General features: G+C 64.5%; 55 protein-coding genes (2 of these 55 running past the window's edge). 32 read left to right on the top strand and 23 right to left on the bottom strand.

Going from position 1 to position 55,703, the window contains the following annotated elements; genetic code table 11:
* Both ACVCMJ_RS07415 and ACVCMJ_RS07410 read left to right on the top strand, forming a co-directional pair.
* A protein-coding gene (locus ACVCMJ_RS07415) for a CaiB/BaiF CoA transferase family protein (protein WP_447080795.1) crosses the window boundary here: on the top strand, positions 1-26 show its 3' portion. It extends 1,210 nt beyond the left edge of the window; 26 of the gene's 1,236 nt are visible here — the last part of the coding sequence; its start codon lies off the left edge, out of view; it ends in the stop codon at positions 24-26.
* Entirely contained in the window at positions 23-811 is a 789-nt protein-coding gene (locus tag ACVCMJ_RS07410) for an enoyl-CoA hydratase/isomerase family protein (RefSeq protein WP_447080794.1), read from the top strand. The genes ACVCMJ_RS07415 and ACVCMJ_RS07410 overlap by 4 nt, the downstream gene beginning before the upstream one ends.
* A gap of 82 nt (positions 812-893) precedes the next feature.
* On the opposite strand, the gene ACVCMJ_RS07405 is transcribed toward ACVCMJ_RS07410, so the two are convergent.
* From ACVCMJ_RS07405 to fdxA, 9 genes are all read right to left on the bottom strand, one after another.
* Positions 894-1,871 carry a branched-chain amino acid ABC transporter permease gene (locus ACVCMJ_RS07405; RefSeq protein WP_447080793.1) on the bottom strand — a complete coding sequence of 326 codons (978 nt, stop codon included), beginning with the start codon at positions 1,869-1,871 and terminating at the stop codon, positions 894-896.
* Positions 1,868-2,755, bottom strand: a complete 888-nt coding sequence (locus ACVCMJ_RS07400) for a branched-chain amino acid ABC transporter permease (protein ID WP_447080792.1) — start codon at positions 2,753-2,755, stop codon at positions 1,868-1,870. The genes ACVCMJ_RS07405 and ACVCMJ_RS07400 overlap by 4 nt, the downstream gene beginning before the upstream one ends.
* An 87-nt stretch (positions 2,756-2,842) precedes the next feature.
* Positions 2,843-4,060: an ABC transporter substrate-binding protein gene (locus ACVCMJ_RS07395; protein WP_447080791.1), complete on the bottom strand. Its 1,218-nt coding sequence runs from the start codon at positions 4,058-4,060 to the stop codon at positions 2,843-2,845.
* Between the two features lie 60 nt (positions 4,061-4,120).
* Entirely contained in the window at positions 4,121-4,831 is a 711-nt protein-coding gene (locus ACVCMJ_RS07390; RefSeq protein WP_447080790.1) for an ABC transporter ATP-binding protein, read from the bottom strand.
* Complete coding sequence (locus tag ACVCMJ_RS07385; protein ID WP_447080789.1) at positions 4,828-5,610, bottom strand: ABC transporter ATP-binding protein; 783 nt, start codon at positions 5,608-5,610, stop codon at positions 4,828-4,830. Before ACVCMJ_RS07385 ends, ACVCMJ_RS07390 begins: the two co-directional genes overlap by 4 nt.
* 141 nt (positions 5,611-5,751) lie before the next feature.
* The gene (nth, locus tag ACVCMJ_RS07380) at positions 5,752-6,393 is read right to left on the bottom strand and encodes an endonuclease III (protein WP_447080788.1); all 642 of its coding nucleotides are present in this window, start codon (positions 6,391-6,393) and stop codon (positions 5,752-5,754) included.
* Positions 6,390-7,001 carry an electron transport complex subunit RsxB gene (gene rsxB, locus ACVCMJ_RS07375; RefSeq protein ID WP_447080787.1) on the bottom strand — a complete coding sequence of 204 codons (612 nt, stop codon included), beginning with the start codon at positions 6,999-7,001 and terminating at the stop codon, positions 6,390-6,392. The genes nth and rsxB overlap by 4 nt, the downstream gene beginning before the upstream one ends.
* A gap of 6 nt (positions 7,002-7,007) precedes the next feature.
* On the bottom strand, positions 7,008-8,225 hold the full coding sequence (locus tag ACVCMJ_RS07370) for a polyhydroxyalkanoate depolymerase (protein ID WP_447080786.1): 1,218 nt from the start codon (positions 8,223-8,225) through the stop codon (positions 7,008-7,010).
* Between the two features lie 201 nt (positions 8,226-8,426).
* Positions 8,427-8,753, bottom strand: coding sequence for a ferredoxin FdxA (gene fdxA / locus ACVCMJ_RS07365; protein ID WP_447080785.1), 327 nt, complete (start codon positions 8,751-8,753; stop codon positions 8,427-8,429).
* 169 nt (positions 8,754-8,922) lie between these two features.
* On the opposite strand from fdxA, the gene ACVCMJ_RS07360 reads away from it, so the two are divergent.
* From ACVCMJ_RS07360 to accD, 4 genes are all read left to right on the top strand, one after another.
* Positions 8,923-11,118, top strand: a complete 2,196-nt coding sequence (locus ACVCMJ_RS07360; protein ID WP_447080784.1) for a RelA/SpoT family protein — start codon at positions 8,923-8,925, stop codon at positions 11,116-11,118.
* 127 nt (positions 11,119-11,245) lie between these two features.
* Entirely contained in the window at positions 11,246-12,445 is a 1,200-nt protein-coding gene (trpB, locus tag ACVCMJ_RS07355; protein ID WP_447080783.1) for a tryptophan synthase subunit beta, read from the top strand.
* Positions 12,446-12,453: 8 nt separating this feature from the next.
* Positions 12,454-13,287 (top strand): tryptophan synthase subunit alpha, encoded by an 834-nt coding sequence (gene trpA, locus ACVCMJ_RS07350; protein WP_447080782.1) that lies wholly within the window; start codon positions 12,454-12,456, stop codon positions 13,285-13,287.
* A complete protein-coding gene (gene accD, locus ACVCMJ_RS07345; protein WP_447080781.1) occupies positions 13,284-14,165 on the top strand; it encodes an acetyl-CoA carboxylase, carboxyltransferase subunit beta in 882 nt (293 codons plus the stop codon). The genes trpA and accD overlap by 4 nt, the downstream gene beginning before the upstream one ends.
* Before the next feature lie 14 nt (positions 14,166-14,179).
* Here accD and ACVCMJ_RS07340 read toward each other — a convergent pair whose 3' ends face one another.
* The 3 genes from ACVCMJ_RS07340 to ACVCMJ_RS07330 all read right to left on the bottom strand — a co-directional run bounded on the left by ACVCMJ_RS07340 (position 14,180) and on the right by ACVCMJ_RS07330 (position 19,305).
* Positions 14,180-15,196 (bottom strand): VOC family protein, encoded by a 1,017-nt coding sequence (locus tag ACVCMJ_RS07340; RefSeq protein WP_447080780.1) that lies wholly within the window; start codon positions 15,194-15,196, stop codon positions 14,180-14,182.
* Positions 15,197-15,278: 82 nt separating this feature from the next.
* Positions 15,279-16,115, bottom strand: a complete 837-nt coding sequence (locus tag ACVCMJ_RS07335; protein ID WP_447080779.1) for a fumarylacetoacetate hydrolase family protein — start codon at positions 16,113-16,115, stop codon at positions 15,279-15,281.
* 280 nt (positions 16,116-16,395) lie between these two features.
* A complete protein-coding gene (locus ACVCMJ_RS07330) occupies positions 16,396-19,305 on the bottom strand; it encodes an Rne/Rng family ribonuclease (RefSeq protein ID WP_447080778.1) in 2,910 nt (969 codons plus the stop codon).
* Positions 19,306-19,768: 463 nt separating this feature from the next.
* Here ACVCMJ_RS07330 and ACVCMJ_RS07325 point away from each other — a divergent pair, with 463 nt between their 5' ends.
* Positions 19,769-20,740: an RluA family pseudouridine synthase gene (locus ACVCMJ_RS07325; RefSeq protein ID WP_447080777.1), complete on the top strand. Its 972-nt coding sequence runs from the start codon at positions 19,769-19,771 to the stop codon at positions 20,738-20,740.
* 1 nt (position 20,741) lies between these two features.
* The gene (locus ACVCMJ_RS07320) at positions 20,742-21,482 is read left to right on the top strand and encodes an HAD family hydrolase (RefSeq protein WP_447080776.1); all 741 of its coding nucleotides are present in this window, start codon (positions 20,742-20,744) and stop codon (positions 21,480-21,482) included.
* Positions 21,483-21,496: 14 nt separating this feature from the next.
* Here the strand turns inward: ACVCMJ_RS07320 and ACVCMJ_RS07315 are convergent, their stop codons facing one another.
* Positions 21,497-22,204, bottom strand: coding sequence for an SAM-dependent methyltransferase (locus ACVCMJ_RS07315; protein WP_447080775.1), 708 nt, complete (start codon positions 22,202-22,204; stop codon positions 21,497-21,499).
* 7 nt (positions 22,205-22,211) lie between these two features.
* Positions 22,212-22,799 carry a Maf family protein gene (locus tag ACVCMJ_RS07310; RefSeq protein WP_447080774.1) on the bottom strand — a complete coding sequence of 196 codons (588 nt, stop codon included), beginning with the start codon at positions 22,797-22,799 and terminating at the stop codon, positions 22,212-22,214.
* 146 nt (positions 22,800-22,945) lie between these two features.
* On the opposite strand from ACVCMJ_RS07310, the gene ACVCMJ_RS07305 reads away from it, so the two are divergent.
* The 17 genes from ACVCMJ_RS07305 to recO all read left to right on the top strand — a co-directional run bounded on the left by ACVCMJ_RS07305 (position 22,946) and on the right by recO (position 37,903).
* A complete protein-coding gene (locus ACVCMJ_RS07305) occupies positions 22,946-23,461 on the top strand; it encodes a YceD family protein (protein WP_447080773.1) in 516 nt (171 codons plus the stop codon).
* Positions 23,462-23,527: 66 nt separating this feature from the next.
* A complete protein-coding gene (rpmF, locus tag ACVCMJ_RS07300; RefSeq protein ID WP_447080772.1) occupies positions 23,528-23,710 on the top strand; it encodes a 50S ribosomal protein L32 in 183 nt (60 codons plus the stop codon).
* A 25-nt stretch (positions 23,711-23,735) separates the two neighbouring features.
* Entirely contained in the window at positions 23,736-24,800 is a 1,065-nt protein-coding gene (gene plsX, locus ACVCMJ_RS07295; RefSeq protein WP_447080771.1) for a phosphate acyltransferase PlsX, read from the top strand.
* 21 nt (positions 24,801-24,821) lie between these two features.
* On the top strand, positions 24,822-25,796 hold the full coding sequence (locus ACVCMJ_RS07290; RefSeq protein WP_447080770.1) for a beta-ketoacyl-ACP synthase III: 975 nt from the start codon (positions 24,822-24,824) through the stop codon (positions 25,794-25,796).
* 24 nt (positions 25,797-25,820) lie between these two features.
* A complete protein-coding gene (gene fabD / locus ACVCMJ_RS07285) occupies positions 25,821-26,753 on the top strand; it encodes an ACP S-malonyltransferase (RefSeq protein WP_447080769.1) in 933 nt (310 codons plus the stop codon).
* Position 26,754: 1 nt separating this feature from the next.
* Complete coding sequence (gene fabG / locus ACVCMJ_RS07280; protein WP_447080768.1) at positions 26,755-27,495, top strand: 3-oxoacyl-ACP reductase FabG; 741 nt, start codon at positions 26,755-26,757, stop codon at positions 27,493-27,495.
* Between the two features lie 128 nt (positions 27,496-27,623).
* Positions 27,624-27,863: an acyl carrier protein gene (gene acpP, locus ACVCMJ_RS07275; RefSeq protein ID WP_043680887.1), complete on the top strand. Its 240-nt coding sequence runs from the start codon at positions 27,624-27,626 to the stop codon at positions 27,861-27,863.
* A 138-nt stretch (positions 27,864-28,001) separates the two neighbouring features.
* Positions 28,002-29,231, top strand: a complete 1,230-nt coding sequence (gene fabF / locus ACVCMJ_RS07270) for a beta-ketoacyl-ACP synthase II (protein WP_447080767.1) — start codon at positions 28,002-28,004, stop codon at positions 29,229-29,231.
* Between the two features lie 34 nt (positions 29,232-29,265).
* Positions 29,266-29,865: an RNA polymerase sigma factor RpoE gene (gene rpoE, locus ACVCMJ_RS07265; RefSeq protein WP_447080766.1), complete on the top strand. Its 600-nt coding sequence runs from the start codon at positions 29,266-29,268 to the stop codon at positions 29,863-29,865.
* 9 nt (positions 29,866-29,874) lie between these two features.
* Complete coding sequence (locus ACVCMJ_RS07260) at positions 29,875-30,372, top strand: sigma-E factor negative regulatory protein (RefSeq protein WP_447080765.1); 498 nt, start codon at positions 29,875-29,877, stop codon at positions 30,370-30,372.
* Entirely contained in the window at positions 30,372-31,373 is a 1,002-nt protein-coding gene (locus ACVCMJ_RS07255) for a MucB/RseB C-terminal domain-containing protein (RefSeq protein WP_447080764.1), read from the top strand. Before ACVCMJ_RS07260 ends, ACVCMJ_RS07255 begins: the two co-directional genes overlap by 1 nt.
* Positions 31,374-31,396: 23 nt before the next feature.
* Positions 31,397-32,902, top strand: coding sequence for a DegQ family serine endoprotease (locus tag ACVCMJ_RS07250; RefSeq protein ID WP_447080763.1), 1,506 nt, complete (start codon positions 31,397-31,399; stop codon positions 32,900-32,902).
* Positions 32,903-32,991: 89 nt separating this feature from the next.
* Positions 32,992-34,785, top strand: a complete 1,794-nt coding sequence (gene lepA, locus ACVCMJ_RS07245; RefSeq protein ID WP_447080762.1) for a translation elongation factor 4 — start codon at positions 32,992-32,994, stop codon at positions 34,783-34,785.
* Positions 34,786-34,796: 11 nt separating this feature from the next.
* Complete coding sequence (lepB, locus tag ACVCMJ_RS07240; protein ID WP_447080761.1) at positions 34,797-35,684, top strand: signal peptidase I; 888 nt, start codon at positions 34,797-34,799, stop codon at positions 35,682-35,684.
* On the top strand, positions 35,684-36,439 hold the full coding sequence (rnc, locus tag ACVCMJ_RS07235; RefSeq protein ID WP_447082693.1) for a ribonuclease III: 756 nt from the start codon (positions 35,684-35,686) through the stop codon (positions 36,437-36,439). The genes lepB and rnc overlap by 1 nt, the downstream gene beginning before the upstream one ends.
* Complete coding sequence (gene era, locus ACVCMJ_RS07230; protein ID WP_447080760.1) at positions 36,436-37,320, top strand: GTPase Era; 885 nt, start codon at positions 36,436-36,438, stop codon at positions 37,318-37,320. Before rnc ends, era begins: the two co-directional genes overlap by 4 nt.
* The gene (gene recO, locus ACVCMJ_RS07225; RefSeq protein ID WP_447080759.1) at positions 37,313-37,903 is read left to right on the top strand and encodes a DNA repair protein RecO; all 591 of its coding nucleotides are present in this window, start codon (positions 37,313-37,315) and stop codon (positions 37,901-37,903) included. The genes era and recO overlap by 8 nt, the downstream gene beginning before the upstream one ends.
* Positions 37,904-37,988: 85 nt before the next feature.
* Here recO and ACVCMJ_RS07220 read toward each other — a convergent pair whose 3' ends face one another.
* From ACVCMJ_RS07220 to ACVCMJ_RS07210, 3 genes are all read right to left on the bottom strand, one after another.
* On the bottom strand, positions 37,989-38,693 hold the full coding sequence (locus ACVCMJ_RS07220; RefSeq protein WP_447080758.1) for a Bax inhibitor-1/YccA family protein: 705 nt from the start codon (positions 38,691-38,693) through the stop codon (positions 37,989-37,991).
* Positions 38,694-38,788: 95 nt separating this feature from the next.
* Positions 38,789-39,211 carry a DNA polymerase III subunit chi gene (locus ACVCMJ_RS07215; protein ID WP_447080757.1) on the bottom strand — a complete coding sequence of 141 codons (423 nt, stop codon included), beginning with the start codon at positions 39,209-39,211 and terminating at the stop codon, positions 38,789-38,791.
* Complete coding sequence (locus ACVCMJ_RS07210) at positions 39,208-40,704, bottom strand: leucyl aminopeptidase (protein WP_447080756.1); 1,497 nt, start codon at positions 40,702-40,704, stop codon at positions 39,208-39,210. Before ACVCMJ_RS07210 ends, ACVCMJ_RS07215 begins: the two co-directional genes overlap by 4 nt.
* A 49-nt stretch (positions 40,705-40,753) precedes the next feature.
* On the opposite strand from ACVCMJ_RS07210, the gene lptF reads away from it, so the two are divergent.
* The 3 genes from lptF (at position 40,754) to ACVCMJ_RS07195 (ending at position 44,677) form a co-directional block, all read left to right on the top strand.
* Positions 40,754-41,869: an LPS export ABC transporter permease LptF gene (lptF, locus tag ACVCMJ_RS07205; RefSeq protein ID WP_447080755.1), complete on the top strand. Its 1,116-nt coding sequence runs from the start codon at positions 40,754-40,756 to the stop codon at positions 41,867-41,869.
* A gap of 156 nt (positions 41,870-42,025) precedes the next feature.
* Positions 42,026-43,519 (top strand): CoA-acylating methylmalonate-semialdehyde dehydrogenase, encoded by a 1,494-nt coding sequence (locus ACVCMJ_RS07200; protein ID WP_447080754.1) that lies wholly within the window; start codon positions 42,026-42,028, stop codon positions 43,517-43,519.
* Between the two features lie 195 nt (positions 43,520-43,714).
* Positions 43,715-44,677 (top strand): CysB family HTH-type transcriptional regulator, encoded by a 963-nt coding sequence (locus ACVCMJ_RS07195; protein ID WP_447080753.1) that lies wholly within the window; start codon positions 43,715-43,717, stop codon positions 44,675-44,677.
* An 11-nt stretch (positions 44,678-44,688) separates the two neighbouring features.
* Here ACVCMJ_RS07195 and ACVCMJ_RS07190 read toward each other — a convergent pair whose 3' ends face one another.
* From ACVCMJ_RS07190 to ACVCMJ_RS07170, 5 genes are read right to left on the bottom strand one after another with little or no spacing between them, the layout of a single operon-like run.
* The gene (locus ACVCMJ_RS07190; RefSeq protein ID WP_447080752.1) at positions 44,689-45,423 is read right to left on the bottom strand and encodes an ABC transporter ATP-binding protein; all 735 of its coding nucleotides are present in this window, start codon (positions 45,421-45,423) and stop codon (positions 44,689-44,691) included.
* A complete protein-coding gene (locus tag ACVCMJ_RS07185; RefSeq protein ID WP_447080751.1) occupies positions 45,420-46,154 on the bottom strand; it encodes an ABC transporter ATP-binding protein in 735 nt (244 codons plus the stop codon). Before ACVCMJ_RS07185 ends, ACVCMJ_RS07190 begins: the two co-directional genes overlap by 4 nt.
* On the bottom strand, positions 46,151-47,098 hold the full coding sequence (locus tag ACVCMJ_RS07180) for a branched-chain amino acid ABC transporter permease (RefSeq protein ID WP_447080750.1): 948 nt from the start codon (positions 47,096-47,098) through the stop codon (positions 46,151-46,153). The genes ACVCMJ_RS07185 and ACVCMJ_RS07180 overlap by 4 nt, the downstream gene beginning before the upstream one ends.
* On the bottom strand, positions 47,095-47,958 hold the full coding sequence (locus tag ACVCMJ_RS07175) for a branched-chain amino acid ABC transporter permease (protein ID WP_447080749.1): 864 nt from the start codon (positions 47,956-47,958) through the stop codon (positions 47,095-47,097). Before ACVCMJ_RS07175 ends, ACVCMJ_RS07180 begins: the two co-directional genes overlap by 4 nt.
* Positions 47,959-47,988: 30 nt before the next feature.
* On the bottom strand, positions 47,989-49,203 hold the full coding sequence (locus ACVCMJ_RS07170; RefSeq protein ID WP_447080748.1) for an amino acid ABC transporter substrate-binding protein: 1,215 nt from the start codon (positions 49,201-49,203) through the stop codon (positions 47,989-47,991).
* A gap of 408 nt (positions 49,204-49,611) precedes the next feature.
* Between ACVCMJ_RS07170 and ACVCMJ_RS07165 the strand changes: the two genes are divergently transcribed.
* Positions 49,612-49,962, top strand: coding sequence for a DUF2325 domain-containing protein (locus ACVCMJ_RS07165; RefSeq protein WP_447080747.1), 351 nt, complete (start codon positions 49,612-49,614; stop codon positions 49,960-49,962).
* 87 nt (positions 49,963-50,049) lie between these two features.
* Here ACVCMJ_RS07165 and ACVCMJ_RS07160 read toward each other — a convergent pair whose 3' ends face one another.
* A complete protein-coding gene (locus ACVCMJ_RS07160) occupies positions 50,050-50,946 on the bottom strand; it encodes a C40 family peptidase (protein WP_447080746.1) in 897 nt (298 codons plus the stop codon).
* 358 nt (positions 50,947-51,304) lie between these two features.
* Here ACVCMJ_RS07160 and ACVCMJ_RS07155 point away from each other — a divergent pair, with 358 nt between their 5' ends.
* The 3 genes from ACVCMJ_RS07155 to acs all read left to right on the top strand — a co-directional run.
* Positions 51,305-53,191: a propionate--CoA ligase gene (locus ACVCMJ_RS07155; RefSeq protein ID WP_447080745.1), complete on the top strand. Its 1,887-nt coding sequence runs from the start codon at positions 51,305-51,307 to the stop codon at positions 53,189-53,191.
* 110 nt (positions 53,192-53,301) lie between these two features.
* Positions 53,302-54,591 carry an MFS transporter gene (locus ACVCMJ_RS07150; protein ID WP_447082759.1) on the top strand — a complete coding sequence of 430 codons (1,290 nt, stop codon included), beginning with the start codon at positions 53,302-53,304 and terminating at the stop codon, positions 54,589-54,591.
* Positions 54,592-54,803: 212 nt separating this feature from the next.
* Positions 54,804-55,703, top strand: the start of a protein-coding gene (gene acs / locus ACVCMJ_RS07145) for an acetate--CoA ligase (RefSeq protein ID WP_447080743.1). 1,149 nt of this gene lie beyond the right edge of the window; the window shows 900 of its 2,049 coding nt (coding positions 1-900); it begins with the start codon at positions 54,804-54,806; its stop codon lies off the right edge, out of view.

Here is a 55,703-nt window from a genome sequence, read left to right as displayed (position 1 = left end):
CTGATGACCCGAAGAGCGGAACATGAGTGACTCTGGCCGATCATCCTCGCAAGAGGATGATGTCCCCGACCTCTCGGTGCAGGGTGCCATCGCCACCATACGGTTTCGCCGGCCGGCGCATGCCAATCGCCTGGGCCCGGACGATCTCCGTGTGCTGCGCGATCACCTGGAAGCCGTCGATCGTGATGAGCGGATCCTGGTGCTGCGCTTTTGCGGTGAAGGGAAGTACTTTTGCAGCGGCTACGACATCTCCAAACTGTCCTCCGAAGCCGCGCCCAGCTCCCTGTATTTCGGCGAGACCATCGATCAGGTCGAACAGGCCAGACCCGTGACGATCGCCGCCGTCCATGGCGGGGTATATGGCGGCGGCACGGACCTGGCGCTGGCCTGTGATTTCCGCATGGGCTCGCCCGGCGCCAATATGTTCATGCCAGCGGTTCGACTAGGTCTGCATTTCTATCCGCGCGGGCTTGCGCGGTACGTATCAAGGCTGGGCCTCGATCAGGCCAAGCGCCTGTTCCTGACGGCACAACGGCTGGAAGCCGAAGAGATGCTGCGGATCGGCTTCCTTACGGACCTGGTTCCCGCGGATCAGCTTGAAGGTTGTGTGGAGGATCGTTGCAGGCTGCTCGCCGGCATGGCACCGCAAGCCCTGGTGGGCACGAAGAAGCACCTGAATCTGATCGCATCCGGCACGCTGGATGTGGCGGCGATCGAGGCAGCGGTGCGGCGCTCAGAGGCGTCAAGCGACATCCGCGAGGGCGCCCGGGCCTGGAAGGAGAAGCGGGCTCCTGTCTTTACCGGCGATTGAGTCGTCCTGCATCGGGGAGCGCGCGTCTGCGCGCTCCCCGAGAGGTGGTCCGCCGCGCCGCATTGTGAAGCGCGGCAGTGGTTCAACCGCGTGCTTCGCGCGCCTGCCGCCAGTGCAGCCATTCGCCCACGATACCGCGACGGAAGGACAGCACGCAGATGACGAAGATCAGCCCGATGACGATGGTGACGGATTCGCCCAGGACGCGGAACCACTGGATGCCGGTTTCGTGCATCAGCCAGCGGCCCCAGTCGCCCACCTTGTTTTCCAGCGCCACGTAGATGATGGCACCGAGCACGGGGCCCGACAGCGTGCCCACGCCCCCGATGAGGACCATCAGGATGAGTGTCCCCGACATCTGCCACGTGGCGTCAGACAGCGTCGCCGAGACGAAGACCAGGGACTTGGTGGCACCGGCCAGCCCGCAGAGTGCCGCCGACAGCACGAAGGCAAGCAGCTTGAAACGGTTGACGTCGTAGCCCAGGGACACCATGCGCGGTTCGTTTTCCCGGATGGCCTTCAGCGCCTGTCCGAACGGTGAATGCACTGTCCGCCAGATGAGCGCGTAGCTCAGCACGAAGATCACCATCACCACGTAGTACAGATTGATGTCCTGGCTCAGGTCCAGCCCCAGGATGCTGCCGCGCGGGATATTCTGCAGCCCGTCCTCGCCGCCCGTGAAGTGGGCTTGCAGAAAGTAGAAGAACAGCATCTGGGCGAGAGCCAGCGTGATCATGGCAAAGTAGATGCCGCTGCGGCGGATTGACAGGATGCCGAAGATCAGGCCCAGGAGCGCGGCACAGGCGGTGCCGAACACCAGGCCGCCCACCGTGGGCCAGGCCCAGGTGGTGAGCGCCAGGCCGCACATGTACCCGGCCAGCCCGACGAAGGCGGCGTGACCGAAGGAGAGCAAGCCTGTGTAGCCGAGCAGCAGATTGAAGGCGCAGGCGAAGAGGGCATAGCACATGACCTTCATGAGGAAGATCGGGTAGCCGCCCATGGCCGGGAGGGCCGCGATCACGATGATCGCGATCAGAGAGGCAAGTAGTTGACGATTCATGATTCCTTCCCGAACAGCCCTGCGGGACGCAGCAGCAACACGATCACCATGATGATGAACACCACGGTGCTGGACGCTTCGGGCCAGAAAACCTTGGTGAAGCCTTCGACGATGCCCAGGCCCAGGCCTGTCACGATGGAGCCCAGGATGGAGCCCATGCCGCCGATCACGACCACGGCGAAGACGACGATGATGAGATTCGAGCCCATCAGCGGCGAAACCTGGAAGATGGGCGCTGCCAGCACGCCGGCGAAGGCCGCCAGACCCACTCCCAGCCCGAAAGTGAGCGAGATCATGAGCGGCACGTTCACACCGAACGCCTCGACGAGCTTGGGATTTTCCGTGCCGGCGCGCAGGAGGGCGCCCAGGCGGGTTTTTTCGATCAGGAACCAGGTCAGCACGCAGGCCAGGACGGAAGCCACCACAACCCAGCCGCGGTAGATGGGCAGGTACATGAAGCCGAGATTCACGCCGCCGCTGAGCAGCTTGGGCGTGGCATAGGGCTGTCCGGAGACGCCGTAGACGCTGCGGAACAGCCCCTCGATGAGAAGCGCCAGGCCGAAAGTCAGCAGCAGGCCATAGAGAGGGTCGAGTTTATAGAGGTGCCGCAGGAAGAGTCGTTCGAGGAGGATGCCGAACAGCCCCACCACGATGGGCGAGAGCACGAGCATCCACCAGTAATTCAGTCCCAGGTACTGCAGGCCGAGCCAGGCGACGAACGCCCCCAGCATGTAGAGCGCACCGTGAGTGAAATTGATGATATTGAGCAGGCCGAAGATGACGGCCAGCCCCAGCGAGAGCACGGCGTAGAACGAGCCGTTGACCAGGCCTAGCAGAAGCTGTCCGAACAAGGCCTGGATAGGGACACCGAAGAGTGTGGTCATAGGGCTGCAGCAAAAGCGGACAAAAGGAAAACCGGGAGTGACGTGGCGGCCCCGCCGCAGGCGGGGCCGCGTGGTTACGTGTCGCGCTTAGTGCTTGAGCAACGAGCAGGTGGACTCGGACTCCGGTCCGAAGACGGATTCGGCCGGAAGCTTGCGCACGATGTTGTAGTAGTCCCAGGGCGCTTTGGATTGCGCGGGGGTCTTGACCTGGGCGAGGTACATGTCGTGCATCATGAGGCCGTCCTTGCGGATATAGCCGTTCTTCACGAACATGTCGTTGATTTTGTGTGACTTCAGATAGCTCATGATGGTGTCGCCATCATCCGTCCCGGTCGCCTTGACGGCTTCCAGGTAGGTGTGGGCCACGGAGTAGTCGCCTGCCTGCAGGAACGACGGAGCGCGTTTGTGCTGAGCGAAGAACCGCTTGGACCATGCGCGCGAGGCATCGTCCTGATCCCAGTACCAGGGCGTGGTGAGGAACAGACCGGCGGTATTATCCAGCCCCAGGGAGTGGATGTCGTTGATGAACACCAGCAGCCCGGCGAGCTTCATGGTCTTGGTGATACCGAATTCCTTGGCAGCCTTGGCGGAATTGATGAAGTCGCCGCCGGCATTGGCCAGTCCCAGTACTTGGGCGCCAGAGCTTTGCGCCTGCAGCAGGAAGGACGAGAAGTCGGTCGTCGCCAACGGCGCACGGACTTCGCCCAGCACCTTGCCGCCTTCCTTCTTGACGACTGCGGCAGTGTCCTGTTCCAGCGAATGGCCGAAGGCGTAGTCGGCGGTCAGGAAGAACCAGGTCTTGCCGCCTTCGCGCATCACTGCCGAACCGGTTCCGCGAGCCAGCGCGACGGTGTTGTAGGCATAGTGAACGGTGTAGGGCGTGCACTTTTGGTTGGTGAGCTGTGACGAGCCAGGGCCCACGCCCATGAAGGGCTTTTTCTTTTCGGCTGCAACGGCGGCCATGGCCAGTGCCGTGGCCGAGTTGGTACCGCCGATCAGCATGTCGAGGTGCTGCTGGTCGAACCATTCGCGCGCCTTGGAGGATGCAATGTCGGCCTTGTTCTGGTGGTCCGCGGTCAGAAGTTCGATCTTCTTGCCGTTGATCTCGCCACCCATGTCGGCGATCGCCATGCGGATGGCGTCTGCGCCCGCATTGCCGTCGATGTCCGCGTATACGCCGGACATGTCGGCGATGAATCCGATGCGAATCACGTTATCGGAAATCCCGGCCGCATGAGCCGACAGGCTCATCCCCAGCGTGAGGCCCGTAGCGGCCAGTGCCGCGGATAGGGTTCGTAGTTTCATTGAAAATCTCCTGTGGTTGCCGGCGTATACGGCCGGAAGGAAGAAATTGAACGTCGCAAATCAGACGCCGAGCAGGCTGTCGAGGGTGGACTGCTTTTCCTGCAACTGGCTGGCGGGGAACTGCTCGATGATCTGGCCATGCTCCATCACGTAGAAGTGATCGGCCAGGGGCGCAGCGAAGCGAAAATTCTGTTCGACCATCACGATCGTGTAGCCCTTCGCCTTCAGGGTGCGGATCATGCGCGCCAGCGCCTGCACGATGACGGGGGCGAGGCCTTCGGAGATCTCGTCGAGCAGCAGCAGGTTGGCGCCGGTCCGCAGGATGCGGGCCACGGCCAGCATCTGCTGTTCACCACCTGACAGGCGCGTGCCGGGCGAATGGCGGCGTTCCAGCAGATTGGGGAACATGTCGTAGATTTCGGCCAGCGACATGCCACCCCCCAGAGTGTCGCCCACGGTGGGCGGCAGCAAGAGGTTTTCCTCGCAGGAGAGCGAGGCGAAGATGCCGCGCTCTTCGGGACAGTAGCCGATGCCCAGGTGGGCAATGCGGTAGGTGGGCAGGTGGATGGATTCGGTACCCTGGATCCGGATGGAGCCGGTGCGCTTGCCGGTGAGCCCAAGCAGCGCGCGCAGCGTCGTGGTACGGCCGGCGCCGTTGCGTCCCAGCAACGTGACGACCTGGCCCTGGTCCACCCGCATGTCGACGCCATGCAGCACATGCGATTCGCCGTACCAGGCGTGCAGATTGGAGATTTCGAGGGCGGCGCTCATGCGTGGGCTCCTTCCAGTTCACCCTGCGTGGTTCCCATGTAGGCTTCCATGACGGCGGGATTGTGTGAGACGGCGTCGTAGTCGCCTTCGGCCAGGACCGCACCGCGCGCCAGCACGGTGATGCGGTCGGCAATCGAGGAGACCACCTTCATGTTGTGTTCGACCATGAGAATCGTGCGGCCGGCGCTGACCTGTTTGATGAGCTGCGTGACGCGGTCCACGTCTTCGTGGCCCATGCCCTGGGTGGGCTCGTCGAGCAGCATCAGGCTGGGTTCCATGGCAAGGGTGGTGGCGATTTCCAGCGCGCGCTTGCGTCCGTAGGGCAGGTTGACGGTGATTTCGTCCGCGAAATCGGCCAGGCCGACTTCAGCCAGGAGCTCCATGGCACGCGGGTTCAGGTGGTCGAGACTGGAGTCGCTGCGCCAGAAGTGGAACGACGATCCGGTGACGCGCTGCAAGGCAATCCGCACGTTGTCGCGCACCGAAAGTTGCGGAAAGACGGCGGAGATCTGGAATGAGCGGATGATGCCCCTGCGGGCGATCTCGGCCGGCCTGTCGCGGGTGATTTCCTGGCCGTCGAAGAAGATCTGGCCCGCCGACGGGGTCAGGAATTTGGTCAGCAGGTTGAAGCAAGTGGTCTTGCCGGCGCCGTTGGGGCCGATCAGGGCGTGGATGTGGCCCCGCTGGACCTTCAGGTCCACGGCATCCACCGCCACGAAGCCCAGGAAGGTCTTGGTGAGCTGGCGTGTTTCCAGGATTATTGATTGTTCGATGGCCATGTTGCCCTGATTTCCATGTCGCAGTGCGGCGCCTGATGGCGAGTGGGCATCAGTATGCGACCTGTTTCGCGCGATCTCTATAGGGGTTTTACAGAGTTTTCGCAGCGTCAATGTGGTTGTTGTGGTGCAGCAAATTCCGGATCAGCCGTCTGGTTTTGTCTTGTCGGGGTACTCGCACAGGTCGCTGATGAGGCACTGGGGGCACTTGGGCTTGCGCGCTACGCAGACGTAGCGCCCATGCAGGATGAGCCAGTGATGGGCGTTGAGCCGATAGGCCTGTGGCACCCGCCGCAGCAGGGCCTGTTCGACTTCCAGAACGTTGCGGCCGGGTGCGATGCCGGTGCGGTTGGCTACTCTGAAAATATGCGTATCCACGGCCAGGGTCGGCTGATGGAAGGCCGTGTTGAGCACCACGTTGGCTGTCTTGCGGCCGACGCCCGGCAGGGCCTCCAGTGCTTCACGGCTGTCCGGGACCTCGCCGCCATGGCGCTCCAGCAACAGCTCGCAGGTGCGGATGACGTTGCGCGCCTTGGTCTTGTAGAGGCCGATGGTACGGATGAATTCCGTCAGCCCTGCCTCGCCCAGTGCCAGGATGCCTTGAGGCGTGCCATGTACGGGGAAGAATCGGCGGGTTGCGAGATTCACCGAACGATCCGTGGCCTGGGCCGAGAGCATCACAGCCACCAGGAGCTGGAAGGGGCTGCCGTATTCCAGTTCCGTGCGAGGTTCCGGATTGGCTGTCTGAAAGCGCCGGAAGCATTCATCGATGGCACTGCGCTTCATGGACGGCGTGCCCGCGCACGGGCCAGGGCCTGCGCGATGCGATCTTGTTTGGCGTGCGGGTTCGTCGGGAGCGCCAGGGCCGGCTTGTTGGCCAGCGTGCGCGCGGCGGGGCCAGCGGATTCAGTGTGCCTCGCATGCAGCCGGGCGTTGCGTGCTTCGTAGCGGTCGCGGGCCGAGTCAGCCGCCTCGGGCGTCCATTCGCGTTCGGAGGGCACCATGGTGATGCAATCGACGGGGCAGGGCGCCACGCAGAGTTCGCAGCCGGTGCAGTCGGCTTCGATCACCGTATGCATGCATTGGTTCGCCCCCAGAATGGCATCTACCGGACAGGCCTGGATACACAACGTGCAGCCGATGCAGTGTTCCTCGTCGATCAGTGCCACACGGAAGGGCCGGTAGGGTCCGCACTCGGGGTCCAGCGGTCGCTCGGGACGATTCAGCAGTCGTGCCAGCTTTGTGATCGTCTGCGGGCCGCCGGGGGGGCAGCGATTGATGTCTGCGTGTCCGTCAGCGATGGCTTGTGCATAGGGACGGCAGCCTCCGTAGCCGCATTGCGTGCATTGCGTCTGCGGCAGCAGCGCATCGATGGCATCGACAAGGGTAGACACGAAAGCTCAGGCGTGGGCACGGATGAAAGCAGAAATTTTAGGACAGATCTGCTGGCGCCAGCGGCTGCCGGCGAAGATCCCGTAGTGACCGCAGTGGCTCGCCGTATAGACTTCGCGCATCGAGGGGGGCAGGTTGGCGCACAGGGTATGGGCGGCATGGGTCTGCCCCTCGCCCGAGATGTCGTCGAGTTCGCCTTCGATGGTCAAGAGCGCAGTCTTGCGGATGGCGGCCGGTTCCACCAACGTGTCGTCCACGGTCCAGAGGCCGCGTGGCAGGCGGAATTCCTGGAAAATGATGCGGATGGTGTCCAGGTAGAACCGGGCCGGCATGTCGAGCACGGCGTTGTATTCATCATAGAAGCGCCGGTGCGCCTCAGCGTCGCTTTCGTCGCCCCGCAACAGATGCAGGTAGAAGTCGTAGTGCGACTTCAAGTGCCGGTCGGGGTTCATGGCGACAAAACCGGCGTGTTGCAGGAAACCCGGATACACCAGACGGCCCGCCCCCGGATAGCGTGCGGGAACCCGGTGGATCAGCGTATCTTCGAACCAGGCGTAAGGCTTGGTGGTCGCCAGGCGGTTGACCTGAGTGGGCGATTTGCGCGCATCGATGGGGCCTCCCATCATGATCATGGTGCGCGGTTGGCAGGCATCCCCTGCGCTGGCGAGCAGCGACACTGCCGCCAGCACCGGCACGGTAGGCTGGCAGACCGACATGACATGCGTGTCGGGCCCCAGATGGCGCAGGAACGTCTGGATATAACGGACGTAGTCGTCCAGACCAAAGGTGCCGGACTTGGCCGGTACCATGCGAGCGTCCACCCAGTCCGTCACGTAGACGTCGTGATCGGGCAGCAGCGTGCGGACCGTGTCGCGCAGCAGCGTCGCATGGTGGCCCGAGAGCGGTGCCACTACCAGGACCACGGGGTCACGGCGCCGGGTGTCGCGCCGGAAATGAACCAGGCGGCAGAAAGGCTGCGCCAGCGCGGTGTCTTCGAAGACCGCCGTTTCGCGGCCGTCGATGGTTGTGGTCGGCAGGTTCCAGGCAGGTTTCTGGTAATCCTTCCCGAGCCGATTGGCCAGCTCATAAGCAGCGGCGAACTGGCGCGACAGCGGCGTATAGGCCAGCGGGCTGTAGGGGTTGGAAAACAGTTGGGAACCCGTGCTGGTGAAGGCAGCCAAGGGTGCCAGAAAGGCGCGTTGGAGTTCGTGCAAATCGTACAGCATGAATGTGCGTTCCAGTCGGTCCGTCCTGGCGCATGTCCGTGCGCCCGGGTAGGGGGAATACAAGGTTAAGGTACCGGGAACCGTTACGAGGCGCTACCGGAATTTCGCCGACAGCGGAAATCCCGCGGCTTTATGTGGGGTTTAAGGCACAAACGCGCTGATTTTGCCAGCGTGGCGCAAGTCCCGCATGTTGCGCCCCTGTCAGGGCTTTTCCAGGTACTTGAGCTTGGCGGCCAGGCCGTTCCATTCGTCGGCGCCTTCCAGGGCGGCAATGGAGCGGTTGATGGGCTTGAAGGTCGGCGAAAGCTCCGCGTTCAGCGGGATGAAATCCACTTGGTCCTGGGGTACGTCTTCTTCGGCGAAAATCGCATTGGCGGGGCACTCGGGAACACAGACCGCGCAGTCGATGCATTCTTCGGGATCGATCACCAGGAAGTTCGGACCCTCGCGAAAACAGTCCACCGGGCAGACATCGACGCAGTCGGTGTACTTGCATTTGATACAGTTTTCGGTAACGACGTGGGTCATGAGGTACTCCGGCACGAAACAGGCCCGGAAAGGGCCAGGGGCGATTTTACCGAATTTGTCCCAAGGGGCAGGGAGTCCCCCATGTCGGGGCGCGGGTTTGCCCCTCCGGGCGTGTGTGTCCTCAAGTAGTATAGAGGTCTGAATCGGTCTTTCTTCGATATGCCGCGCCATGAATCCAAGCGTAGTCTCTGATGCCGTCGATCCCCTGGGGCCACAGTGGTTCCAGGCCGCCAGCCGGGGTCTGGATGCGACCGAAACGGCACTCCTGGGACAGGCGGTGGAGTGGGTGCGGGAGCCGCTGCGGGGAGTGCAGGCCAGTACGGGCGAGCCGCTGGTCGCGCACAGCGCAGGCGTGGTCCTGATCCTCCAGGACCTGGGAGCGGATGGGGTGACCCGTGCCGCGGCGCTACTGGCTGTCCAACCGGTGCCGGCCGGCGAGGTCGCGCGGTCGGATCCGTTGCGCAAGGTTTTCGGCCCTGAAATCACCACGCTTGTCCAGGGGGTGCGGGCGCTGCTACGGCTGGGGGCCGTGGCGGGGCAGGTCGGTAGCACGTCGGGTGCCGACCAAAAGGAAATGCAGCGCAAGATGCTGCTCGCCATGGCCGCCGACTTGCGTATCGTGCTGATGCGGCTGGCGTCCCGGCTGCAATCGCTACGCTGGTATGCCGCCAGCCGCACGCCTTGTCCCGCGGTGTTCGCCCAGGAAACCATGACGCTGTACACGCCGCTGGCCAATCGGCTGGGGATCTGGCAGCTCAAATGGGAAATGGAAGATCTCAGCTTCCGTTTCCTGCAGCCGGATACCTACCGGGCCATCGCGCACCAGCTCGAGGAAAAGCGCGCGGAGCGCGAGGCGTTCATCGAGGCGGCCGTCGCCCGTCTGCACGCCGCACTGGTCGACGCCCGTATCGAAGCGGAGATCAGCGGTCGCCCCAAGCATATCTACAGTATCTGGAACAAGATGCGCATCAAGCATCTGGAATTTCACCAGTTGTTCGATCTACGGGCGCTGCGCGTGATCGTGGAGGACGAACGCACCTGTTACGCCGTGCTGGCGCTGGTGCATGCGATGTGGGCGCCGGTGCCGGAAGAATTCGACGACTACATCGCACGTCCCAAGCCCAACGGTTATCGGTCCTTGCATACCGTGGTGGCCGACGGCCAGGGGCGAGCTTTCGAGATCCAGATCCGCACCCGTGAGATGCACCAATATGCGGAATTCGGTATGGCCGCTCACTGGCGCTACAAGGAGGCCGGCGCGCGCGGCGGCCAGGTGACTGCGTCGGGCGAGTACGATCAGAAGGTCGCCTGGATGCGCCAGTTGCTGGCATGGAAGGAGGATGGCGGCCCGGCGCCGGCGGGTGCGCCCGCGGGCGCCGGCCGCATCTACGTGATGACGCCCCAGGCACGCGTCCTGGAATTGCCCGAAGGTTCCACGCCCATTGATTTCGCCTATCTGCTCCATTCCGACCTGGGACACCGGTGTCGGGGAGCCAAGGTCGACGGCCAGATGGTGCCGCTGTCCACGCCGCTGAAGACGGGGCAGACGGTGGAGATCATCGCGGCCAAGTCGGGCGGCCCTTCCCGTGACTGGCTCAATCCCGATCTCTCCTATCTGTCCAGCGCCCGGGCGCGCGCCAAGGTGCGGGCCTGGTTCAACGCCGTGGAGCTGCAGCAGCGTATTGCCCAGGGTCAGGCACTGGTCGAAAAGGAGCTGCAGCGCCTGGGCCGCACAGCCGTCAACCAGGAGCACCTCGCGCAGCAGCTTGGGTTTGCGCGCGCGGATGATCTATATGTGGCGGCCGCCAAGGAGGAATTCAGCCTGCGGCAGCTCGAACATGCCTTCCGGCAGCCTGAACCCGCCGCCGAGCCGGCCGACGAGGCGCGCGTGTATGGACCGGACGCGGACAGCGTCGTGCATACCGGCAAGAGCGGAGTGCTGGTGGTGGGCGTGGATTCGCTGCTCACGCAGCTTGCACGCTGCTGCCGGCCTGCGCCGCCCGACCTCATCGAGGGCTTTGTCACCCGCGGGCGCGGGGTGTCCATTCACCGGCGGGATTGTCCGTCCTGGCAGGCGCTGTCCCGGCGTCATCCCGAGCGTTGCATCGAAGTCGCATGGGGCGAGACGGGAGACGCGACCTATCCAGTGGACATCACGATTCACGCGCAGGATAGGCCCGCATTGCTGCGCGATCTGTCTGAAGTCTTTGCCCGGTTGCGGTTGCGCGTGGTGCGCGTGACCACATACAGCCGCCAGTCGCTGGCGCATATGGTATTCACCATCGAAGTGCGTGACGGTTCCCAGATTCGCCTGGCCCTCGATGCGGTCAATGAGTTGTCGGGCGTGCGGGCCACGCGCCACTGAGGCGCGCTCCGGCGGGCGGGCGGCGGCATGCGCCCGCAATCGGTCCGGCTGCTAAAATGCCTGTTTGGCCGGCCGCTGCGATGCGCGGGTGCGCCGCCCCGGTGTTCTGTATGGAGCGAGTCTAGACTTGAAACCCTATCATTTGCCGGATGCCCAGGGGCATTTCGGAAAGTTTGGCGGTTCATTTGTCGCCGAGACGCTGGTGCATGCTTTGGATGCGCTGCGCGAGGCCTACACCCGTTATCGGGACGACCCTGAGTTCCAGCGCGAATTCGCCTACGAACTGGAACACTTCGTCGGGCGCCCCAGCCCGGTCTATCACGCCCGGCGCTGGTCGGAACAGCTGGGCGGGGCCCAGATCTGGTTCAAGCGCGAAGACTTGAATCACACGGGCGCGCACAAGATCAACAACTGCATCGGCCAGGCGCTGCTCGCCCGGCGCATGGGCAAGCCGCGCATCATCGCCGAAACCGGCGCGGGCCAGCACGGAGTGGCCAGCGCCACGGTGGCCGCGCGCTATGGCCTGGAATGCGTGGTGTACATGGGCAGCGAAGACGTCCGCCGGCAGGCCTCGAATGTCTATCGCATGAAGCTGCTGGGCGCCCGCGTGGTGCCGGTGGAGTCCGGCTCGCGCACGCTGAAGGACGCCTTGAACGAGGCCATGCGCGACTGGGTCACGAACGTCGAAAATACCTTCTACATCATCGGAACGGTGGCGGGTCCTCATCCCTATCCGCAGATGGTGCGTGACTTCCAGGCCATCATTGGCCGGGAATGCCGTGAGCAGATGCCGCGCGATGCGGGCCGCCAGCCGGACTATGTGGTCGCGGCTGTGGGCGGCGGCTCCAACGCCATCGGGATCTTCCATCCCTATATCGAGGACGAATCCGTCCGGCTGATTGGTGTGGAAGCGGCCGGCGAAGGGCTGGATTCCGGGCACCACGCCGCGTCGTTGAATCGCGGGGTGGTGGGGGTGCTGCACGGCAACCGCACGTATCTGCTTCAGGACGCCAATGGCCAGATCACGCAGACGCATTCCATCTCGGCGGGCCTTGATTACCCCGGGGTGGGGCCGGAGCATGCCTGGCTGAAGGATTCGGGCCGGGCACAGTACGTAGGCATCACCGACCAGGAGGCTTTGGCGGCGTTCCATGATTGCTGCCACATCGAGGGCATCATGCCGGCGCTGGAATCGGCGCACGCCATCGCTCACGCCGTGAAGCTCGCTCCCACACTCCCGCGTGATCAGATCATCCTGGTGAACCTTTCGGGGCGGGGCGACAAAGACATGCACACAGTCGCCGAATTCAGCGGCATCACGCTCTAGGAGGCGCCATGACTACCGAGAATGTCCGTCTGGCGACTCGTTTTGCCGGCTTGTCCGGCCGGGCGGCACTGATTCCCTACATCACGGCGGGTGATCCGCTGGCGGGCCCGACGCCGGCCCTCATGCACGCGCTGGTCGAGGCGGGCGCTGACGTCATCGAGCTGGGCGTGCCGTTTTCCGATCCCATGGCCGATGGCCCCGTCATCCAGCAGGCCGGTGAGCGCGCCATCGCGGCGGGCACCAGTCTGGCGGGCGTCCTCGACATCGTCGCGCAGTTTCGGCAGCAGGATGCCACGACGCCCGTGGTGCTCATGGGGTATGCCAATCCCATCGAATGCCTCGGCGCCGAAACGTTCATTGCCCGTGCCGCCGAAGCCGGCGTGGACGGCGTGCTGGTGGTGGATTACACGCCCGAGGAGTCAGTGGGGTTTGCCGAGCAGCTCAGGTCGGCGGGACTGGATCCCATCTATCTGCTCGCGCCTACGTCCACCGAGGCGCGCATGCGGGACGTCGCGCAATTGGCGCGCGGCTACATCTACTACGTGTCGCTGAAGGGTGTGACGGGGGCTGGAAACCTGGATACGGACGATGTGGGACACCATGTGGACGCGATTCGCCGCCATGTACACATTCCCATCGGGGTGGGCTTTGGCATCCGCGATGCGCAAAGCGCCGCCCGCGTGGCACGCCATGCCGATGCCGTCGTGATCGGCAGCAAACTGATCCAGGTCATCCAGGACGCTTCGCAGCAAGGCGGGCCGCAGGCCGCCGTTCATGCGGCCGCCCAATGGCTGGGCGGAGTGCGCCAGGCCATGGATCATGTTCAGAAAGGTCAATCATGAGTTGGTTTGAAAAAATCCTGCCGCCGCGCATTCACCGCAGCAGCGAGCCGGGCACCAAACGCGTCCCGGAGGGACTCTGGGTGAAGTGCCCCGCCTGCGAGGCGGTGCTCTACAAAGAGGACCTGCAGGCGACCCTCAATGTCTGCCCGAAGTGCGGGCACCATATGCGTTTGGGTGCGCGTGCGCGGATAGACTCCCTGCTGGACGCTGAAGGCCGCGAGGAAATCGGGGCACAGATCCGGCCCATGGATCCGCTGAAATTCAAGGATTCACGCCGGTATCCCGAGCGGATCACCGCCGCGGTCAAGCAGACGGGCGAGACCGAGGCCCTGATCGTGGTCAGCGGCACGGTGCTGACGGTGCCGGCGGTCCTGGCCTGCTTCGAATTTGCTTTCATGGGCGGTTCCATGGGATCGGTGGTGGGCGAGCGTTTCGCCCGCGGCGTGCAGCACGCGATCGACAAGCGCATGCCTTTTGTCAGTGTCACGGCCACGGGCGGTGCGCGTATGCAGGAATCCCTGTTTTCGCTGTTGCAGATGGCCAAGACCACGGCCATGCTGCATCAGCTCGCCGATGCGGGCCTGCCTTATATCAGTATCCTGACGGACCCGACCATGGGAGGGGTGTCGGCCTCGTTCGCCTTCATGGGCGACGTGGTGATCGCGGAACCCAATGCGCTGATCGGCTTTGCCGGGCCACGCGTAATCGAACAGACGGTGCGCGAAAAACTTCCCGAAGGCTTCCAGCGCGCGGAACTGCTGCTGGCCAAGGGTGCGATCGATCGAGTGGTGGACAGGCGCGAGATGCGTGCCGAAGTCGCGCATCTGCTGGCGCTGTTCACGCGCCAGCCGATCGAGGTCGTGGGGCAGCTTGCCTAGGCGTGTCCGCATCGTCACTGATCGGCGGGTACCGGTCCGCTATGCCGGGGGCCGGCCGAGCCAGAACACTCCGGGTCGGACTGGAGTTCGTAGTTGACGATGAAGTCATCGGGCACGGGCGGACCCCAGACGTACAGCGAGTCTTCCGGCGGGTAATCGCCGGCCGGCCAGTCCACGTTGGCGGACACATAGTCGATGTCGAAGGAATATTCCGCGTAGCCGCCCCAGGGGTCGCGCACATAGCGGAAATAGTTCGAACCCAGCACGTGCCGGCCCAACCCCCAGCCGCGCGGATGGCCCGCGTTGGCCATCTGCTGTGACCCCAGCCCGACGTCGTCGATGGAGGCGACGTCCCAGCTGCAGTGATGCAGCCCGTAGCCTCCCGATTTCGCAATCGCGATCAGGTGATGGTCGCTGCCGTGCGGCGTGTGAATGAAGGCGATGATCGATCCTGAACGGTCCGACAGACGCAGCCCCAGCACGTTCTCATAGAACGCCAGCCCAAGGTCCACATCGGGCGAAAACAGCAGGATGTGCGACAGCCGCCGGGGTTGCACGGTCCAGATCTGGTTTCGGTGCGGTGAGCGGCCCCGGGTGCTGGACTCCGGGGGGAAGATGCGTGCCGCCTTGTGGCTGGGAGAGGTTTTTTCGGCCACCACGATCTGGTGGGCGAGCCCGTCGGGGCCCGCGATCCAGAAATCGCCTTCGGTGCCAGCCTGTACCGGGCGGGGGATGCGTGGAACATGCAGAGTCTCGATCCGCGTGTGGAAGGCCTTCAGGTCGTCGGCAAAGACACCCCAGGTGATCCAGAGCAATCGCTTGACGGCGCCACGCAGGATGCGGCCCCAGCGGTGCGGGTTGCCGAAGGTGTAGAGGCCCAGCGCGCCGTCTTCGTCGCGCACATCCAGTCCGAAGGATTCGTAGAACTGCCGGGCAGCGGCCAGATCGGGCACGCTGAAGACGAATTCATGGACCGAATGCGCCGCCAGAACGCCCGGCCGGCGCGACGGCGGATCCGAAGATGGGATCATGGTTGTCTCCTGACTTTGGCGGTTGCCCGCAATCGCATCGGCTCCGATCGGGCACCGTGCGATTGCGGTCCCGTCTTTCGCGTTACACCACTTTTTGAGTCTGCGTCCCCAGCTTGTCCATGGCCAGCGTCACGGTGTCGCCTTTTTTTAGGAACTGCTGGGGCTTCATGCCCAGGCCCACGCCCGACGGCGTGCCGGTGATGACCACATCACCCGGAAGCAAGGTCATGAAGCGGCTCAGGTACGACACCAGGTAGGCCACCGGAAAAATCATGTCGGCCGTGTTGCTGTGCTGGCGGATCTGGCCATTGACCTTCAGTTCCATGTTCAGTGTCTGAGGGTTCGGAATTTCGTCAGCCGTGACCAGCCACGGCCCGATCGGGCCGAACGTGTCGAAACTTTTGCCCTTGGTCCACTGGCCGCCGCGCTTCAGCTGCCAGTCCCGCTCCGAGACGTCATTGGCGAGGCAGTAGCCCGCAACCAGGCCCAGGGCGTTCGCTTCGGACACATTCCGGGCGGTGGCTCCCATGACGAATCCCAGTTCGATTTCCCAGTCGGTTTCCGTGGATCCGGCCGGCAGCACGATGTCATCGTTGGGACCGCTCAGGCACGGAATCGCCTTGTTGAAGACCACAGGCTCCTTGGGGAGTTCCATCCCGGACTCTTCGGCGTGCTTGCGGTAATTCAGGCCGATGGCCACGAACTGGCGGGAGCCGGCGACGGGCGTTCCCAGGCGCGGAGCGCCGTTGACGGTTGGCAGCTTCGTCAGGTCAATGGCCTGGATGGATTGAAGCCGTTCGGGCGATAGCCAGTCGGGGGTCCAGTCCGAAACGATTCCGGACAGGTCGCGCAGATGTCCCTGGGCGTCCAATGCGCCGGGTTTTTCCGCCCCCTTGGGGCCAAAGCGTAAGAGTTTCACGGTGGGTTCCTCATGGTTGATGACGGCCGGGGACTAATTTCCATCCGTCCGCATGGAGTCATTCACTTTAGGCCATTGGCGATCTCGACGGAAGGGCCGCCGTAGCGCCTTGGGGGAGAGGGCCGCGATTTGCCGCCCTGGACTCCTCGCCGCCAGGCGGAAACAAGGCGCCTCACGTGGATGCCTGGCAAAGAAAAGCCTGGAGGTCCGTACGGACTTCCAGGCTTTGTTTGCAAGCTATACGGCCGCCGCGGGTCGTTGGACGCCCCGGCAGAGTCGCCTAGTGCGTTTCCACCTGCTGCATGGGTTCGCTTTCCACGACCGCGCGCGGCTTGCGAGGGCGGCCCAGCGGCTTGGCAGGCGCCTCCGGTTCCGCAGACGCGGGCGTGTCCGGCCGGGTTTCCACCATTTGCATCCCGGCGGCGGCCAGGGCCTCCTCGGCGGGCGGCACGATGATGGGATGCGCGCCGTGCGCCGCCGCAGGCGGGACAGGTTCCGTGTCTGCCGCTTCCGGGACCGTCTCAGCCAGCGGTTCCGCCGGTGTCTGCTCCTCAGGTTCGGCGTGCCGCGTTTCCCATTGTGCCGCAGGCGCCTGGGCTTCCGGCTCCGCGGCAGGCGCTTCCGCTTGTGGTTCGAACGCGACTGCCTGCGCCTGGGGCGCGGCTCCCTGCTCCGATTCAACGGCTTCGCCAGTGCGCAGCGGCGCTGCGGCGGAAACCGACGCGTCGTGCGACTGCGGCTGGCTCATTGCTTCCGGTTCGAAGTGGGGCGTCTCGTGGGTCGCCAGAGGCGCGCCACCGTCTTCTTCGGTCGACGACTGCTCGCCGGATTGAGCCTCGCCTGCCTCACCGCCGCGGCGGCCACGGCGACCGCGACGGCGGCGGCGCTTGCGTTCCGGGTCGGGAATTTCAGCGTTTCCGTCGTTTTCGAGGTCCACGTCGGGGCCGGCCGTGCGCGAGTCCGAATCGTCTCCGGCGGCGGGTTCGGCCTGTGCCGGTGCGGACTCTACCGGTGCTGCAGCAGCGGTTTCGGCGTCGTCAGCGGTGATGACCGTGTCCAGCGACTCATCGTCGCGCGGCGTGCCTTCTTCCTGCCGATGGCGTCCCCGGCTGCGGCGGTTGCGGCCACGGCGCGATTCGCCGGCTTCTGTGCCGACGGCTTCCGGGCTGATCTCGGTGGCCGAGGTCTGGACTGCTGCGCGGTCGCCGGTGTCGCGTTCGGTCATGCGTTCACGACGGTGGCGGTTCTCGGCCGATTTTTCGGTCCGTTCGGCGCGGTCCGCCCGTTCGGTCCGCTCCGCCCGTTCGGCGCGGCCCGCGTGTGCGCCCCGTTCACCCCGTCCTTCCGGACGGCGATCACCTCGGCGGCCGGAGCGTCCGTTCGCGCTGCGCCGGCGTTCGGAAGCGGTCTCCGGTTTGGCGGGTGCGGCGGGCGTTTCGGCAGCCGGCGCGGCCGGTTGTGCGGCACCGCCGAGCCATCCGAAGAGCCGCTTGATCAGGCCTCCGGACGCGGCTTGCGAGGCAGGGGCGGCGGCCGGCACGGTGTTCTCTGGCTGGGGCAGCCGTTCCACATGATGGGGCGCCGGCTGGGCGGGCTGGATCCCCTTGACCAGCGCTTCGGGACGCGGTTTGGCTTCCTGGGCCCGGTTGGGCTGCCAGATGAGTTTCTCTTCGGGCTCCTCGACGAGCTCGAAGCTGGTCTTGCTCTCGTCCAGCCGAGGATCGTCGTGGCGCAGGCGCTCGATGTGATGATGCGGAGTTTCCAGATTCTTGTTGGGGATCAACACCAGGTTGACCTTCAGGCGCGATTCGATCTGGCTGATGTCGTGCCGCTTCTCGTTGAGCAGGAATGTGGCCACGTCGACCGGCACCTGCGCATGCAGGGCGGCCGTGCCTTCCTTCATGGCTTCTTCCTGCAGCAGCCGCAGCACGTGAAGCGCGCTGGATTCCGCATCGCGGATCACACCGGTCCCCGTGCAGCGCGGGCAGGTGACGTGCGAACCTTCGTTCAGGGCGGGGCGCAGGCGCTGGCGGGATAGTTCCATCAGCCCGAAGCGCGAGATCTTGCCCATCTGGACGCGGGCGCGATCGAAGTGCAGGGCGTCGCGCAGGCGCTGTTCCACGGTGCGCTGGTTCTTGGTCTCCTCCATGTCGATGAAGTCGATCACGATCAGGCCGCCCAGGTCGCGCAGGCGCAATTGGCGCGCGACCTCATCGGCCGCCTCGACGTTCGTGCGCAGCGCCGTTTCCTCGATGTCGGCACCGCGTGTCGAGCGGGCAGAGTTCACGTCCACGGCAACCAGGGCTTCCGTGTGGTCGATGACGATGGAGCCGCCCGACGGCAGCGTGACCGTGCGGGAATAGGCCGTCTCGATCTGGTGCTCGATCTGGAAGCGCGAGAACAGCGGTACGTCGTCCTGATAGCGTTTCACGCGGTTGACGTTGTCCGGCATGACCACGCTCATGAAGGCCGTGGCCTGGTCGTGGATGTCGTCAGTGTCGACCAGGATTTCGCCGATCTCGGGCGAGAAGTAGTCGCGGATGGCGCGGATGACCAGGCTGGATTCCAGGTAGATCAGGATAGGGGCCTTGTTTTCGCGCGCGGCACCATCGATGGCGGTCCAGAGCTGCAGCAGGTAGTTGAGGTCCCATTGCAGTTCCTCGACGCCGCGGCCGATGCCAGCCGTGCGCGCGATCATGCTCATGCCCGAGGGCACCTCGAGCTGATCCATGGTATCGCGCAGTTCCTGGCGGTCGTCGCCTTCGACGCGACGTGAGACACCGCCCCCGCGTGGATTGTTCGGCATCAGGACCAGATAGCGCCCGGCCAGCGAGATGAAGGTGGTCAGTGCAGCGCCCTTGTTCCCGCGTTCTTCCTTTTCGACCTGGATGATGAGTTCCTGGCCTTCGGCAAGTGCGTCCTGGATGCGCGCCGTGCGCACGTCCACGCCTTCCTTGAAGTAGCTCCTGGCGACTTCCTTGAAGGGCAGGAAGCCGTGGCGTTCTTCGCCATAATTGACGAAGCAGGCTTCGAGGCCCGGTTCGATGCGGGTGATGACCCCTTTGTAGATGTTGCCCTTGCGCTGTTCGCGCCCGGCGGTTTCGATGTCCAGGTCGATGAGTTTTTGGCCATCGACAATCGCGACGCGTAATTCTTCTTGGTGCGTCGCATTGAACAGCATGCGTTTCATGAGTGGGTTTCTCCGTTGTCAGGGCGCGTCGGGTTCGACGCGCGACCACGGGTCGCCCGGTGTACAGCGCTGCAGTCTGCGGGAGACGGACGGTGCCGGCCAGTTACGCCGCGCCGACCTTCCGGGTATGAGGCACGGCGCGCCAACGGGCGCGAGGTTCTGGCAGCAGGGAGGTCAAGGGCACGATGGTGATTGACGAAAGTTTGCTGGGAACTGCGGACGCGTTCCAGAGGATCGCGCCCGGTGCGGAAGAGCGAGCAGAAATCTGCAACGTCGCACGCGGCAATCTGTCGATTCCTGCATTGGCATTGAGGCGCATGCACGAAACCGGGACAGGCCGGCGACCGGGGACCCGAAGACCTGGAACCTGGGCAGTACAATGTGATCCCTGCTGTCTGACGGAGATGCGCATTGGGCGTCTCTACGTCGGTGGTTCCGGGCCTCTACAGGCTGTTGCGATTATATGACGCTTTCCCCCTTGCGCAAAGTAGTTGTTTCTCCCCGTGTCGCGCCGACCGTGCGACTGGTGTCGGTGGGGACCGAACAGGCTGGTCAGCGCCTGGATAATTTTCTGTTGCGGGAATGCAAGGGCGTGCCCAAAAGCCATGTGTACAAAGCCATCCGCGACGGCCAGGTCAGGGTGAACAAAGGCCGTTGCCGGGCCGACACGCGCCTCGAGGCCGGTGACCACGTCCGCATTCCACCGTTACGTCTGCCGGACCCGGGCGCGCGCCGTCCGGCGCCGCCGGCAAACTTTCCGGTCATTTACGAAGACGCGCATCTCCTGGTGGTGGACAAACCCGCCGGCGTGGCCGTGCATGGCGGCAGCGGGGTTTCCTTCGGCGTCATCGAGCAGTTGCGTGCCGCGCGCCCCCAGGAGCCGCTGCTGGAGCTCGTTCATCGCCTGGACCGGGAAACCTCCGGGGTCCTGATGGTCGCCCGCAGCCGCAAGGCGTTGGTGGCCTTGCATGACATGATGCGTGAGCACCTGGGCCATAAACGCTATCTCGCCCTGGTGGTGGGGGATTGGGTCAATGATCGCCAGCATATCCGGTTGCCGTTGCTCAAGTACCTGACTCCTTCGGGGGAGCGACGCGTGCGTGTGGACGCGCTGGGGAAGGCGGCCCACACGATCATCGCGCTGCGGCATCGGTATGGCGGGGCGTGGTCGCTGGTGGAAGCCGAGCTTCGCACCGGCCGCACCCACCAGATCCGCGTGCATCTGGCCTCGCAGGGCCATCCCATCGCCGGCGACGAGAAATATGGCCCCGACGGCATTCGCGCCGCCCTGTCGTCTCAGGGGTTCCGGCGGATGTTCCTGCATGCGTGCAGCCTCGACATTCCGCATCCCGTCACGGGTGACCTGCTGCAGCTGCGGGCGCCGCTCCCGCCGGATTGCGAAGCGCTGCTGCGGCGTCTGGAAAAGGCGGGCTGAGATGGGCGCGCAACGCTCTTTCGAGCCGGGGGTGGACCCGTCGCGCGCGCGGTTGGCCGCGGGCGGCGGCTTCGGGCCCTACCGCGCGGTGATTTTCGACTGGGACGGCACGCTGATGGATTCCACCCATCACATTACCGGCGCGCTGATCGAGGCCTGCCGCGACCTGGGCCTGCGCGAACCGACCGTCCGGGAAGCCGGCTGGGTGATCGGCCTGTCGCTGCAGGCGGCCCTGTATCGATTGCTGCCCGATCTGCATGCCGACCGTGTCGATGCCTTCATCGAGCGGTACAAGACCCATTTCCGGGAATTGCAGCACGATATCGTGTTGTTCGAGGGGCAGATGACGCTGCTGCGCGAGCTGCGCGGCAGCGGGACCATCCTCGGCGTGGCCACCGGCAAGAGCCGTCGCGGGCTGGATGCAACCATCGAACGCCTGGGCCTGCAGTCCGTCTTCGATGCCACCCGCTGCGCGGACGAGGCGCGCGGCAAGCCCGATCCCGACATGCTGGAACAGCTCATGGTGGAACTGGCCCTGGCGCCCGGCGAGGTGATCATGGTGGGCGACACTACCCATGACATCCAGATGGCCCATGCGGCCCATGTGGACAGCCTGGCGGTAGCCTACGGGGCCCACTCGCTGGCAGAGCTGGAATCCGTCCAGCCGTCCGCGCTCGTGCGCACCGTGCCGGAGATGCAGGCATGGATCCGCGGCCATGCGGCGCCCGGGGCGGGCCGGTAGCCACGCCGTGCCGCCTAGCCAGCCAGGTACAGGAACAGCGTCGGCTTCTTTTCGAAATCGGGCGCCCCGTCCTTGCGCCATTGCGCAATCGTGCGGGTGCCGATCCATTCGTCCTCGCAGGTCAGGGAACAGGCGACGCACAGGCGTGTGGTCTCGCGCAGCGTCTGTATCAATGCTTCGAAAAGGGCTGCATTGCGGTAAGGTGTCTCGATCAGGATCTGGGTCTGTTGCTGTTTGTGCGAGATGGATTCCCAGGCGCGGAGTTGGGCATCGCGTTCATGGGCTTTGACGGGTGCGTAGCCATGGAAGGCGAATCGTTGCCCCTGGAGCCCGCTGGCCATGAGTCCCAGCATGATGGATGAGGGGCCGACCCACGGGACCACGCGGATGCCCAGGCGGTGAGCCTGGGCCACCACCTGCGCGCCCGGATCCGCCACCGCGGGGCAGCCGGCCTCCGATACCAGGCCCAGGTCCTGGTCGGGCGGCACGCTTTTCAGCCAGGCCAGGATGTCCTGGGCTGGCGTATCGGGCTTGAGGGTCTGGATTGAGATTTCCTGCAGCGGGATGGGAGTACCGATCTGCTTCAGGAACAAGCGGGCCGTCTTGGCGTTCTCCGCAATGAAATAGCGCAGTGCAATGGCGGCCTCGCGGGCGGCGGCGGGCAGCCAGTGCCGGGGGTCGTGATGACCCAGTCCGACCGGGATCAGGTGTAGTGTCGTCATGGGGATCTCAGGAAGGGGCGCCGGGCTGCAGCGGGTCCACGCCGCATTGGCGCAAGAGCCGGCACAGGGCGATGAGGGGCAGCCCGATGATCGCGGTGGGGTCGTCGCTGCGCACGCGTTCCAGCAGTGCGACTCCCATCCGCTCAATCTTCGCGCTGCCGGCTACGTCGTAGGGCTGTTCGGTTTGCAGGTAGTGCCGGATCTGGGCGTCGGTGAGTTGCAGGAACCGGCATTCGGTCGTGGCCAGATCCACCAGCCGACGCTCGCCCCGCGCAACACACACTGCAGTGTGAAACAGGACGGTCTGTCCGCTGAACCGCTGCAACTGTGCATGCGCGGCTTCGAACCCGTGCGGCTTCCCGAGTGGGACGCCCTGGAAGTCCGCGACTTGGTCGGAGCCGATGACCAGGGCGTCGGGGTGGCGGGCGAGGATGTGTTCGGCCTTTTGCCGCGCCAGGCGCCTGGCCAGCGCGGCCGGGGACTCCCCATCGAGTGGGCGTTCATCCAGATCCGGGGCGATGGCTTCAAAAGGCAGCGCCAGACGCTGCAACAGTTCGCGTCGATAGGCTGAGCTGGAGGCCAGGATGAGTTGCATGTCGCAGTGCGGGATGGGAAAACGCGTCAGTGTACTGCGGGGCGGATGTCTTCCTGGGGAAACCGGGCGACGGGAATTGACCTGGCTTGCACCGATCTAGTATCATCTAGAGTTTTCCTGGGTGCCAGAAGTTGCAATCACCGGCCATGGTCATCGATACGCTTTTGTTTGCGCGGTCGGCACGGACGATGGACGGGCGGCTGCCAGCCTTGTCATGCACGCGTCTGTGCCAGGATCTGCCGATGGAGCAGCCGGGAATTTTCGAGTGGCGGCTTGTCGGGCGGACCGATGCCGGCCGGTCGGATGCGGCGCGCGCTTGGCTGGATGTGCGGGTGCGCGGCCAGGTACGGGTGGTCTGCCAGCGGTGCCTCGCGCCTTTTGATCTTGAGCTCTGTGTGGATAGCACGCTGGGCCTCGTCGATGACGCGGCGCAGCTCGAGGCGGCGGATGCTCTGGAGACCGGGGGATGCGGATCGGAGACGGAGTATCTGGTCGCGGATCCGCATCTGGATGTGCAGGCACTCATTGAAGACGAGCTGATTTTGGTGTTGCCCTATGCGCCCAGGCACGACGTGTGTCCTGGGGCCGGGGCCGCCCCCGATCCGCTTGACGCGAAACGGCCTTCGCCGTTTGCGGCGCTGGCACGGCTCAGGAAGCATTGATTTTTCATTCAACACGTGGGCACTTGCTTCCCTTAAAATGGGCGGCCCCCGATTACAGGAGTCATCATGGCTGTTCAGCAGAACAAAAAGAGCCCGTCCAAGCGCGGCATGCATCGTTCTCACGATTTTCTGGCCGCTCCGGCGACGGCCATCGAGCCGACCACCGGTGAGCTGCATCTGCGCCACCATATCAGCCCCAACGGCGTGTACCGCGGCCGCAAGGTTCTGAAGACGAAGAACGACGACTGATCGCTGCGCCTCTTTCGTCGCATCGATGCCCAATCGCAACATCACTGTCGCCGTGGATTGCATGGGCGGCGATCATGGGTTGCCGGTCACTGTGCCGGCGACGATCGCGTTCGCCCGGAATCACCCGGACGCCCGCTGCCTGCTGGTGGGCGACGAGTCGCTGATCCGCCAGGCGCTGCAGCAGAATGCGGCACCGGCGGGCCAGTTCGAGATCCTGCACGCCTCCGAAGTCGTCACCATGCACGATTCGGTCGAGGTCGCGCTGCGCCGGAAAAAGGACTCGTCCATGCGTGTGGCTGTTCAGGCCGTGAAGGACGGACGTGCCGACGCCGCGCTGTCGGCCGGCAATACCGGCGCCTGGATGGCCATTTCGCGCTATGTGCTCAAGACCCTGGAAGGGATCGACCGGCCGGCGATTGCCACGGCCTTGCCCAATCAGCAGGGGGGGTCGACCACCGTGCTGGATCTGGGTGCCAACGTGGATTGCTCGGCGGAACACCTGTTGCAGTTCGGCTTGATGGGTGCGGCGCTGGTCTCCACGGTCGACGGCAAGGCGCAGCCAGTCGTAGGATTGCTGAATATCGGCGAGGAGCTCATCAAGGGCAACGACGTCGTCAAGCAGGCGGCCGAGCTGTTGCGGGCGAGCGGGCTGAACTTCCACGGCAACGTCGAGGGCAACGACATCTTCAAGGGCACGGTGGACGTGGTGGTCTGCGACGGTTTCGTGGGCAACGTGGTACTGAAGTCCGTCGAGGGCCTGGCGCGCATGATAGGCCTCATGATGCGCGAGGAATTCCGTCGCAACCCGCTGACCATGGCCGCTGGTCTGGTGGCCACCCCCGTCCTCCAGCGCTTTCGCTCGCGCGTGGACAATCGTCGCTACAATGGGGCGGCTTTGCTGGGGCTGCGCGGTGTGGTCTTCAAGAGTCACGGTTCGGCGGATGCCTATGCATTCGGCCAGGCGCTGCGGCGCACCCGCGAAGCTGTCGTCAACGACCTGCTGGCCGGCATCGGACAGCGGCTGGATGCACTGCGGGCGCACATGCCGGCCGCGGTTGCGGAACCAAGGTCGACGGATCAGCCTGCCTAGTCACTTTTTTCCGGAAACGATATGCCATACGCCAGGATCACAGGAACGGGCGGCTTTTTGCCCCAACGTATCGTCAGCAACGATGATCTGGCTGCGGATCTGGCGACGCGCGGTGTCGAGACGTCGGACGCCTGGATCGTGGAACGCACCGGCATCCGCCAGCGGCACATCGCCGAGCCGGGAACCAAAACCAGCGACCTGGCGACCCGCGCCGCGCGCGCCGCGCTGGAAAACGCCGGCATGTCGGCCGATGCCATCGACCTGATCATCGTCGCGACTTCCACGCCGGACTTCATTTTCCCCAGCACGGCCTGCCTGGTGCAGGCGAATCTGGGGTCGGGCGGCGCCGCGGCCTTTGATGTCCAGGCCGTGTGCAGCGGTTTCGTCTACGCGCTCGCCACCGCCGACGCTTTCATCCGGGCCGGCCGGGCGCACCACGCCCTTGTGATCGGCGCCGAGGTCTTCTCCGGCATTCTGGACTGGAGCGATCGCCGCACCTGCGTGCTGTTCGGCGACGGTGCCGGCGCAGTGGTGCTCAGCGCCTCTGAAGAACCCGGCATTCTGGCCGCGCGGCTGAATGCCGACGGCACCCAGCACCACATCCTGTGCGCGGCCGGCAACGTGGTTCGCGGCCAGGTGACGGGCGACCCATTCCTGCGCATGGACGGCCAGGCGGTCTTCAAGCTGGCCGTGAATTCCCTGACCCGGTCGGCGCGCGAAGTCTGCGATGACGCCGGCATCCCCGTTTCGTCCATCGACTGGATGGTGCCGCACCAAGCCAACATCCGCATTCTGAATTTCATCAGCCGCAAACTTGATCTGCCCGAGGAAAAGCTCATCGTCACGCTGGACCGCCATGCCAATACCTCGGCGGCCAGCGTCCCCCTGGCACTGGACGTGGCCTGGCGCGACGGTCGCATCCGTGCTGGGCAGACGGTGCTCCTACAGGGGGTTGGCGGCGGTTTCACCTGGGGCTCCGTCCTCGTGAAGATTTAGTCAGACGACACTGGACACTTCAAGATGAAGATCGCATTCGTATTTCCCGGTCAGGGATCCCAGACGGTCGGCATGATGGACGCCTGGTCGGGGGATGCTGCCGTACAGGCGACGCTGCAGGCGGGCAACGACGCGCTGGGTGAGGATCTCCGTGGGCTTATCGCGCACGGACCGGCCGAGACCTTGAACCTGACCACGCATACCCAGCCCGCCATGCTGCTGTGTTCGGTGGCGATGTATCGCGCCTGGCGCGAGGCGGGAGGCGCCGAACCCGCGCTGGTCGCGGGCCACAGCCTGGGCGAGTATTCCGCCCTGGTGGCAGCCGGCTCGCTCGATCTGGCCGACGCCGTACGCACCGTGCGGGTGCGGGCCCAGGCCATGCAGTCCGCAGTGCCGGTCGGAGAAGGCACCATGGCGGCCATCATCGGGCTAGACGATGATGCCGTTCGCCAGGCTTGTGCGCAGGCCGAGCAGGGACAGGCCGTCGAGGCCGTCAACTTCAATGCGCCGGGTCAGGTCGTGATTGCGGGCCACACCGGTGCCGTGGCGCGTGCCTGCGATCTGGCCAAGGCGGCTGGCGCCAAGCGGGCGCTGGCCTTGCCGGTGTCCGCGCCGTTCCATTCGCGGCTGCTGGAGCCCGCGGCCCGTGTGCTGGCCGGGACTCTGGCAGGGATCGTCGTGGCCCCACCCCGCATCCCGCTCATCAACAACGTGGATGTTGCGCAACCCACGGCTCCCGCCGATGTCCGGGACGCGCTGGTCCGCCAGGCCTGGCATCCGGTTCGTTGGGTGGAGACCATCATGGCCATGAAGCAGGCGGGGGTCACCCACATCGTGGAGTGCGGCCCCGGCAAGGTCCTGTCGGGCCTGACACGCCGAATCGACCGGGACATCCAATCATTCAACATTACCGATCCGGCGTCCTTGCAACAGACGCTGGAAGCCCTGGGAGGCTGATATGTCCGACTCTCCACTCGCCGGCAAGACGGCGCTGGTGACTGGCGCTTCGCGTGGCATCGGGCGCGCCATCGCGCTGGAGCTCGCCGCGGCGGGCGCCACGGTCGTGGGCACGGCCACTTCGGATGCGGGGGCGCAGTCAGTGACCGAGGCGCTGGCGGCCCAAGGCGGTCGGGGCGCTGTGCTCAACGTCAACGACGCAGCCGCCTGCGACGCGCTGTTGGCCGAACTTGCCGGCAGCGGCGCGCCTCATATTCTCGTGAACAACGCGGGCATCACGCGCGATGGACTGATTCTGCGCATGAAGGACGAGGATTGGGCGGCCGTGCTCGACACCAACCTGTCGTCGGTCTTCCGCCTGTCTCGGGGCGTGGCCAGGATCATGATGAAGGCCCGGTGGGGGCGTATCATCAATATCACATCGGTGGTGGGCTACAGCGGCAATGGCGGTCAGACCAATTACGCGGCGGCAAAGGCCGGCGTGGCCGGACTGTCGCGCGCGCTGGCCATTGAGCTGGGCAGCCGCGGCATCACAGTCAATTGCGTGGCGCCGGGATTCATCGATACCGACATGACGCGGACGCTGTCCGAGACCCAGACGGCTGGCATCCTGAGCCAGATCCCCTTGGGGCGCCTGGGCTCCCCGGCGGATATCGCCTGCGCCGTCGCGTACCTGGCCAGTCCTCAGGCAAGCTACGTGACCGGTACGACGCTGCACGTGAATGGCGGCATGTACATGTAGGGCTTACGGAACGGGGCTTGCCCATCTAAGGTAAAATCCGTTCAATTCTTTTTTTGACCTAGAACCCGCTGCCCGTTCCACCTCATTTGGCTATAATTCGCGGGATTTTTCCTAACTGGAGAACATGCATGGAAAGCATCGAACAGCGCGTCAAGAAGATCGTCGCTGAGCAGCTCGGCGTCAACGAAGCCGAGATCAAGAACGAATCTTCCTTCCTTGACGACCTCGGTGCCGATTCGCTCGACATGGTCGAGCTTGTGATGGCCCTCGAGGACGAATTCGAAACCGAAATCCCGGACGAGGAAGCCGAAAAGATCACGACGGTGCAGCAGGCGGTGGACTACATCACCTCGCACAGCAAGCAGTAATCTTTTCGATGTTCCGGCAGCGGCGCGCCGCCGTCGGGCCCTCGGGCGGTTCGTGGCGAGACATTTTCGGTTTCCGCGCTGGATTCCGGTTGGGATGGCCTGCCATGAGTCCGCCCCTTTCATTTTCAGGAGCCGTATGTGAAACGACGTGTCGTCATAACCGGATTGGGCATCGTATCGCCCGTAGGCAATGATGTCGAAACCGCTTGGGATAATATCATCCAGGGGCGTTCGGGCATCGGGCGGGTGACACGCTTTGACGCATCGGTTCTCAGCTCCCAGATCGCCGGCGAGGTCAAGGACTTCCAGGTTACTGATTACATGGGTGCCAAGGAAGCCAAGCAGATGGATACCTTCATCCATTATGGCGTGGCGGCCGGTATCCAGGCCTGGCGCGATTCCGGGCTGGAAATCACCGAGGCCAATGCGGACCGCTGTGGCACCATCATCGGCTCTGGCATTGGCGGCCTCCCGCGAATCGAAGAGACACAGATCGAGTACCTGCAGCGGGGCGCCCGGCGGATTTCGCCGTTTTTTGTGCCGGCCTCGCTCATCAATCTGATTTCCGGCCAGCTTTCCATCATGCTGGGTCTGAAGGGCCCCAGTTATGCGGTGGTGTCGGCCTGCACCACCGGCCTGCACTCCCTCGGCGATGCGGCGCGCCTGATCGAATATGGCGACGCCGACGTGATGGTGGCGGGGGGGGCCGAAAGCTCTGTCTCGCCCCTGGGCATGGGCGGGTTTGCGGCCATGCGGGCATTGTCTACGCGCAATGACGATCCCACCACGGCCTCGCGCCCCTGGGACCGGGACCGGGACGGTTTCGTGCTGGGCGAAGGCGCAGGCGTCCTGGTGCTCGAGGAATACGAACACGCCCGCCAGCGTGGCGCGCGTATCTATGCGGAATTCCGCGGGTTCGGCATGAGTTCCGACGCTCACCACATCACCAGCCCGGACCAGGACGGTCCGCGCCGCGGCATGTTGCATGCCATGCGCAATAGTGGCGTGAACGCTGAAGAGATCAGCTACGTGAACGCGCATGGCACCTCCACGCCGCTCGGGGACAAGAACGAGACCGAGGCGCTCAAGCTCGCTTTCGGTGATCATGCGCGCAAGCTGGTGGTGAATTCGACCAAGTCCATGACCGGTCACCTGCTGGGCGCTGCCGGTGGCATTGAGGCCGTCTTCACCACGCTGGCGGTGTGCCGCCAGATCTCTCCGCCGACCATCAATCTGTTTCATCAGGATCCGGAGTGCGATCTGGATTACTGCGCAAACGAGGCCCGCGACATGAAGATCGATGTGGCGTTATCGAATTCCTTCGGGTTCGGCGGGACCAATGGCTCCATGATTGTCAGCCGGATCTGATCCGTGCGCGCGCAGGTCACTCCGAGGAGCCGGTATGTCCGAGCGCGAGGTTGATCTGGCGCTCGTCGAGCGGGTGCGCACTGGAGACCGTCGCGCGTTCGACTTGCTGGTCCTCAAATACCAGCGCAAGATCATGCGGTTGCTGTCGCGCATGATCCACGACCCCGCCGAAGTCGAGGACGTGGCCCAGGAAGCGTTCATCAAGGCCTACCGGGCGCTGCCGCGGTTCCGCGGGGAAAGCGCCTTCTATACCTGGTTGTACCGGATTGCGGTGAATACGGCGCGTAACTGGCAGAGCGCCAGTTTTCGCCGGCCCGTCGCTGTTACACATCTGGAGACCGAAGAAGGTGAAACTTTTGACCAGATCGATGGCCTAAGCGATCAGAGCACGCCCGAGTCGGTGCTGGCCAGTCGTCAGATCGCACAAACGGTCAATGAGGCCATCGAGGCGTTGCCGGAGGACCTGCGGACGGCCATCGTGTTGCGGGAAATCGAAGGGATGAGTTATGAGGACATCGCCAGCGCCATGCAGTGTCCGATCGGAACGGTGCGCTCGCGCATCTATCGGGCTCGCGAGGCCATTGCGGCCCGGCTGCGGCCTGTCATGGGACAGGATTCGGAGCACCGTTGGTAAGGAGTCGTCATGAATACTCGTCGTGAACCGCAAGCGGGGGATCAGACCTGGGAGTCCTCGGTGTCGGCCTGGATGGATGGCCAGGAAGATCTTCGCGCCGACGAACTCGATACCCCGTATGCCCGCCAGCTCTGGGACACTTATCACCTGATCGGCGACGTGATGCGCAGCGAAGAGCTGGCGATTCAGCCCTCCAGCCGGTTTTATGCGCGTGTATCGGCGGCGCTGGATGACGAGCCCGCCATTGTCGCGCCCGGGCCGATCGGGCGGCGGCATCTGCTGCGACTGAGCCTCTCCGGTGTGGCGGTGGCCGCCGCAGTGGTGTCCGTGGTCTGGATGGCGCGGCCGGCGCTGTTTGGCGGTGACGACATCGCAGTCACGGCGCCGGTGGTCGCGGAGGTCGGGCCGGCCGATCCCGGGCTGGCCCCCTACATGGACGCGCATCAGGCCATGGCGGGCACCGGCCCCGTTCGCCAGGTTTCCTATGATGGGATGGAGTCGAACTGATGGCCGTCGAGGCATCGGAACCTGCCCGACGGTGGGCGCCGGGCTTGGCCCTCGCGCTATTGTTGTCCGCAGGCTGCGGTCCTGCCCTCGCGGCTTCGCCGGCCATTGGCGGGTTCCTGCGGCAGGTCCAGACGGCCGCCCGAACCCTGGATTATTCCGGGGTCTATGTTTATCAGCAAGGGACGATGATCCAGTCCACGCGTCTGACGCATGTGGTCGATGGTCAGGGTGAGCGCGAGCGCCTTGAGGCCCTGGATGGCGATCCCCGTGAATGCCTGCGGCAAAACGATGTCGAGCATTGTCTGGAGCCCGGTCGCAAGCTGGTCACCGTCCAGCCAGCGCGCGACGACCACTTTCCGGGGCTGTTGCTGGGCGACGGGCGAAGCCTGGAAGAACACTATGAATGGAAGCCGTCCTCGCGTTCCTACCGCGTAGCGGGCCGCGACTGTGCCGTGTCCGAACTCATCGCGCGCGACCATCTGCGTTACAGCTATCGCATCTGCACGGACCAGCAAACGCATTTGCTGCTCAAGTCCCAGACGCTGGACCCCAAGGGCCATCTTGTGGATCAGGTGGCCTTTGGCACCATCCGGCTGGGACCCGACGTGCCCGCGAATGCGTTGGACTCGCCTTGGGATACCCGCAACTGGAGCCAGGAAACCGAGTCCGGCAGGCCCACGGATCTTCGGGCCAAGGGCTGGCGGTTTTCCCCGCCGGCCGGCTTTGCGCCCGTGGCCCAGCTCTCGCGCAAGATCGGTCCGCATCATGGCGTGGATCAATTGGTGCTGTCGGACGGTCTGGCCGCCATTTCCATTTTCATTGAAACCTTTGACCCGAAACGCGATCAAAACGTCAAACAGGGCGGCATGCGCCAGGGTGCATTGAATATCTATCGGTTGCGTCTGGCGTCCTACTGGCTCACTGCTGTGGGCGAGGTCCCGGCGCAGACGGTGCGGGATGTGGCGCATGCCGCGCAGTATGTGTCAAAGGCTGCTCATTGAACTTCGCTGACAAGGAGAATTCCATGGCTTTCGATTTGCGCGGTACTCCCGCCATGAGACGGATGGTGGCGGGCGCGGCCGCCAGCCTGGTGCTGGCGGCGACGCTGCCTGTGGCGGTTGCCCAACCGCAGCCCGCGGCCCCGACGGTCGCGCTGCCCGACTTCACCCAGGTCGTGGCGGAGACCGAGGGCTCGGTCGTCAATATCCGTACGACTGAAGCCGTCCCGGTGCGGCGCTCGCCCATGGGGCCGGGCGGTGGGGCCGATCCATCGGACCTGTTCCGCTGGTTCTTCGGGCCCGACTTCGTGCCGCCCGGGTTCGGTTCGCAGCAGCAACCACAGCAACAACAGCAGCAGAAGCCGCGCGCGCCGTCGTCCAAGCAGCCTCGTCCGCAGGAACGGACCGTGCCGCGCGGCATCGGCTCGGGCTTCATTCTCTCCAGTGACGGCTATGTCCTGACCAACAACCATGTGGTCGACAACTCCAACGGCATCTTCGTCACCATGACCAGCGGCAAGGAATACAAGGCCAAGGTCATCGGCACGGACGCCCGTACCGACATTGCCTTGCTGAAGATCGACGCCAAGGACCTCAAGCCGTTGCCCATCGGGGATTCCGACAAGCTGAAAAAGGGGCAATGGGTGCTGGCCATCGGATCACCCTTCGGGCTGGATTCGACGGTGACCGCCGGCATCATCAGCGCCATCAACCGGGATACCGGCGATTATCTGCCTTTCATCCAGACCGACGTGGCGGTGAACCCCGGCAATTCGGGCGGGCCGCTGATCAATCTGGCGGGTCAGGTCGTGGGGATCAATTCCCAGATCATTTCGCGCAGCGGCGGCTTCATGGGCATTTCGCTGGCCATCCCGATCGATGAAGTCATGCGGGTCGTCGACCAGCTGAAGGCGCATGGCAAGGTCACGCGCGGCAAGATCGGCGTCCAGATCACGGAAGTCCAGGACGATGTGGCCAAGGCCCTGGGGCTGCCCAAGTCCGAAGGCGCGCTGGTGAGCAGCGTCGAGCCCAAGGGGCCGGCCGCCAAGGCGGGCGTGCATCCGGGTGACGTTATCACGGCCTTCAATGGCCACAAGATCGAGCACATGACGGACCTGCCGCGCATGGTGGGTGCCACGCAGCCAGGGACCGACGTCACGATCCAGGTCTGGCGCAAGGGCAAGACGGTCGATCTGAAGGCCAAGGTTGCCGAACTCAGCGAAAAGGACATCGCGGCGCAGCAGTCCGAGGAAGTGCCGGGGCCCACCAAGGCGGACCGGTTGGGACTGATCGTGAAAGCGCGGCCGGCTGACTCGGGTGACACCCAGGGCGTGGTGGTTGATCAGGCGGAAGGCGCAGCGGCCGATGTGGGCATCCAGCAGGGCGACATCATCCTGCGCATCAACGACATCGACATCACCAGCCCGCAGCAATACGCCGAGGTGGTGAAGGAACTCGACAAGTCCCGTCCGGTGGTGCTGCTGGTCAGCAGGGATCAGCAGTCCCAGTGGGTAATCGTCAAGCCCCAATGATGCGCAAGGACGGAAACCGGTAAAATACCGGCTGAACGAAAGGGGGCGCCCTGCGGCGTCCCCTTCCTTTTTACGACGATCCTCCCCATATGGACCTCATCCGCAATTTCTCCATCATCGCGCACATCGACCATGGCAAGTCCACGCTGGCCGATCGCCTGATCCAGCGTTGCGGCGGGCTGCAGGACCGGGAGATGTCTTCCCAGGTGCTGGACTCGATGGATATCGAGCGCGAGCGTGGCATTACCATCAAGGCCCAGACCGCTGCACTGCGGTACTCGGCCGCCGACGGCCAGGTCTATGAGCTGAATCTCATCGACACCCCGGGCCACGTCGACTTTTCCTACGAGGTCAGCCGTTCGCTGTCGGCCTGCGAGGGGGCGCTGCTGGTGGTGGACGCTTCGCAAGGCGTGGAAGCCCAGACCGTCGCAAATTGCTATACCGCCATCGAACTCGGCGTCGAAGTGCTGCCGGTGCTGAACAAAATGGATCTGCCGTCGGCGGATCCGGATTCGGCGGCGGCTGAAATCGAGGACGTCATCGGCATCGACGCGTCGGGCGCCGTCCTGGCCAGTGCCAAGACCGGGCAGGGCATCGACGAGATCCTGGAAGCCATCGTGGCGCATGTGCCGCCGCCGAAAGGCGATCCGCAGGCACCGCTGCAGGCCCTGATCATCGATTCCTGGTTCGACAACTACGTAGGCGTGGTGATGCTCGTGCGCATCGTCAACGGCACGCTGCGTCCGCGAGACAAGCTCTTGCTCATGGCCACGGGGGCCACGCACCTGTGCGAGCAGCTTGGCGCGTTCACGCCCAAATCCGAGTCCCGGGCTGTCCTGTCGGCGGGCGAGGTCGGCTTTGTCATCGCTGGCATCAAGGAACTGCAGCATGCCAAGGTCGGCGATACGATCACGCTGGCCTCCAGGCCCGCCGCGGGCCCGTTGCCGGGCTTCAAGGAAGTCAAGCCGCAGGTCTTTGCCGGTGTGTATCCGGTGGAGTCCAGCCAGTACGATCAGTTACGTGATTCGCTCGAAAAGCTGAGCCTGAACGATTCGTCGCTGAAGTTCGAACCCGAGGTCTCCCAGGCGCTGGGTTTCGGATTCCGCTGCGGATTTCTCGGACTGCTGCACATGGATATCGTGCAGGAGCGGCTCGAACGCGAGTTCGACATGGACATCATCACCACCGCGCCTTCGGTGGTCTACGAGGTGGTGGACGGCAGCGGCACCGTGCTGAAGGTCGACAGCCCGGCCCGCATGCCGGAAGTCGGCCTCATCCGCGAGATCCGCGAACCCGTCATGACGGTCACGCTGTTCATGCCCCAGGAATACGTCGGCCCGGTGATGGCGCTGTGCACCAACAAGCGCGGCGTGCAGCTCAACATGAGCTATCACGGCCGCCAGGTGCACCTGAGTTACGAGATTCCGCTGGCCGAGATCGTGCTGGACTTTTTCGATCGCCTGAAGTCGGTGTCGCGCGGCTATGCGTCCATGGACTACGAATTCAAGGAGTATCGTGTGGCTGACGTGGTGCGCGTGGACCTGCTCATCAATGGCGACCGGGTCGACGCGCTGTCCATGATCGTGCACCGCAGCAATGCCCGTACGCGCGGGCGCGATGTGGTCACCCGCATGCGCGGCCTGATTCCGCGCCAGATGTTCGATATCGCCATCCAGGCGGCCATCGGCGCGGAGGTCGTGGCGCGCGAGAACGTCAAGGCGCTACGCAAGAACGTCCTCGCCAAATGCTACGGCGGCGATATTTCGCGCAAGAAGAAACTGCTCGAAAAACAGAAGGCGGGCAAGAAGCGCATGAAGCAGGTCGGTAATGTCGAGATCCCGCAGGAGGCCTTCCTGGCGGTGCTCCAAGTCGAAGAAAAATAGGCGGAATCAACATGAGCTGGGATTTTGCACTGCTGCTGTTCGTGGCCCTGGTCGTCACGGGGCTGGTCTGGCTTCTGGACCGCTTTCGGCTGCGCAAGCGGCGCCGCGCCCGTGCCGACGCGGCGGCGCAGGCTTGCCGCAACAATGCGGCGGGGCTGGATCGGGCCGCGCTGGATGCCGAATGTCTCGAGATCTACGAGAAGACCCTGCGCGCGCCATGGTGGGTGGAGTATTGCGTCAGCTTCTTTCCGGTCATTCTGTTCGTGTTCGTCCTGCGCTCCTTCGTGGTGGAGCCTTTTCGCATTCCGTCGGGCTCCATGCTGCCGACGCTGGAAAATGGCGACATGATATTGGTGAACAAGTTCGAATACGGCATCCGGTTGCCGGTCATCGACCGCAAGATCATCCCGATTGGTGCGCCGCACCGGGGTGACGTGGTGGTCTTCCGCTATCCGGTGGATCCATCCGTGGACTACATCAAGCGCGTCGTCGGCGTGCCGGGCGACGTGGTGGAATACCGCAACAAGGTGCTGACCATCAACGGCCAACTGATTGCGCATGAACGGGACGGCGACTACTTTGAACCGGATCGGGCCGTCTACGTGGGCCAGTACGGCGAGCAGCTCGGTTCCGTCGCGCATCAGATCCTGCTGAACGTCCATGCGCCGCAGGACTTCATGCCCATCACCCGTTTTCCGGACTTCCAGGCCTGCACCTATCTCTCCGACGGCATTCGCTGCACCGTACCGGCGGGGCATTACTTCATGATGGGTGACAATCGGGACAACAGCCTGGACAGCCGCTACTGGGGGTTCGTGCCGGACGCCAACATCGTGGGCCGCGCATTCTTCATCTGGATGAATTTCGGGTCGCCCAGCCGCATTGGCGGGTTCAAGTGATGACGGTGCTGGATACCTTGCAGGAGTCGCTGGGCTACCGCTTCCGCGACCTCGGGTTGCTGGAACAGGCCCTGACCCACCGCAGCCACGGGATGCCGCACAATGAGCGACTGGAGTTCCTGGGCGATTCGGTGCTGAATTTCGTGGTGTCCGCGCTGCTGTTTCGCGAACATGACGAAATGGACGAAGGCGATCTTTCGCGTGTACGGTCGAACTTGGTCAAGCAGGCGGCGCTGGCGGACATTGCGCGTACGCTGGGGTTGTCAGGGCTGTTGCGCCTGGGGGAAGGCGAGCTCAAAAGCGGCGGCTTCCGGCGACCGTCCATCCTGGCCGATGCGGTCGAGGCGATCCTGGGGGCGCTGTATCTGGATGGCGGCTTTCCGGAGGTCAGTGCGGCCATCGATCGCCTGTATCGCCCCATTCTGGCCAACATCGATCTGCGCACTTTCGGCAAGGACGCCAAGACGCTGTTGCAGGAAATGGTCCAGGGCCGCGGTCTGGCGCTGCCGCAGTATACGGTCGCGGGGACGCACGGCGCCGCCCACAACCAGACTTTCGACGTGCTCTGCGAGATTCCGTCCCTGGACCTGCGCCAGCAGGCGTCGGGCAGCAGCCGCCGTGCGGCTGAGCAGGCTGCCGCGGCCCAGTTGATCATTGCGATCGAGGCGCTAGGGCCGGTGCGGCGATCAGGGCGCCGCCATCATCGCCGGTCTCAGCTCAGTCTGCCGGTTGCAGTCTCCCAGGAGAAAAAATGAGCGACTCCCGCTGCGGCTTCGTGGCGCTGGTGGGCCGCCCCAACGTGGGGAAGTCCACGCTGAGCAATGCATTGGTGGGTGCCAAACTTTCCATCGTGTCGCGCAAGGCCCAGACGACGCGCCATCGGATCCACGGGGTGCTGACGCGCGGTGGCGACCAGTTCGTCTTCGTGGATACGCCTGGCTTCCAGACGCGGCACGGCGGTGCGATGAACCGCATGATGAACCGCGTCGTCACCCAGGCGCTGGCCGAGGTCGACGTGGTCATTCACGTCGTGGAAGCCGGGAAATGGTCAACCGCCGACGCGGCGGTGCTGGCGCTGCTGCCGCAGCACCGGCCAGTCGTTCTGGTCGTCAACAAGATCGACGAGTTGCGGCAGAAAAATGATCTGTTCCCCTATGTCTCGCGCTTGATGGAACAGTTCCCGTATGCCGCCGTGGTCCCCGTCAGCGCCTTGCGCGGTGTCCAGCTCGATGCTCTGGTGGACGAGCTGGCGCAGCGCCTGCCGGCGGGCGAGCATCTGTTCGAGGAAGACACGCTCACGGATCGGCCGGTGCGTTTTCTCGCAGCTGAGCTGCTGCGCGAAAAGATTTTCCGCTTGGTGGGCGACGAGCTTCCCTACGCCTGCACGGTCGTCATCGAGCAGTGGGAAGAAGGCGATGAAGGGGTGCGGATCGCCGCCTGCGTGGTGGTGGAGCGTGAAAGCCACAAGCCGATCCTGCTCGGGGCAGGCGGCCAGCACATGAAGCGGATCGCCACGGAGGCCCGCCAGGACATGGTGAAGCTGCTCGAGAAGCCGGTGCACCTGGACGTCTACGTGAAGGTGCGCAAGGGCTGGTCGGACCGCGAATCGGCGCTGCGCGATCTGGGATATGAGTAAGCGCGCCCAGCGGGTCCAGGATGCGCGCGCCTATGTGTTGCATACCAGCCCGTGGCGCGAGACTTCGCTCATCGTGCAGGCCTTCGCGCGGGACCAGGGCCGCGTGGCTCTGGTGGCCAAAGGCGCCAAGCGCCCGTATTCCATTCTGCGTCCGGTCCTGGTCGCTTTCCAGCCTCTTTGGCTGACCTGGAGCGGCGAGGCCGACGTCCACACGCTGATCCGGGCCGAGGCCGGGCCGGTACGCCTGCTGCGGGGGCGCGCGTTGATGTCGGCTTGGTACATGAGCGAGCTGCTGCTGCGCCTGCTGGCGCGCGAGGATCCCCATCCGGGGGTGTTCGACGCCTACGAGGACGCGCTGGACGTGCTCGCGGATCCTTCCGGCGGGACGCAGGCCGCCGTGTTGCGGCGGTTCGAGTGGCTATTGCTGGAGCAGGCGGGCTATGGTGTCGAGGCGGCCATGCCCGATTTCGACGATCCGGCTGTCGAGCCGGGCGCGCGTCAGGCCTTGCGGGAGCGCTTGGACCAGTTGCTGGATGCACCGCTGCGCACCCGTCAGGTGCTGATGGATCTGCAGCGGTACTGAAATGAAGTCCGCCCCGCGCGACGAGCGGGGCGGAAGGCCCGATCAGGGACTGGCGCGGCTCGTTCGAGGCCGCACCAGGCAAGCGTCAGTCGCGGTTGCCGCCGAAGATGCCCAGCAGCATCAGCAGGTTGGCGAAGATGTTGTACAAATCCAGGTACACCGCCAGCGTGGCCGTGATGTAATTGGTTTCGCCGCCCTGTACCACCCGCTGCAGGTCTACCAGCAGGAAAGCCGAGAAGATGCCGATGGCGAGCACCGACAGCGTCAGCATCAGGGCCGGGATCTGCAGGAACATGTTGGCCAGCATGGCGACCAGCAGCAGTACCACCCCGATGAAGAGGAACTTCTGCATGTGCGTGAAGTCGCGCTTGGTCGTGGTCGCGACCGTCGCCATGGTGCCGAAGACGGCCGCCGTGCCGCCGAAAGCCAGCATGATGAGCTGGGACCCGTTCGAAAGCCCCAGGACCATGCCCAGCAGGCGTGACAGCATCAGCCCCATGAAGAAGGTGAAGCCCAGCAGCAGGGCCACTCCCAGCGAGCTGTTTTTATTGCGCTCGACGAGGAACATCAACCCGATTGCGCCCACCAGGAACAGCAGGGTGCTGGTGCCCGGATTGGCGGCCATGGCCTGGCCGGCCCCGAAGTGCAGCCCCACAGCCGCGCCCAGCACGGTCGGGATCATGGACAGCGCCAGCAGCCAATAGGTATTGCGCAGCACGCGGTTGCGCGCCACGACGGACGTCGCGCCGAACGCGCCGTCCTGGGGTAGGGTGTGACGAAGATCGGACATAGTGATTTCCTGTCTCTGTGTGTCTTGGCAACGAGCCAATCCTAACATGTCTTTATCTTACAGTAAGCTGAATGCTGTCGTCCATCGCTGTATCGTCATAGTTTATGGCTATGCAGCTCGTGTCCGGCCCGCTGGTAGTGGGACCAGCGCAGGCGCGCGGCCTGTACGTCGGCTTCGTGGTGCGAGACGATTTCCAGCACGCGCTGGAACCGTTCCACTTGCGGCGGGCAGTCCAGGTCCAGATTCAGAAGCCAGTCGGCGGGCGCCAGGCTTGCCAGCGCGGCCTTGTCCTGGGCCAGCACCACGTCGGCCAGACTTGCCAGGGGATCCGAGGCCAGTGCGTGGGGGATGAAGCTTGCCGGCTCGAATTCCCACAGCAGGGCGTCGAACCGGTGCAGGCGCCGCGCGTCCGTGCAATAGACGATCAGCCGATGCCCCGCCCGTACGTGGCGCGCTGCCGTGCGGCATGCCATCCGCAGCCGATGGGCGGCGCCATGCGCGAAATCGATGCGGCTCATGCGCGGCATTGTGCGAGCAGATACTGCACGAGCAGCGGCACCGGACGGCCGGTGGCGCCTTTTTGCTTGCCTTGGCGCCAGGCGGTGCCGGCGATGTCCAGATGCGCCCAGCGGTACTTCCCGGTGAAGCGCGACAGGAAGCAGGCCGCCGTCGTGGCGCCGGCTGGCCGGCCGCCGATATTGGCGGTGTCGGCGAAGTTCGATTTCAGCAGATCCTGGTAGGCATCCTCCAGTGGCAGGCGCCACGCGGGGTCCAGGGCCTCGCGGCCGGCCGCGAGGAGCTCCGCCGCCAGGTCCTCGTCGCGCGTGAACAGCCCGCTGTTGACGTGGCCCAGCGCCACGACGCAGGCGCCGGTGAGCGTCGCCATGTCGATTACGGCGGCTGGCTTGAAGCGTTCGGCATAGGTCAGGGCGTCGCACAGGATCAGCCGGCCTTCCGCGTCCGTGTTCAGGATTTCGATGGTCTGGCCGGACAGGCTTGTCACGATGTCGCCGGGCTTGTTGGCGGTGCCGCTGGGCAGGTTTTCGCAACTGGGGATGAGACCGATGATCTCGCGCGGCAGGTCGAGTTCAGCCACCGCCCGCAGCGTACCCAGCACGCTGGCGGCCCCGCACATATCGTATTTCATCTCGTCCATCGCGGCGGCGGGCTTGATCGAAATGCCGCCGGCGTCGAAGGTGATGCCTTTGCCCACGAGCACGATGGGGGGCGCCTTGCGCGCCTGCGCCGAGCTGGGCGTGTGGCGCAGCACGATGAAGGCCGGCGGCTCGGCTGAACCCTTGGCAACCGACAGGAACGAACCCATCTTCAGGGCTTCGATCTTCTTCTGGTCCAGCACCTCGGCCTTCAGCGTCTTGAATTCCCGTGCCAGGTCCTTTGCCGCGCGGCCGAGGTAGGAGGGCGTGCAGACGTTGGCCGGCAGGTCGCCCAGCAGGCGGGCCAGATTCACGCCCGCGCCCGTCGCGGCGCCTTGGGCCAGCCCGGCGCGCGCCCGTGCAGCCTGCGCACGCGAGAGGTGCACGCCCAGGTTGCGCCATTGGATTGCCGGCCGCGGCGTGCTCAGCGTGGCGTCATAGCGGTAGGTGGCGGCCGTGACGACACGGGCCACCAGCCGGGCGCGTTGCGGAAGGTCGGCGTCCGGGCATTCCAGCGCACACAGTGTCGTGACCGCGCTGGACACCCCCGCCTTCAGGCAGGCACCGGCGAGCGACTCATGGGCCTGCGCGAGCGCCTCGGCGCGATAGTCGGGCTGCCGCCCCAGGCCGAGTAGAATGATCCTGTCCGCAGCGACGCCATCCAGGCTGTGCAGCGTCAGGCTGCTGCCGCGCGCTGCGTCGAATTCGGCGCGCACGATGGCGCGCAGCTTGCCGCCGCACGCCTGATCCAGCGCATCGGCCGCCGGGCTCAGAATGCCGTCCTGAAAGATCCCCACGGCCAGGGCCGGGGTCTCGATCAGCGGCAGGGAGGCGGCAGTCGTTGTGCTAAATTCCATGAGTTTTCCTTTCGTCTTCGGATAGTCGGTCCATTATTCCGCATTTTTCATGTCACTGTTCAAGCGCGCCGTCTTCTCCGAGATCACCAGCCACGCGGGCATCGTGTTTTCGACGCTGCTGGTGGTGTGGCTGAGCGTGCTGATCGTGCGCCTGCTCGGGGAAGCCGCGTCCGGGGATATCGGCGCCAACGTGGTGCTGGGGCTGGCTGCGTTTTCCAGCATCACCGCGCTGCCGGTGATCCTGTCGGTGTCCCTGTTCGTGGCGGTGCTCACTACGGTGACTCGCAGCTACCGGGAATCCGAAATGTCGGTGTGGCTGGCCAGCGGGCTGTCGCTCGCACAATGGCTGCGGCCCGTCATGCAATTTGCCCTTCCGGTGGCGGCGGTCGTGGCCGTGCTGACGCTGGTCGCCTCGCCGTGGTCGTACGGCCAGATTGCCGAATACCGCCAGCGATTCGAACAGCGATCAGACCTGTCGCGGATCTCCGCCGGACAGTTCATCGAGACGGACGAAGGCAACCGGGTTTTCTTTGCCGAATCGCCGAAGCGTCCGGGCGACGAGCTGGGCAAGGTCGTGGCCCGCATCGTCGAACCCGACTGGCTCAGCGTGATTACGGCCGAGAGTGCCGCCATCCGCGCGGAGCCCAACGGGGACCGATTCCTGGTGCTGGGGCCCGGCCATCGCTACGATCTGAAACCCGGCACGCCGGAAGTCCGCTTGCTGGACTTCGATCGCTACGGGGTGCGTATCGAAAGCCGTACCGACCCGAGCTCGCTGGAAGCCGCCCGGCTGGCAGCACTGCAGGAAATCAAGGCGCGCCCCACGCTGGAATTGCTCCATGGCGGCGATCTGGAATCCCTGTCGCAGCTCATGTGGCGCCTGGCCCTGCCGCTGGCCGTGCTCAATCTGGCCCTGATTGCGCTGCCCCTGGGGGCGGTCAACCCGCGCCTGGGGCGATCGGGCGACCTGATGATCGCCGGACTCGTGGCGCTGCTCTATATGAACCTCATCAATCTGTCGCGCGGCTGGATCCTCAATGGCGTGCTGCCGTTCGGCGTCGGAGTCTGGCTGGTCCACGCAGCGTTCCTGGCGCTGGGCCTGATCATGTTGTGGCGGCGTACCCGGGTGTCCCGGCCCAGGCGGCGGCGCAAGGCGGTTTCCTGACGTCCGGGGCCTGCGAATCGTCGGCGGCGTGACAAATATTCTTCCTGCTTTGAGACTACACTGGAACCGATCCCGGCGGATGCCGTCAATACTCCGGCTGCCCGCGCAGCCGGTTCGCCGTAAATAAGTACATCCATTGATGAACAGGAGACTTGAATGAGTGATATTCCGCGCATTCCGCTATTGATCGGCGGGAAACTGGTCCAGTCCAACACCAAGGAATGGCGCGACATCATCAATCCGGCGACCCAGGAGGTCATCGCCCGGGTGCCGTTCGCGACGCCCGAGGAACTCAACCACGCCGTATCCGATGCCGCCGAGGCCTTCAAGACCTGGCGCAACGTCAGCCAGGCCAAGCGCCAGCAGGTCATGATCAACCTGGCGCGTCTGCTGCGCGAGAACACGACCCGGATCGCCGAGGCGCTATCTCATGAACATGGCAAGACGTTGCCGGATGCCGAGGGCGAAGTCGGCCGGGGCATCGAGGCCGTCGAACATGCCATTTCGGTCAATACCCTGCAGCTCGGGGAGTTCGCCGAGAACGCCGCGACGGGCATCGACGTGTACTCGATCATCCAGCCGCTGGGCGTCTGCGCCGGCATTACGGCGTTCAATTTCCCCGTGATGCTGCCCTGCTGGATGTTCCCGGTGGCCGTCACGGTCGGCAATACCTTTGTGCTCAAGCCGTCCGAGCAGGACCCCACCGCTTCCCTGATGGTCGCGCAACTGGCCCTCGAAGCCGGCTTGCCACCGGGCGTGCTCAACGTCGTGCATGGTGGACCTGAAACTGCCAACGCACTTTGCGATCACCCCGACATCAAGGCCATTTCCTTCATCGGCTCCACGCGAGTGGGCACGCACATCTACGAACGTGCCTCGGCCGCCGGCAAGCGCTGCCAGGCCATGATGGGCGCGAAGAACCACAGCGTCATCATGCCCGACGCCGACCGCGAGGCGGCCCTGAACTCCATGCTGGGGGCGGCCTTCGGCGCTGCCGGAGAGCGTTGCATGGCCATCTCGGTGCTGGTGCTGGTGGGCGAAGCCCAGAAGTGGCTGCCGGATTTCGTCGAGCGCGCCCGCAAGCTGAAGGTCAACGTGGGGATGGACCGCAAGGCCGACCTCGGGCCGCTGGTTTCGCCGCGTGCCAAAGAGCGCGTCATGGGCCTGATCCAGAAAGGCGTGGACGAAGGCGCGGAACTCGTGCTCGACGGCCGCAACATCAAGGTCGCCGGCTACGAGAAGGGCAACTTCGTCGGCCCCACGATCTTCAGCAAGGTCAAGGGCGACATGACCATCTACAACGAAGAAATCTTCGGGCCGGTGCTGTCGGTCGTACTGGTCGATACGCTGGAAGAGGCCGTGGATTTCATCAACGGCAACCCCAACGGCAATGGCACCTCGATTTTCACGCAGGACGGGGGCGCTGCGCGCTACTTCCAGAATCACATTGGCGTGGGTCAGGTAGGGATCAACATCCCGATTCCGGTGCCGGTGGCCTGGTTCAGCTTCACCGGGTCGCGGGCGTCCAAACTCGGCGATCTGGGACCCAATGGCAAGCAGGCGGTGTACTTCTGGACTCAAACCAAGACCGTGACGGCCCGCTGGACGGCCCACCATCGCGAGGTCAACACGACGATCGCCATGCGCTAGCGCATCGGCCAGCGCGGCGCGATCCCCCGGATCGCGCTGCGGCCCGGTCCCTGTGCGGCAAGGGCCGCGACCCCTCGGGTCGCGGCCCTTTTCCATGGTGCGGATCCCGCGCCCTGCATTTAAACAAATGACTAGAAGTTATGATGAGGCCGATCTATATTCCATATAATAGCTGCTCTTATAGGGTGTGGACCCATGAACCTCCAGCAATTTCGGTTTGTCCGCGAGACGATACGCCACGGCTTCAACCTGACGGAAGCGGCGCGGTCGCTCTACACCTCGCAGCCCGGCGTCTCGAAGGCCATCATCGAATTCGAGGATGAACTGGGCGTCAAGATCTTCGAGCGGCATGGCAAGCGTCTGAAAGGCCTGACCAAGCCGGGACATGCCGTGTCGGGCGTGATCGATCGCATCATGCGCGAGGTGGACAACCTGAAGAAAGTCAGCGACGAATTCGCGCAGCGTGACGAGGGCGCGCTCGTGATCGCCTGCACGCACACGCAGGCCCGCTATCTGCTGCCGCGTGTGATCCCCGCCTTCCGGGCACGATTTCCAAAGGTTCACGTTTCGTTGGCGGAAGGCAATCCCGAGCACCTGGCCCGCCTGGTGCTGCATGAGCAGGCCGATCTGGCGATCGCAACCGAAACGCTGGCGGAAACCTCAGGCCTGGTGGCCTTGCCGGTCTATACCTGGGAACACACCCTGGTGGTGCCGCCCGACCATCCGCTGACCAGCCTGACGTCCAGCGCGGCACGCAGCCTGTCGCTGGAACATCTGGCGCAATATCCCATCGTGACCTATGACCGCGCGTTCTCCGGGCGGCGGGCCATCGACGCTGCTTTCGAGCAGGCGGGCATCACGCCCGACATCGTGCTGGAGGCCATCGACGCGGATGTGGTCAAGACCTATGCCGATATCGGTCTGGGCATCGGCATTATCGCAGGCGTGGCCTTCGACCCTCGCCGCGACAAGACCCTGGTGGGCCTTCCGGCTGGCCATCTGTTTGGCAAGCACGTCACCAGCGTCGCCATCAAGCGGGGCGTTTTCCTGCGCGACTATGTCTATACGCTGCTGGAAATGCTCGCGCCCGAGCTGTCCCGCGACGTGGTGGCGCGGGTCGTCGCTCAGCCCGCGCCGCCGGTGCGGGACGCGGCCTGAAGCGACGGGCTTCAGACCCCCAGATAGGCGCGCTTGAGCTCCGGATCTTCGATCAGGTCGCGGGCGACGCCCTCGCGCACGATGTTGCCGGTTTCCATGACGTAGGCCCGGTCGGCGGCCGCCAGCGCCAGGTGAATGTCCTGTTCCACCAGCAGGACCGTCACGCCCTGGTCGCGGATCGCCGTCAGGTTTTCCATCAACTGGTCCACGATGATGGGCGCCAGGCCCAGGCTCATTTCGTCGACCAGCAGCAGCCGGGGCCGCGCCATCATGGCGCGCGCCATCGCGCACATCTGTTGTTCCCCGCCGGACATGCTGCCGGCGAGCTGCCGGCGCCTTTCGGCCATGCGAGGAAACTGTTCGTAGACCTTTTCCAGGTCCGCACGGACGCCGGCCTTGTCGTCGCGCCGGTAGGCGCCCATCAGGAGGTTGTCCTGGACCGACATGCGGGGGAAGAGCTGCCGCCCTTCGGGCAATTGCACCACACCGTGGCGGAAGATGGTGTCCGGCGTGCAGCCGACCAGCGATTCCCCGGCCAGGGTGATGCTGCCCGACAGCGGCGCCAGCAGGCCGGAGAGGGTGCGCAGCAGCGTGGTCTTGCCCGCGCCGTTGCTTCCGACCAGCGCCAGGAATTCGGCTTCGTGGACGTCCAGCGAGATCTCGTGCAGGACCTTCACCAGCCCGTAGCCCGCTGACAGGTCACGGATCTTCAGCAGGGGTTCGCGGGTTTTTTCGGGGGCGTTCATGTGCGCTTCTTTCCAAGATAGGCTTCAACCACGCGGCTGTCGGAGAGCACGCTGTCCGGGGCGCCATCGGCGATCTTTTCGCCGTGGTGCAGCACCATGATGCGGTCGGACAGATTGCGGATCGCCTTGATGACGTGCTCGATCACGATAATGCTGATGCCGGTGTCGCGCACCTTGCGGATGATGTCGATGACTTCGTCGATTTCGACCAGGTTCAGCCCGGCCATGACCTCGTCGCACAGCAGCACCCTGGGTTGCATGGCCAGTGCCTTCGCCAATTCCAGGCGCTTGCGATCCGGTCCTCCCAGATCTTCGGCGCGCTGGTCGATGTGCTTGCCCAGCCCGACGAATTCCAGGCACTCGCGGGCGCTTTCGCGAGCCAGCGCGAGCTTCGACTGCCCCTCGCCGCGCCCGAACAGCGCGCCCACGGCGACGTTGTCCAGGACCGAGAGGCCGGGAAACGGCTGCATGATCTGGAACGTGCGGCCGATGCCCAGGCGAGCGCGCCGGAAAGCGGCCATGCGGTCAATGCGTCGTCCGTCGAACCAGACTTCGCCTTCCGTGGGCGGCAGCGTGCCGCTCAGCAGGCTGATCAACGTGGTCTTGCCGGCGCCGTTCGGGCCGATGAAGCCGAGGATCTCGCCTTGCGCCAGCGAAAAGCTGACATCGTGCACCGCGAGCAGACCGGCAAAGCGGCGCGTCAGTTGGCGGGCTTCCAGAATGGGACTCATATGCGGTGCATCCGGATGTTTTCGATGAAGTAGTGCCAGCCCGTGCGGCGGAACCGGCGCATGACGTCGGCCAGGCCGCGCGGCATCAGGACCACGGCCACCACGATGACGATCCCGAAGAACAGGCCCGCAATGCTGGTGACTTCGCTGGAGAGCAGCTCGGAGATCGCCGACAGGATGAACGAACCCACGATCGGGCCCAGGATGGTGCCGGGGCCGCCGAACACCGCCATGATGATCATCTTGACGTTGAGGGTGATGTCGAAGGCGCTCTCGGGATCCAGGAAGGTGATCCAGTAGGCATGGATGCCGCCGGCCAGTGCGCTGAAAATGCCGGCCAGCGCAAACGCCAGGACCTTGTATCGCGTGGTGTCCACCCCCATCACCACGGCGCCCTCTTCGTTCTCGCGGATGGCGATGAGCCCGAAGCCGAAGCGGCTGCGCGTCAGCCACCAGATGGTCAGGGTCGCGAGGACCAGGAGGACCAGGGACATTTCGTAGAAGAACGGATCATTGTTCAGCGGCGGCAGCACCAGGCCGATGTTCTCGCCCGCCAGCGGCACGTTCGACACGATGGCCGCCATGATCTGCGCCAGCGCCAGGGTGGCGATGGCGAAGTAGTGGCCTTTCAGCCGCAGCACCGGGATGCCCAGCAGCAGGGCAAAGGCCACCGCCAGCACGACGCCGAAGGCCATGCCGACGGCAAAGGGAAGCTGCCACTGCACCATGGCGATGCCCACGCCGTAGGCGCCCAGGCCGTAGAACACGGAGTTGCCGAAGGACGGGTACCCGGTGTAGCCCCCGATGATGTTCCAGCCCTGGGCCAGAACCGCGAGCAGCAGGGTGCTGATGCCGAACTGGACCATGGTGTCCGTCCCGTAGAGCGGCAGCAGAGCCAGCGCGACCAGCACGACCAGAATCAGGGGAAGGCGCAGATGCTTCATGCCGTTCTCCCCAGAATGCCGGTGGGCCGGATGATGAGTACCAGGATCAGCACGCCGAAGCTGGCGACATCAGCGTAGGTGGGGCCGACGTACAAGGTGGTCAGGGATTCGATGAGTCCCAGGATCAGGCCGCCCACGATCACCCCCAGCGGGGTGTCCAGGCCGCCGATGATGGCGATGGCAAAGGATTTGGCGGTCAAGGTCGCACCAATGTAGGGATTGATCTGCGAGACGGTGCCGTACAGCCCTCCGGCCGCACCCGCCAGCGCCAGCCCGAGCCCGAAGGTGACGGCGTACAGGTGACGCGGCTCCACGCCATACAGGCGTGCCGCCGACAGGTTCTGTGCGGTGGCGCGGATGGCCCGCCCCAGGCGCGTATGCAGCAGGAAGTACCACATGACCAGCGTCAGCAGGATGGCGACGACGCACGCCGCCAGGCGGACCAGCGGAATCGTGATCCCGAACACCGTGGTGTTATGTCCTGAATAGACGGGATTGATGGTGCGGAAGTCGGCCGAGAAGACCAGCTGCGCCAGGTAAGTGAGCACCACTTCCAGCCCGAAGGTGATCAGCAGCGTGTTGAACATGGGCGCGCGCACGATCAGGTTCAGCAGGCCGCGCTGGATCGCATAGCCCAGCACGAACATCACCACGGCTGTGAGCGGCAGTCCCAGGAAAGGATCCAGGCCCCACCAGTGGAAGGTGTACCAGGAGATATAGGCGCCCAGCATGATGAAGGCGCCATGGGCCAGGTTGACGATATTGAGCACCCCCCAGACCAGAGCGAGGCCGAGCGCCACGATGGCGTACAGCCCGCCCTGCAGGATGCCGTTGACGAGTACTTGCAGCAGAAGGTCCAAGGGGGGTTCTCCAGGGCTCGTTGCGAGCGATCAGCGTTTCGTCCAGTCGGGCATCGGGTAGTGGGCGTCTTTCAGGAACTTGGTTCCGTCAAACACCGCGACCGGCTTGCCGTTCTGGACCTGAATCACCGTCTGGTCCAGATGGATCTGGCCGTTGTCGGCGAACTTGATGCGTCCGTACAGGCTGTTGAAGTCGCTGGCAGCCAGCGCGTTGCGCACGGCCTTGGGTTCCAGCGTGCCGGCCTTCTCGACGGCCTTCACGATGGCTTCCACGTCCGCCACACCGGAAGCGGCGTGATAGTCGGGTTCATAACGGTACTGGGCGCCCCAAGCCTTCGCGAATTGCGCGCCATCGCCAAACCAGTCGTCCTTCAGCGTATCGCTGGGCAGCCAGGCGGTCATGCCGAAGGCATAGTCGGCGTCCTTGCCGAGGGCTTTGCGGAAGTCTTCGCTGGGCACCCCGACCGTGAACGAGTAAAGCTTCGGCGAGACGTCCAGGCTCTTGGCCTGACGGATGAAATTCAGGATCTCGGTTTCGTGGCCGGCCACCAGCACGGCGTCCGCCTGCTTGGACTTGATTTGCGACAGCAACGTGTTGAAGTCGCTGGCATTCGAGCTGTAGCGCTCGTCGAGTACCGTGTTCAGGCCCGCATCTTTCAGCATGGGGCGAGTGCCCTTGGCCACAGACACGTCGAACGAGTCGTCGGCGTAGAGCAGGGCGACCTTGGCGGGCTCGGGCTTGAGCTGCTTGAACATCTTGATCGTGCTGCCGAAGTAATCACTGGCGGGCGCCAGGGTCCCGAAGACGTACTTGAAGCCGCGCGAGAAGATCTGGTCCGAAGCGCCGCCGCCCTGGACCATCGGGATCTGGTATTTTTCGGACACGGCCGAATCGGCGAGCGCGAAGTTGCTGGCGAACGGTCCGAGAAGGAAATTGACCTTGTCCTGAGACACGAGCTGCGTGTATTGGCGCACGCTGAGGTTCACGTCGGACTGGTTGTCATAGAGCTTCAGCGCCAGCGTGTACTTCTTTCCGCCGACCGTCACGCCGCCCTTGCGGTTGATCTGGTCGATGGCAAGCTGGTAGGCGTCGCGATAGTAGCGACCTGTGTTGGCGATCGGGCCGGTGAGCTGGACAGACGCGCCCAGAACAATCTGGTTGTCGGCTGCCTGGGCGGTGCCGCCCAGAGCAAGTGCCAGAGCAAGAGCGGCGAGCGGTATTCCGTGCCGGAGTGCAGTATGCATGAAGGAGCCTCCTGTGGATGGTTTTGGGACGCTCCCATGCGATGCCCTGCGGTATGGCGCCCTATCAAGGGGGTGCGAAAGGACAACGCGACCCTTCCGGAGCGTCTCTTACCGCGTATTGTGCTCTTTGTGACATGACAGTTGTCTGAATGTAATCTGACTTATCGCTGAATCGGCGCATGATCTCCAAGCAACAGCAGCTGTTCGTGTATCGATTTGACCGGCTTCCCAATGCAAAAATCCCGAACTTCCGGCTTTCCTCCTGTGGAGTCTGATACATTTACTAAAACCACGCGGGACACGCCGTCATTGCCATCGATAATGAGAACAATTATTATTATCATGTGTAATCGCCAGCCCCGGCGCGGATGCGGATCTGGCATAACCCTCAGGTTTCAGGAGAGCCACATGGCGCAAGTACCTGTCAGTGCATTGGTCGTCGGTGCGGACCGGCTGGGGAATATTCCCGAGCTGTTGCGGCTCCGAAACATTACCATCCAGCACCATATCAGTGGGCGGGAACCAGGGCACCAAAAAAAACTGCTGGCGCTGCCGTCGGGAACTGAACTGGTGATTTTGCTGACGGACTTCCTCGGCCATAACGTGATGAGGACCTTCAGATCTGCTGCGCAGCGCGCCGGCATCCGGGTACTGGCGTGCCGCCGCTCGGTGTGCAGCATGCAGCGCGCGTTGGACCAATGTGGCTATTGCGAGATCTGCTCGCTGGGCGGCGGCAGCCCCCGGAAATTGAGCGCCTGACGGGGTCCCCATTGGACGGCCCGGAAAAACGGCCCCATATCGTGCGATGAGGGGCCGTCGAACGCTGGCTGTGCGGGATGCCGGGCTTTAGCGGCGTGCTGTGCGGACAGGTTTTTTAGCCGTGTGGCTGGTCCGTTTGGCGGTTGCGTGCGTCTGCTTGGCCGTATGCGAGGATTTTTCCGCGCGCGTCGCCTTGGCCGTGTGAGCCGACTTGGCCGAGCGAGTGGACTTGGAGGCGTGGTCTCGTCGCGACTCGTGGGCCGACCGGGAACTGCGCGCGTGTTCGCCGGACTCGGTCCGTTCGGCGGCCGCCCGGCTGGCGATCTTTTCGCCGCCGGCCATATCCAGTCGGCGGGCACCGTTGTAGCGCGACCGCCAGTAGGCCATGTCCATGTCGTCCACCCGGATGGCCGAGCCGGTGCGGGGAGCATGGACGAATTTGTGGTCGCCGAGGTAGATGCCCACGTGCGAATAGCGCCGGCCCAGGGTGTTGAAGAACACCAGATCGCCCCGGCGCAGCTCGTCGCGGTCCACCGAGGTACCCGCCTGGGCCTGGTCACGCGCCGATCGAGGCAGCTTCAGCCCGAGGGACTTTTCAGCCGCGTAGGCCACCAGGCCGCTGCAGTCGAAGCCTTCTTTGGGCGTGTCGCCCCCGAATCGGTATTTGACCCCAAGGAACCGCATCGCCGTGGAGACCATGGTCTTGGGGACGGGAGAAGAGGCGCTCGGCTGGGAGTCGTCGTCGGGGTAGTTGATGGCGAGACTGTCGTCGTTCTTCAGCCAGGCCCCCAGTGGATCCGACTGGGTTCGGGCGAGGTAACTGTCGCGCAGGAGATGATTGGAGGAGTCGCTATTATCGGCCGTCTGTCGGGGCTGCGTCGCGCAACCCGCCAGCACCATCATGCCCGTACATAGAAGCAGCTTGAAGAAGCGGGGGGGGCAGAACAGGGCCGACAGCGCGGTGGAAGAATGTGGCGGTGGCATGGGCTGTAAGTTTTTCTCATCAGCGCTTCTGTCCGAACCGGTCTCATGATGCCGAGACTGACACAAAAACTGCTTGTTGGCCCGAGATTGCTTGGGATCACGGGGTGGACGAACGGAAACACCGGGTTGATGGATGCATACCCGCCCTGCGGGCAACCCCGTGAGTTTATTCAATCGTCCTTTGGCTGGCAACCCGATCGGACGTCCTGTTACGTAACAGAGGCGGGCGCCGTCAGGCTCGCGTCAGGGGATGCCGTTAGTTTCCCCGGTAGGTGTAGCATTGGGCGCACCATGACTGCAACGACAAGAAATGTCCGCGGCCGTAGTCTGTCCGCCGGACGATACCGGAGACAAACGCATGCAGAAGATCCATGAATTCCATCGTCAATCGGTCCAGGACCGGGAGGCGTTCTGGGCACGCGAGGCGCGGCGCATCCATTGGGAGACGCCATTCGAACGCACGCTGGATTATTCCCGTCCGCCCTTTGCGCGCTGGTTCGTGGGTGGCCGGACCAACCTGTGCTACAACGCGGTCGATCGCTGGCTGGCGACGCAAGCCGATCAGCCGGCCCTCATTTGGGTGTCCACGGAAGTCGAGCAGGAAATCGTCTACACGCGAGCCGATCTGGCGCGCGAGGTCAATGCGGCGGCTGCCATCCTTCAGGAACAGGGGGTGGTCAAGGGCGATCGGGTCCTGATCTATCTGCCCATGATTCCGCAGGCCGCCTTCTTCATGCTGGCTTGCACGCGCATCGGCGCGATCCATTCCGTCGTGTTTGGCGGCTTTGCCGCCCACAACCTGGCGCAGCGCATCGACGACGCGCAACCCCGGTTGATTGTCTCCACCGATGCGGGTTCTCGCGGGGGGCGCCCGATCGCCTACAAACCGCTGCTGGACCAGGCGATCCAGCAATCGAGCCACGCGCCGGAACGGGTGGTGCTGGTGGATCGCGGCCTGGTGCCCATGGCGCTCACGGCGGGGCGGGATCTGGACTACGCCACGCTGCGCGCGCGCCATCTCGATGCCCAGGTTCCGGTGGTCTGGCTGGAGGCCAGCGAGCCCAGTTATGTGCTGTATACGTCGGGCACCACGGGCAATCCCAAAGGCGTGCAGCGGGATACAGGCGGTTATGCGGTCGCGCTGTGCGCGTCCATGGAATACATTTTCGGCGGCAAGCCGGGCGACGTTTACTTCTCCAGCAGCGACGTGGGCTGGGTGGTCGGGCATTCCTATGTGGTGTATGGGCCGCTTCTCAACGGTCAGGCTACTGTCATGTACGAGGGCACGCCGGTGCGCCCCGACGCGGCGATCCTCTGGAAAATCGTGGAAGACCACCACGTCAACGCGCTCTTTTCGGCGCCCACGGCCATCCGCGTACTGAAGAAGCACGATCCGGCGCTGCTGCACCGGCATGATCTGTCCTCCCTGGACCGCATTTACCTGGCGGGCGAGCCGCTGGACGAGCTCACGGGCAAATGGCTGTCGGAGGTCCTGCACAAGCCGGTCGTGGATAATTATTGGCAGACCGAGACGGGCTGGCCCATCCTGTCGGCGCAGCCGGGCGTCGAAGAAGTCCCGATGCGGTTCGGCAGCCCGACCTTCCCGGCCTACGGATTCGACGTGCGGGTGGTGGACGAACTGACTGGACGCGATTGCGGTCCCAATCAGAAGGGGGTGGTGGCGATCGAGCCGCCGTTGCCTCCGGGGGCGCTGAGCACCATCTGGGGCGATGATGCGCGGTTCGTGAAGACCTATTTCGAGTCGTTCCCCGGGCGCCTGACGTATTCCACCTCGGACTGGGGCCTGGTGGACGACGATGGCTATTGGTACATCCTGGGCCGCACCGACGACGTGATCAACGTGGCCGGCCATCGGCTGGGCACGCGCGAGATCGAAGAATCCGTCAATACTCATCCCGCGGTGGCCGAGTCGGCTGTGGTGGGGGTGGCCGACGAGATCAAGGGCCAGGTAGCGGTGGCCTTTGCGGTGCTGCGCAACCAGGACCTGCTGGCGGAGGAGGGCGCGCGGGACCGGTTGGCGACCGAAATCCAGCGCGTCATCGAGCAGCGCAACGGTGCGGTCGCTCGCCCGGCCCGCATTCTGTTCGTCACGGCTCTGCCCAAGACACGTTCGGGCAAAGTGCTGCGGCGCGCCATTGTGGCCCTGTGCGAGCGCCGGGATCCGGGCGACCTCACCACCATCGAGGATCCCTCCGCCCTGGAGCAGATCCGCCAGGCGCTGTGACGGGGGCCGGGACCCCACGTCGGGACGGGAATCCCGCCGAACCCTCGAGCGGGCGCGGCGGGGACGGGACCGTTTCGTGCCCGGCCCCCGGCCCCCGCCCGGTTTCGCCGCTGTTGCCCGGCGTGGGCCGCCGCGAGGTCTGGTCCTGGGCCATGTATGACTTCGCGAATTCGGGCTATACCACGGTGGTCCTCACGACCGTATTCAATGCCTATTTCGTGGGTGTTGTCGCGGCCGGCCACCACTGGGGCACGCTCGCGTTGACCGCGGCGCTGTCGCTGTCCTATCTGGTGGTGATGTTCATCATGCCGATGCTGGGCGCGCGGGCCGATGCGCGGGGCGGCCACCGGCGGCTGCTGTATGCCAGCACAGTGGGCTGTGTGGCGGGCACGGCCGTGCTGGCAAGCGTGGCGCCGGGCGACATCGCGTGGGGCCTGCTGTGGCTCGCGCTGTCCAATGTCTGCTACTGCATCGGCGAGTCCGCCGTGGCTTCCTTCCTGCCGAGCCTGGCGCGTCCGGAGTCCATGGGGCGAGTGTCCGGCTGGGGGTGGAGCTTCGGCTATTGCGGCGGGATGCTCACCCTGGGGCTGTCGTTGTGGGTGGCGGCTTCGGCCGGGGCCGAGGGCCTGGGAGCGCCGCATTATGTCCCCTGGATCATGCTGCTCACGGCCGGCGTGTTTGCCCTGGCAGCCGTACCGTCGTTTCTCTGGCTGCGGGAACCGGGGGCCGGCGACGTGCAGGCCGCGTCGTCCATGCTGGCCCAGCTGCGCCGCGCCTGGCGGGAGACGCGCCGCGATTTCCCCGACTTTCGGCGACTGCTCATGTGCATTGCCAGCTATCAGGCCGGAATCACCGTGGTGATCACGCTGGCGTCGGTCTATGCTACCGAAGTCATGGGCTTCACCCTGCAGCGGACCATGCTGCTGGTGTTCCTGGTCAATATCGGCGCGGCGGTGGGTGCCTTCAGCTTCGGCTACGTGCAGGACAGGATCGGCCATCGCCGGGCGCTGGCCCTTACCCTGTCGGGCTGGATCGTCATGGTGCTGCTTGCCGCCCTGGGTCATTCGCCCGCATTGTTCTGGACGGCGGCGGGGCTTGCAGGCCTGTGCATGGGCACCAGCCAGAGCGCGGCGCGTGCCATGGTGGGAGTGCTCTCGCCGCGCCGGCGCCCGGCGGAGTTCTTCGCGCTCTGGACGTTCGCCGTCCAGCTGTCGGCGGTGGTCGGCCCCTTGTGTTATGGACTCCTGGTGTGGGCCACGGGTGGCAACCACCGCGTGGCCTTGCTGGCCACGGGGGTCTTCTTCCTGGGGGGCCTGCTGCAGCTTGCTCGCCTGGATTTCGATCGCGGGGTGCGGGCGCGCGATGCATCCAGCGGTGAGGCCGCTGTCAGTATGGAGTAAGACTCGGGCAGTACGGTGGCAGCGTGCCCGACTTGGGCCGGATCTGGCGGGCCGCCGCAGGGGGAATCGTGGCGTGTCTGCCGCTTCGGCGCGTAGTGCGTCTGGCGTGAAAGTCGCTATTATTATCGATGTGTTTGGGCCGGGGAACGGTTTCCTTGACGCAAGTTCGAAGAACGCTGTGCGCGGCTCGCTTTGGAGAAAGGGAAAGAGACATGACAGACAAAACCGTGAACCGTGACGATGCGGCCGCCAACGAGGCCCAGATCGCGGTGTTGTGGCAGGAAGAAAGCTATTTCAAGCCGTCGCAGTCCTTCATCGACCAGGCCAACATGAAGGATCCGGACATTCGCAAGCGCTTTGGCGAGGAGAACTTCCCCGACTGTTACCGCGAATACGCCGACATGCTCACCTGGTTCAAGCCTTACAAGCAGGTCCTGGATACCAGCAACCCCCCGTTCTGGAAGTGGTTCACCGGTGGCAAGATCAACGCCTGCTACAACTGCGTGGATCGTCACCTGGACAAATACCGCAACAAGGCAGCCTTTATCTTCGTGAGCGAGGTCGAGGATGAGTCGCCGGTCGCCATGACCTACCAGGAACTCTATGTTCGGGTCAACGAGATGGCCGCGCTGCTGCGCGACTACTGCGGCCTGAAGGCCGGCGATCGCGTGACGCTGCACCTTCCCATGACCCTGGACCTGCCGATCACCATGCTGGCCTGCGCCCGCCTGGGCATCATTCACTCCCAGGTGTTCGGTGGCTTCTCGGGCAAGTCCGCTGGCCAGCGCATCCAGGATTCGGGCAGCCGGTACCTGATCACGTGTGATGCTTACTGGCGTTCGGGCCATCTGATCGACCACAAGGAAAAGGCCGACATTGCCGTGCAGGAAGCCCACGACCTCGGTCAGGAAGTCGACAAGGTCCTGGTCTGGCAGCGTTATCCCGGCAAATACAGCGCGGCCACGCCGATGGTCGAAGGCCGCGACGTGTTCATCAATGATGTGCTCAAGCAATATCGGGGCCAGCGCGTGGCGCCCGAGCATCTGGATCCGGAAGCGCCCCTGTTCCTGATGTATTCCAGCGGCACCACGGGCAAACCCAAGGGCTGCCAG

It is taken from the genome of Castellaniella sp. UC4447_H14, assembly GCF_052978285.1.
This window is presented reverse-complemented; position numbering and strand designations above follow the sequence as displayed.

Bases quoted from the DNA above. Each gene is read 5' to 3' on its own strand.
- ACVCMJ_RS07410 (WP_447080794.1), top strand. From the start codon at position 23: ATGAGTGACTCTGGCCGATCATCCTCGCAAGAGGATGATGTCCCCGAC.
- ACVCMJ_RS07405 (WP_447080793.1), bottom strand. From the start codon at position 1,871: ATGAATCGTCAACTACTTGCCTCTCTGATCGCGATCATCGTGATCGCG.
- ACVCMJ_RS07400 (WP_447080792.1), bottom strand. From the start codon at position 2,755: ATGACCACACTCTTCGGTGTCCCTATCCAGGCCTTGTTCGGACAGCTT.
- ACVCMJ_RS07395 (WP_447080791.1), bottom strand. From the start codon at position 4,060: ATGAAACTACGAACCCTATCCGCGGCACTGGCCGCTACGGGCCTCACG.
- ACVCMJ_RS07390 (WP_447080790.1), bottom strand. From the start codon at position 4,831: ATGAGCGCCGCCCTCGAAATCTCCAATCTGCACGCCTGGTACGGCGAA.
- ACVCMJ_RS07385 (WP_447080789.1), bottom strand. From the start codon at position 5,610: ATGGCCATCGAACAATCAATAATCCTGGAAACACGCCAGCTCACCAAG.
- nth (WP_447080788.1), bottom strand. From the start codon at position 6,393: ATGAAGCGCAGTGCCATCGATGAATGCTTCCGGCGCTTTCAGACAGCC.
- ACVCMJ_RS07370 (WP_447080786.1), bottom strand. From the start codon at position 8,225: ATGCTGTACGATTTGCACGAACTCCAACGCGCCTTTCTGGCACCCTTG.
- fdxA (WP_447080785.1), bottom strand. From the start codon at position 8,753: ATGACCCACGTCGTTACCGAAAACTGTATCAAATGCAAGTACACCGAC.
- ACVCMJ_RS07360 (WP_447080784.1), top strand. From the start codon at position 8,923: ATGAATCCAAGCGTAGTCTCTGATGCCGTCGATCCCCTGGGGCCACAG.
- trpA (WP_447080782.1), top strand. From the start codon at position 12,454: ATGACTACCGAGAATGTCCGTCTGGCGACTCGTTTTGCCGGCTTGTCC.
- accD (WP_447080781.1), top strand. From the start codon at position 13,284: ATGAGTTGGTTTGAAAAAATCCTGCCGCCGCGCATTCACCGCAGCAGC.
- ACVCMJ_RS07340 (WP_447080780.1), bottom strand. From the start codon at position 15,196: ATGATCCCATCTTCGGATCCGCCGTCGCGCCGGCCGGGCGTTCTGGCG.
- ACVCMJ_RS07330 (WP_447080778.1), bottom strand. From the start codon at position 19,305: ATGAAACGCATGCTGTTCAATGCGACGCACCAAGAAGAATTACGCGTC.
- ACVCMJ_RS07325 (WP_447080777.1), top strand. From the start codon at position 19,769: ATGACGCTTTCCCCCTTGCGCAAAGTAGTTGTTTCTCCCCGTGTCGCG.
- ACVCMJ_RS07320 (WP_447080776.1), top strand. From the start codon at position 20,742: ATGGGCGCGCAACGCTCTTTCGAGCCGGGGGTGGACCCGTCGCGCGCG.
- ACVCMJ_RS07315 (WP_447080775.1), bottom strand. From the start codon at position 22,204: ATGACGACACTACACCTGATCCCGGTCGGACTGGGTCATCACGACCCC.
- ACVCMJ_RS07310 (WP_447080774.1), bottom strand. From the start codon at position 22,799: ATGCAACTCATCCTGGCCTCCAGCTCAGCCTATCGACGCGAACTGTTG.
- ACVCMJ_RS07305 (WP_447080773.1), top strand. From the start codon at position 22,946: ATGGTCATCGATACGCTTTTGTTTGCGCGGTCGGCACGGACGATGGAC.
- rpmF (WP_447080772.1), top strand. From the start codon at position 23,528: ATGGCTGTTCAGCAGAACAAAAAGAGCCCGTCCAAGCGCGGCATGCAT.
- plsX (WP_447080771.1), top strand. From the start codon at position 23,736: ATGCCCAATCGCAACATCACTGTCGCCGTGGATTGCATGGGCGGCGAT.
- ACVCMJ_RS07290 (WP_447080770.1), top strand. From the start codon at position 24,822: ATGCCATACGCCAGGATCACAGGAACGGGCGGCTTTTTGCCCCAACGT.
- fabD (WP_447080769.1), top strand. From the start codon at position 25,821: ATGAAGATCGCATTCGTATTTCCCGGTCAGGGATCCCAGACGGTCGGC.
- fabG (WP_447080768.1), top strand. From the start codon at position 26,755: ATGTCCGACTCTCCACTCGCCGGCAAGACGGCGCTGGTGACTGGCGCT.
- acpP (WP_043680887.1), top strand. From the start codon at position 27,624: ATGGAAAGCATCGAACAGCGCGTCAAGAAGATCGTCGCTGAGCAGCTC.
- rpoE (WP_447080766.1), top strand. From the start codon at position 29,266: ATGTCCGAGCGCGAGGTTGATCTGGCGCTCGTCGAGCGGGTGCGCACT.
- ACVCMJ_RS07260 (WP_447080765.1), top strand. From the start codon at position 29,875: ATGAATACTCGTCGTGAACCGCAAGCGGGGGATCAGACCTGGGAGTCC.
- ACVCMJ_RS07255 (WP_447080764.1), top strand. From the start codon at position 30,372: ATGGCCGTCGAGGCATCGGAACCTGCCCGACGGTGGGCGCCGGGCTTG.
- ACVCMJ_RS07250 (WP_447080763.1), top strand. From the start codon at position 31,397: ATGGCTTTCGATTTGCGCGGTACTCCCGCCATGAGACGGATGGTGGCG.
- lepA (WP_447080762.1), top strand. From the start codon at position 32,992: ATGGACCTCATCCGCAATTTCTCCATCATCGCGCACATCGACCATGGC.
- lepB (WP_447080761.1), top strand. From the start codon at position 34,797: ATGAGCTGGGATTTTGCACTGCTGCTGTTCGTGGCCCTGGTCGTCACG.
- rnc (WP_447082693.1), top strand. From the start codon at position 35,684: ATGACGGTGCTGGATACCTTGCAGGAGTCGCTGGGCTACCGCTTCCGC.
- era (WP_447080760.1), top strand. From the start codon at position 36,436: ATGAGCGACTCCCGCTGCGGCTTCGTGGCGCTGGTGGGCCGCCCCAAC.
- recO (WP_447080759.1), top strand. From the start codon at position 37,313: ATGAGTAAGCGCGCCCAGCGGGTCCAGGATGCGCGCGCCTATGTGTTG.
- ACVCMJ_RS07220 (WP_447080758.1), bottom strand. From the start codon at position 38,693: ATGTCCGATCTTCGTCACACCCTACCCCAGGACGGCGCGTTCGGCGCG.
- ACVCMJ_RS07215 (WP_447080757.1), bottom strand. From the start codon at position 39,211: ATGAGCCGCATCGATTTCGCGCATGGCGCCGCCCATCGGCTGCGGATG.
- ACVCMJ_RS07210 (WP_447080756.1), bottom strand. From the start codon at position 40,704: ATGGAATTTAGCACAACGACTGCCGCCTCCCTGCCGCTGATCGAGACC.
- lptF (WP_447080755.1), top strand. From the start codon at position 40,754: ATGTCACTGTTCAAGCGCGCCGTCTTCTCCGAGATCACCAGCCACGCG.
- ACVCMJ_RS07200 (WP_447080754.1), top strand. From the start codon at position 42,026: ATGAGTGATATTCCGCGCATTCCGCTATTGATCGGCGGGAAACTGGTC.
- ACVCMJ_RS07195 (WP_447080753.1), top strand. From the start codon at position 43,715: ATGAACCTCCAGCAATTTCGGTTTGTCCGCGAGACGATACGCCACGGC.
- ACVCMJ_RS07190 (WP_447080752.1), bottom strand. From the start codon at position 45,423: ATGAACGCCCCCGAAAAAACCCGCGAACCCCTGCTGAAGATCCGTGAC.
- ACVCMJ_RS07185 (WP_447080751.1), bottom strand. From the start codon at position 46,154: ATGAGTCCCATTCTGGAAGCCCGCCAACTGACGCGCCGCTTTGCCGGT.
- ACVCMJ_RS07180 (WP_447080750.1), bottom strand. From the start codon at position 47,098: ATGAAGCATCTGCGCCTTCCCCTGATTCTGGTCGTGCTGGTCGCGCTG.
- ACVCMJ_RS07170 (WP_447080748.1), bottom strand. From the start codon at position 49,203: ATGCATACTGCACTCCGGCACGGAATACCGCTCGCCGCTCTTGCTCTG.
- ACVCMJ_RS07165 (WP_447080747.1), top strand. From the start codon at position 49,612: ATGGCGCAAGTACCTGTCAGTGCATTGGTCGTCGGTGCGGACCGGCTG.
- ACVCMJ_RS07160 (WP_447080746.1), bottom strand. From the start codon at position 50,946: ATGCCACCGCCACATTCTTCCACCGCGCTGTCGGCCCTGTTCTGCCCC.
- ACVCMJ_RS07155 (WP_447080745.1), top strand. From the start codon at position 51,305: ATGCAGAAGATCCATGAATTCCATCGTCAATCGGTCCAGGACCGGGAG.